This is a genomic window from Pyrinomonas methylaliphatogenes (genome assembly GCF_000820845.2).
Lineage (GTDB): Bacteria > Acidobacteriota > Blastocatellia > Pyrinomonadales > Pyrinomonadaceae > Pyrinomonas > Pyrinomonas methylaliphatogenes.
Genome location: NZ_CBXV010000005.1, coordinates 1 through 57671, shown reverse-complemented (window position 1 = coordinate 57671; position 57671 = coordinate 1). Strand labels below are relative to the sequence as shown.

At 59.8% G+C, this 57671-nt stretch carries 42 protein-coding genes, 2 tRNA genes and 1 CRISPR repeat array; of the genes, 16 read left to right on the top strand and 28 right to left on the bottom strand.

The window, feature by feature from the left end; translation table 11 throughout:
• Positions 1 to 37 precede the first annotated feature (37 nt).
• The 3 genes from PYK22_RS07375 to PYK22_RS07365 form a co-directional block, all read right to left on the bottom strand.
• The gene (locus PYK22_RS07375; protein WP_041975806.1) at positions 38 to 526 is read right to left on the bottom strand and encodes an HIT family protein; all 489 of its coding nucleotides are present in this window, start codon (positions 524 to 526) and stop codon (positions 38 to 40) included.
• Positions 527 to 539: 13 nt separating this feature from the next.
• Positions 540 to 878: an integration host factor subunit beta gene (locus tag PYK22_RS07370; protein WP_041975804.1), complete on the bottom strand. Its 339-nt coding sequence runs from the start codon at positions 876 to 878 to the stop codon at positions 540 to 542.
• A 147-nt stretch (positions 879 to 1025) separates the two neighbouring features.
• Positions 1026 to 2870, bottom strand: coding sequence for a 30S ribosomal protein S1 (locus PYK22_RS07365; protein ID WP_083437715.1), 1845 nt, complete (start codon positions 2868 to 2870; stop codon positions 1026 to 1028).
• A 377-nt stretch (positions 2871 to 3247) separates the two neighbouring features.
• Here PYK22_RS07365 and PYK22_RS07360 point away from each other — a divergent pair, with 377 nt between their 5' ends.
• The 6 genes from PYK22_RS07360 (at position 3248) to PYK22_RS07335 (ending at position 10633) form a co-directional block, all read left to right on the top strand.
• Entirely contained in the window at positions 3248 to 4576 is a 1329-nt protein-coding gene (locus PYK22_RS07360; protein ID WP_041975802.1) for an MFS transporter, read from the top strand.
• 58 nt (positions 4577 to 4634) lie between these two features.
• Complete coding sequence (locus PYK22_RS16540; protein WP_060635447.1) at positions 4635 to 5198, top strand: MarR family winged helix-turn-helix transcriptional regulator; 564 nt, start codon at positions 4635 to 4637, stop codon at positions 5196 to 5198.
• 18 nt (positions 5199 to 5216) lie between these two features.
• Positions 5217 to 6641, top strand: a complete 1425-nt coding sequence (locus PYK22_RS07350; protein WP_162199815.1) for a TolC family protein — start codon at positions 5217 to 5219, stop codon at positions 6639 to 6641.
• Positions 6642 to 6715: 74 nt separating this feature from the next.
• Complete coding sequence (locus tag PYK22_RS07345) at positions 6716 to 8122, top strand: HlyD family secretion protein (protein WP_041975798.1); 1407 nt, start codon at positions 6716 to 6718, stop codon at positions 8120 to 8122.
• Positions 8123 to 8141: 19 nt separating this feature from the next.
• On the top strand, positions 8142 to 9719 hold the full coding sequence (locus PYK22_RS07340) for a DHA2 family efflux MFS transporter permease subunit (RefSeq protein WP_041975796.1): 1578 nt from the start codon (positions 8142 to 8144) through the stop codon (positions 9717 to 9719).
• A gap of 155 nt (positions 9720 to 9874) precedes the next feature.
• Entirely contained in the window at positions 9875 to 10633 is a 759-nt protein-coding gene (locus PYK22_RS07335) for an HlyD family secretion protein (RefSeq protein ID WP_157770739.1), read from the top strand.
• A gap of 66 nt (positions 10634 to 10699) precedes the next feature.
• Here the strand turns inward: PYK22_RS07335 and PYK22_RS07330 are convergent, their stop codons facing one another.
• The 12 genes from PYK22_RS07330 to larE form a co-directional block, all read right to left on the bottom strand.
• Positions 10700 to 11878, bottom strand: a complete 1179-nt coding sequence (locus PYK22_RS07330) for a universal stress protein (RefSeq protein ID WP_041975793.1) — start codon at positions 11876 to 11878, stop codon at positions 10700 to 10702.
• Between the two features lie 46 nt (positions 11879 to 11924).
• On the bottom strand, positions 11925 to 12503 hold the full coding sequence (gene kdpC, locus PYK22_RS07325; RefSeq protein WP_041976047.1) for a potassium-transporting ATPase subunit KdpC: 579 nt from the start codon (positions 12501 to 12503) through the stop codon (positions 11925 to 11927).
• An 11-nt stretch (positions 12504 to 12514) separates the two neighbouring features.
• Positions 12515 to 14548: a potassium-transporting ATPase subunit KdpB gene (kdpB, locus tag PYK22_RS07320; protein WP_041975791.1), complete on the bottom strand. Its 2034-nt coding sequence runs from the start codon at positions 14546 to 14548 to the stop codon at positions 12515 to 12517.
• 12 nt (positions 14549 to 14560) lie between these two features.
• Positions 14561 to 16327: a potassium-transporting ATPase subunit KdpA gene (gene kdpA / locus PYK22_RS07315; RefSeq protein WP_041975789.1), complete on the bottom strand. Its 1767-nt coding sequence runs from the start codon at positions 16325 to 16327 to the stop codon at positions 14561 to 14563.
• 82 nt (positions 16328 to 16409) lie between these two features.
• A complete protein-coding gene (kdpF, locus tag PYK22_RS17220; protein ID WP_041975787.1) occupies positions 16410 to 16499 on the bottom strand; it encodes a K(+)-transporting ATPase subunit F in 90 nt (29 codons plus the stop codon).
• 207 nt (positions 16500 to 16706) lie between these two features.
• Positions 16707 to 16970: a hypothetical protein gene (locus PYK22_RS17735; RefSeq protein ID WP_041975785.1), complete on the bottom strand. Its 264-nt coding sequence runs from the start codon at positions 16968 to 16970 to the stop codon at positions 16707 to 16709.
• 356 nt (positions 16971 to 17326) lie between these two features.
• Entirely contained in the window at positions 17327 to 18028 is a 702-nt protein-coding gene (locus tag PYK22_RS07300; RefSeq protein ID WP_041975783.1) for a response regulator transcription factor, read from the bottom strand.
• Positions 18029 to 18150: 122 nt separating this feature from the next.
• Complete coding sequence (locus PYK22_RS07295; protein WP_157770738.1) at positions 18151 to 19293, bottom strand: sensor histidine kinase; 1143 nt, start codon at positions 19291 to 19293, stop codon at positions 18151 to 18153.
• A 131-nt stretch (positions 19294 to 19424) separates the two neighbouring features.
• The gene (locus PYK22_RS07290) at positions 19425 to 21725 is read right to left on the bottom strand and encodes a VPS10 domain-containing protein (RefSeq protein ID WP_162199814.1); all 2301 of its coding nucleotides are present in this window, start codon (positions 21723 to 21725) and stop codon (positions 19425 to 19427) included.
• Positions 21726 to 21989: 264 nt separating this feature from the next.
• The gene (locus tag PYK22_RS07285; RefSeq protein ID WP_041975777.1) at positions 21990 to 24416 is read right to left on the bottom strand and encodes a PKD domain-containing protein; all 2427 of its coding nucleotides are present in this window, start codon (positions 24414 to 24416) and stop codon (positions 21990 to 21992) included.
• Between the two features lie 374 nt (positions 24417 to 24790).
• On the bottom strand, positions 24791 to 26071 hold the full coding sequence (locus PYK22_RS07275; RefSeq protein ID WP_041975774.1) for a Glu/Leu/Phe/Val family dehydrogenase: 1281 nt from the start codon (positions 26069 to 26071) through the stop codon (positions 24791 to 24793).
• A 109-nt stretch (positions 26072 to 26180) separates the two neighbouring features.
• Complete coding sequence (gene larE / locus PYK22_RS07270; protein WP_211197637.1) at positions 26181 to 27053, bottom strand: ATP-dependent sacrificial sulfur transferase LarE; 873 nt, start codon at positions 27051 to 27053, stop codon at positions 26181 to 26183.
• 351 nt (positions 27054 to 27404) lie between these two features.
• Between larE and PYK22_RS07265 the strand changes: the two genes are divergently transcribed.
• From PYK22_RS07265 to PYK22_RS07255, 3 genes are read left to right on the top strand one after another with little or no spacing between them, the layout of a single operon-like run.
• Positions 27405 to 28826 (top strand): tetratricopeptide repeat protein, encoded by a 1422-nt coding sequence (locus PYK22_RS07265; protein ID WP_162199813.1) that lies wholly within the window; start codon positions 27405 to 27407, stop codon positions 28824 to 28826.
• Positions 28807 to 29439, top strand: coding sequence for a hypothetical protein (locus PYK22_RS07260; RefSeq protein WP_041975770.1), 633 nt, complete (start codon positions 28807 to 28809; stop codon positions 29437 to 29439). The genes PYK22_RS07265 and PYK22_RS07260 overlap by 20 nt, the downstream gene beginning before the upstream one ends.
• Complete coding sequence (locus PYK22_RS07255) at positions 29436 to 29948, top strand: hypothetical protein (RefSeq protein WP_041975768.1); 513 nt, start codon at positions 29436 to 29438, stop codon at positions 29946 to 29948. Before PYK22_RS07260 ends, PYK22_RS07255 begins: the two co-directional genes overlap by 4 nt.
• A 287-nt stretch (positions 29949 to 30235) precedes the next feature.
• On the opposite strand, the gene PYK22_RS07250 is transcribed toward PYK22_RS07255, so the two are convergent.
• The 4 genes from PYK22_RS07250 to PYK22_RS07235 all read right to left on the bottom strand — a co-directional run bounded on the left by PYK22_RS07250 (position 30236) and on the right by PYK22_RS07235 (position 34089).
• Positions 30236 to 31018, bottom strand: coding sequence for a hypothetical protein (locus tag PYK22_RS07250; protein WP_041975766.1), 783 nt, complete (start codon positions 31016 to 31018; stop codon positions 30236 to 30238).
• 358 nt (positions 31019 to 31376) lie between these two features.
• Positions 31377 to 32054 (bottom strand): PEP-CTERM sorting domain-containing protein, encoded by a 678-nt coding sequence (locus tag PYK22_RS17215; protein WP_083437689.1) that lies wholly within the window; start codon positions 32052 to 32054, stop codon positions 31377 to 31379.
• Positions 32055 to 32496: 442 nt separating this feature from the next.
• Positions 32497 to 33267, bottom strand: coding sequence for a PEP-CTERM sorting domain-containing protein (locus PYK22_RS07240; protein ID WP_157770737.1), 771 nt, complete (start codon positions 33265 to 33267; stop codon positions 32497 to 32499).
• 54 nt (positions 33268 to 33321) lie between these two features.
• Positions 33322 to 34089 (bottom strand): PEP-CTERM sorting domain-containing protein, encoded by a 768-nt coding sequence (locus PYK22_RS07235; RefSeq protein ID WP_083437687.1) that lies wholly within the window; start codon positions 34087 to 34089, stop codon positions 33322 to 33324.
• A gap of 642 nt (positions 34090 to 34731) precedes the next feature.
• Here PYK22_RS07235 and PYK22_RS07225 point away from each other — a divergent pair.
• Positions 34732 to 36693 carry a tetratricopeptide repeat protein gene (locus tag PYK22_RS07225; protein ID WP_041975757.1) on the top strand — a complete coding sequence of 654 codons (1962 nt, stop codon included), beginning with the start codon at positions 34732 to 34734 and terminating at the stop codon, positions 36691 to 36693.
• Positions 36694 to 36742: 49 nt separating this feature from the next.
• Here the strand turns inward: PYK22_RS07225 and ispD are convergent, their stop codons facing one another.
• The 3 genes from ispD to PYK22_RS07210 all read right to left on the bottom strand — a co-directional run bounded on the left by ispD (position 36743) and on the right by PYK22_RS07210 (position 39666).
• On the bottom strand, positions 36743 to 37447 hold the full coding sequence (ispD, locus tag PYK22_RS07220) for a 2-C-methyl-D-erythritol 4-phosphate cytidylyltransferase (protein WP_041975755.1): 705 nt from the start codon (positions 37445 to 37447) through the stop codon (positions 36743 to 36745).
• A 79-nt stretch (positions 37448 to 37526) separates the two neighbouring features.
• The gene (locus PYK22_RS07215) at positions 37527 to 38639 is read right to left on the bottom strand and encodes a PIN/TRAM domain-containing protein (RefSeq protein WP_083437685.1); all 1113 of its coding nucleotides are present in this window, start codon (positions 38637 to 38639) and stop codon (positions 37527 to 37529) included.
• A gap of 88 nt (positions 38640 to 38727) precedes the next feature.
• Positions 38728 to 39666, bottom strand: coding sequence for a LysR family transcriptional regulator (locus tag PYK22_RS07210; RefSeq protein WP_060635445.1), 939 nt, complete (start codon positions 39664 to 39666; stop codon positions 38728 to 38730).
• Positions 39667 to 39852: 186 nt separating this feature from the next.
• Between PYK22_RS07210 and PYK22_RS07205 the strand changes: the two genes are divergently transcribed.
• The 4 genes from PYK22_RS07205 (at position 39853) to PYK22_RS07190 (ending at position 45290) form a co-directional block, all read left to right on the top strand.
• Positions 39853 to 40797 carry a BadF/BadG/BcrA/BcrD ATPase family protein gene (locus tag PYK22_RS07205; RefSeq protein WP_157770736.1) on the top strand — a complete coding sequence of 315 codons (945 nt, stop codon included), beginning with the start codon at positions 39853 to 39855 and terminating at the stop codon, positions 40795 to 40797.
• Positions 40798 to 40821: 24 nt separating this feature from the next.
• Positions 40822 to 41730 carry an N-acetylmuramic acid 6-phosphate etherase gene (gene murQ, locus PYK22_RS07200; protein ID WP_041975753.1) on the top strand — a complete coding sequence of 303 codons (909 nt, stop codon included), beginning with the start codon at positions 40822 to 40824 and terminating at the stop codon, positions 41728 to 41730.
• Positions 41731 to 41884: 154 nt separating this feature from the next.
• Positions 41885 to 43378 (top strand): sodium:solute symporter, encoded by a 1494-nt coding sequence (locus tag PYK22_RS07195; protein WP_041975751.1) that lies wholly within the window; start codon positions 41885 to 41887, stop codon positions 43376 to 43378.
• A 10-nt stretch (positions 43379 to 43388) separates the two neighbouring features.
• Entirely contained in the window at positions 43389 to 45290 is a 1902-nt protein-coding gene (locus PYK22_RS07190; RefSeq protein WP_060635443.1) for a glycoside hydrolase family 3 protein, read from the top strand.
• Positions 45291 to 45321: 31 nt separating this feature from the next.
• Here PYK22_RS07190 and PYK22_RS07185 read toward each other — a convergent pair whose 3' ends face one another.
• Entirely contained in the window at positions 45322 to 46437 is a 1116-nt protein-coding gene (locus tag PYK22_RS07185; protein WP_041975749.1) for a 6-phosphofructokinase, read from the bottom strand.
• 317 nt (positions 46438 to 46754) lie between these two features.
• Between PYK22_RS07185 and PYK22_RS07180 the strand changes: the two genes are divergently transcribed.
• Positions 46755 to 49235 carry an exo-beta-N-acetylmuramidase NamZ domain-containing protein gene (locus PYK22_RS07180; RefSeq protein WP_099606179.1) on the top strand — a complete coding sequence of 827 codons (2481 nt, stop codon included), beginning with the start codon at positions 46755 to 46757 and terminating at the stop codon, positions 49233 to 49235.
• A 303-nt stretch (positions 49236 to 49538) separates the two neighbouring features.
• On the opposite strand, the gene PYK22_RS07175 is transcribed toward PYK22_RS07180, so the two are convergent.
• Positions 49539 to 50123, bottom strand: coding sequence for an NUDIX domain-containing protein (locus PYK22_RS07175; RefSeq protein WP_041976035.1), 585 nt, complete (start codon positions 50121 to 50123; stop codon positions 49539 to 49541).
• A 126-nt stretch (positions 50124 to 50249) separates the two neighbouring features.
• Positions 50250 to 51320: an AI-2E family transporter gene (locus tag PYK22_RS07170; protein WP_157770735.1), complete on the bottom strand. Its 1071-nt coding sequence runs from the start codon at positions 51318 to 51320 to the stop codon at positions 50250 to 50252.
• Between the two features lie 380 nt (positions 51321 to 51700).
• Between PYK22_RS07170 and PYK22_RS07165 the strand changes: the two genes are divergently transcribed.
• Positions 51701 to 51777 (top strand) — tRNA-Arg (locus PYK22_RS07165).
• Positions 51778 to 52315: 538 nt separating this feature from the next.
• On the opposite strand, the gene PYK22_RS07160 is transcribed toward PYK22_RS07165, so the two are convergent.
• The 3 genes from PYK22_RS07160 to PYK22_RS07150 form a co-directional block, all read right to left on the bottom strand.
• A tRNA-His gene (locus PYK22_RS07160) sits at positions 52316 to 52392 on the bottom strand.
• Between the two features lie 207 nt (positions 52393 to 52599).
• A complete protein-coding gene (locus tag PYK22_RS07155; RefSeq protein WP_041975745.1) occupies positions 52600 to 53655 on the bottom strand; it encodes a radical SAM protein in 1056 nt (351 codons plus the stop codon).
• A 47-nt stretch (positions 53656 to 53702) separates the two neighbouring features.
• Positions 53703 to 54062 (bottom strand): hypothetical protein, encoded by a 360-nt coding sequence (locus PYK22_RS07150; protein WP_041975744.1) that lies wholly within the window; start codon positions 54060 to 54062, stop codon positions 53703 to 53705.
• A 2895-nt stretch (positions 54063 to 56957) separates the two neighbouring features.
• Positions 56958 to 57652: a CRISPR direct-repeat array (repeat unit 30 nt; unit sequence GTTTTAATCGGACCAGTGTGGGATTGAAAC).
• Positions 57653 to 57671 lie beyond the last annotated feature (19 nt).

Here is a 57671-nt window from a genome sequence, read left to right as displayed (position 1 = left end):
GCGCTCGAATTACTCGAGCGACTTCGCGTGACTTGAATCAAATGAAGCGGCGCAACTTGTCGTATGTGGTCCGCAGATCTTCCGGCAAGACGCGCGTCTCCCCGACGGTCGTCATGAAGTTCGTATCGCCAACCCACCGCGGCATGATGTGCAGGTGAACGTGGCCGACGACGCCAGCGCCCGCAGCGCGTCCCAGATTCATCCCGAGATTGAAGCCATCTGGACGGTAAACCTCGCGTAAGATGGTTTGCGCCCTTTTCGCCAAATCCATCATCTCATCGGTCGCCGGTTTCGATACGGCATCGAGATCGGCGACGTGCTCATAGGGCACGATCATCAGATGTCCGCTGGTATAAGGGTAGAGGTTCAAGACGATGTAGTTATAGCGCGCGCGGTGAAGGACGTAGCGCCGTTCATCATCCTCCGGGGCGCCGTCCCTCAACTCGCAGAAGATGCAACCGCTCGTCGCCTTCCCTCCCTCACCGGCGACGTACTGGTAACGCCAGGGCGACCACAGTCGATCCATAAGAGAACCGAGCCTAGCTGAGGGGCGTCTGCGGCGCCCCTTGGATCTTCCCTTCAGAAGGATTTTGATCTGCGCTGCCCTCGTTGATCAATTCTTTAAGCTCTTTTCCCGGCTTGAAGTAGGGCACCCGCTTGGTCGGAATGTCAACGGGCGTGCCGGTCTTCGGGTTACGCCCGCGGCGCGCGCTTCGCTCGCGCACGCGGAAGCTGCCGAACCCGCGAAGTTCGATCTTCTCGCCGCGATTCAGCGCTTCGATCATGCTCTCGAAAACGATCTCGACGAGCCGCTCGGCATCCTTTTTAGTCAACTCCGCGGCGCGCGCCACCTCCTCGACCAACTCAGCTTTCGTCATAGCCTCACCTCACAGAGTGGAACACAAGGCTTGCGCCTCAAGACCCGCTGGTCCAAACACACTGCAGAAGTTAACAGAAAACGCTTGCTCCCGGCAAGTGCTAGGCAAGCAAGCGTTTACATTTTTACGCGCAGGTTGCACGCGCGGCTAGCGCTCGCGATCCTCGTTCGTCGTGTTCAGGTTGAACTCGGCCAGTTCGCCGAGCGAAGCGATGCCAGCCCCCACTTCGGTCGAGTAAGAACGCGTATCGACCGCTGGCTCATCATGTTTGGCGGCGCGCGCCGAAAGGGCGATCTTCCTATTTTCGGGCTCGATCCGCAAGATGCGAAAATCCAACTCCTGACCGATCTGCACGACCTGTTCGGGCTTGCGGACGCGCTCTTCGGCCAACTCCGAGATGTGGCACAATCCCTCTAAACCTTCGGCCACCTCGACGAAGACGCCGAAATTAGCGAAGCGCGTGACTCGCCCGCGGATGATATCGCCCGGCTTGTGCTCGGCGACGAAGCGATCCCACACGCTCGGCTCCGTATCCTTGATCGAGAGCGAAAGTCGTCGATTCTCCCTGTCGATGTTGGTGATGACGACCTCGACCTCCTGCCCCTTCTTCAAGACTTCAGCCGGATGCTTGATGCGCTTCGTCCATGAGATATCTGAAACATGGACGAGCCCGTCGATGCCGTCCTCGATTTCGACGAAGGCGCCGAACTCCGTCAAGTTGCGGACGCGCCCGCGGACGCGCTGCCCGATCGCGTACCGTTCGGGCAAAGTATCCCAAGGATTCGGCAGAGTCTGTTTGAGGCCGAGACGGATACGGCGCGCGCGCGGATCGATCTCTAACACCTCGACCTCGATGGTCTGGCCGACGCTGACGATCTTGCTCGGATGCTTGATCCGCTTCGACCAAGTCATCTCGGTGACGTGGACCAACCCTTCGACGCCCGGCTCGAGCTCGACGAAAGCCCCGTAATCGGCGATGCTCACCACCTTGCCTTGGACGCGGCTCCCGACCGGATAACGCTCCTCGACCGTTTCCCACGGATCGGGCAGAAGCTGTTTGTAGCCGAGCGAAACGCGCCCCTTCTCGCGATCGAACTTGAGCACTTTGACCTGAACTGTATCGCCGACTTTGAACAGCTCCGCCGGATTCTGCACCCGCCCCCAAGACATGTCGGTCACATGCAGCAATCCATCGACTCCCCCCAAATCGATGAACGCGCCATAGTCGGTCAGCCCTTTAACCTGCCCTTCGACGATGATGCCCTCTTCGAGCAGTCGCAGCGCCTCTTGCCGGCGCTTTTCGTTTCGCTCCTCGAGCAAGGCTTTGCGCGAGATGACGACATTGGCGCGCTTGCGATTGAGCTTGACGACTTTCGCTTCGATCTCTTGACCGCGCAACGAATCGAGATTGCGGATGGGACGGATGTCAACCTGCGATCCGGGCAGGAAAGTGTCGACCGGTCCAACGCTCACGCGCAAACCGCCGCGAATCCGTTCGACGACCCGCCCACGCACGGGCTTACCTTCGCGGTAGGCTTGCTCCAACTCGTCCCACGCCCTGCGGCGCAAGGCGTCGGCGCGCGACAGCACCGGCACGCCCTCGGGCGAATCCATGCTCTTGACGACAACCTCCACCTCATCGCCCGGCTTGACCGTCAAGGCGCCGTTTTCGGCGAACTCTTCCTGCGGGACCAATCCTTCGGACTTGAAACCGAAGTCGATGAGAACCCCCCGCTCGCTCACGCCGACGACTTTGCCTTGAACGATCTGCCCCTCTTGAAACGAGGACTGCTGCTCCTCGAACTGATCGAGGATGGCGGCAAAATCCATCTCGCCGCCGGAGGCGCGCGCCTCCTCCTCAGCCTCCTCTGCCGCCGGGCCGGTCACAGCGGAAGCCCTCTCGGCGTCCGCCGCAACCTGCTCCTCTTGCCTCTCCGACGAAGCCGCGCCGTCCAACTCAGTCTCACTCGGCTTTCTCTCTTCAATCGCCATGCAAACTCCTGTTTCGCGCTCCTCCAGAGTCATCCCAAAACGATCCGCCTTTGACGAATCGTCGGTTCGAGCGGCCATCGAACAAGGGTGATTGGTCGGAATTTAATGGGGCGGGGATGCGAGCCGTTCGATCTCGATAAGGTGGTTTTCAAAGTCGCTAACTGAATCGTGCCCGTGGATCACCCGCGTGATCCGATAATCACCCGGCCGCCTGACCGGGGATGTAGTGTCGCAATGTACACGCCAAAGCGATCCAGTGTCAAGCAAACCGAAGCCTAAATGATCGATAGATCCCAACTTGCCGCCCGACCGGATCCCGGCGCGGAGCGATTTGAATAAAATGGTCTTCGCTGCCAGAATTCCTCTTTTGTGCGCTTATGGGACCGGCGTCGTCCATCTCGACTGCATCCATGCCGCGCCCACCCGTGTGGCGCGCGCTCAGACACCGCAACTTCCAGCTCTTCTTCGGCGGACAGCTCATCTCGCTCATCGGCACATGGATGCAATCGGTCGCGCAAAGCTGGCTCGTCTACCGCCTGACCGACTCGGCAACGCTGTTAGGTCTCGTCGGCTTCTGTTCGCAGATCCCCGTGCTCCTTTTGGCGCCCATAGGCGGCACGCTCGCCGATCGGCGCGATAAGCGAAAAGTCCTGATCTTCACCCAATCATCGGCCATGCTGCTGGCCTTCATCCTCGCGGCGCTTACGCTGACGGCGAAGATCGACACTTGGCAGATCCTCGCGATCGCGACGGCGCTCGGCGTCGTAAACGCCTTCGATATTCCGACGCGCCAAGCCTTCGTCGTCGAAATGGTCGGCAAAGAGGATCTGATGAACGCGATCGCGCTCAACTCTTCGATGGTCAACGGAGCGCGCATCGTCGGCCCAGCGATCGCTGGCGTCCTGGTCTCGACGATCGGCGAAGGCTGGTGTTTTTTCGCCAACGGCGTAAGTTACCTAGCCGTCATCGCCGGATTGCTCATGATGCGCGTACATACGCAGGGCGCAAACGCAAAGCGCGGAAAGGCCCTTTCGGAGATCGCCGAAGGGTTTCGCTACGTGGCACGAACCGGTCCAGTCCGCGCTCTGCTCCTGCTCCTCGGTCTGGTCAGCCTGATGGGCATGCCTTACGCCGTCCTGATGCCGATCATCGCCGATCGCATCCTGCACGGCGGCGCACGTGGGCTCGGCATCTTGATGGGGGCGGCGGGCGCAGGCGCGCTGCTTGGCGCGCTAAGCCTCGCCGCGCGCAGCGGCCTGCGTGGATTGGGACGCTGGGTGATGCTCTCGAGCGCAAGCTTCGGCCTATCGCTCATCCTCTTCGCGCTGTCGCGCTCCTTCTGGCTTTCGGTCGGGCTGCTCGTCCCGGTCGGCTTTTCGATGATGCTTCAGATGGCCGCGTCGAACACGCTCATCCAATCGATGACGCCGGACAACTTGCGCGGGCGCGTGATGGCCGTCTACTCGATGATGTTCATGGGGCTAGCCCCCTTCGGTTCGCTTCTCGCCGGAGCGCTCGCCAACCGCATCGGCGCGCCCGAGACGATCATCGTCGGTGGATTGTGCTGCATCGCGGGCGCGGCCATCTTCGGCTACCGCCTGCCGGCGCTGCGCGAAGAGGCGCGCGAGCTCATCCTCGCGCTCCAGATGACCGGCGGCGATCCCGTCGAGGAGATCACCGACGAGGGAGCGATGCCCGGAAGCTAGCGCGCCGGTTGGTTAATAACTTGACAATTAACTCCTTAATCAGTATCCTCCCCCCCGTATGGCGACGCAGACCGTTCAAAACGGGTCCGACAAGCGGGAAGCGCACTACATGTGTCGCGTCCGTTCCCATAGCAGCAAGTACAAAGAGTTCCATCGCCCCTCGGTCGAACTCCTTCTTAATCTGATCTACACCTACGACGTCATCCGCTCGCGGGTCGCCAAACGGATCGAAGCGTATGGCCTTTCGCCGGCAGCTTTCAACGCTTTGATGATCATCAGCCACTACGGCGAGAGCGGTTGCCCGATGTGCGAGATCGGCGATCTGCTTCTCGTCAGCCGCCCGAATGTGACCGGGCTGATCGATTCGCTCGCCTGCAAAGGGCTGGTCGAGCGCGTCGAGAAAGAGGGCGATCGTCGGTTCCGCTTGGTGCGCCTGACGCGGGCGGGCGAGCGGCTCCTCGATGAGCTTCTTCCGTCGCACTATGCGAACGTGCGCGCGATGTTCGCCGGCATGAGCGACAAAGAGAAGGCGATCCTGAGCAAGCTTCTGGTTAAGCTGCGGCACGAAGTTTTGCGCTCATCCGAGCGCGCGTCGGAAAAAGATTGCACGAAAACCTCATAGAGCATGCGAGGTCACGCGGTGAAAGTTCTTCTCAGATTTGGGCTGTCCTTTCTCTGTTTGATCGTCGGTTTCGCTCCGTCGCGTGGGCAAGCGATTGGCGGCGCTTCGTCTGGCATGATCTCATCATCCTTCAGCCCGACGCTTTTTCAAGCGACCGTTCAATTTCCCGGCGCCGCGCGCACATCGCAGGCGCCGACGACGCTCAATTTGGAGCAAGCGATTCAGCTTGCGATCGAGAACAATCTGGAGACGCTGCGCGCGCGCGAGCAACGGCGCGAGGCGGAAGGGATAAAGCAAGAGTCGCTGGCAGGGCTATTGCCGAACGTATCGGGCGCGGCCTATCAAGCCAATTTGACGCAGAACTTGGCCGCGCTCGGGTTTCGTCCCGGAGCGTTCGGTCTGAGATCGACCTTCATCGGCCCCTTCAACAACTTCGACGCGCGTCTGCGTCTTGCGCAGAGCATCTTCGATCTCGGCGCCATCCGGCGTTTTCAGGCTGGGCAGGCCGGCGTCACATTAGCCGGTTTGCGCGAGGAACTGGCGCGCGAGCAAGTGGCCACCGTCACGGCGCTCGCCTATCTTGAAGCGTTGCGGGCTGAGCGAGCCGTCGCCGCTGCCGAAGCTAACGTCGAACTGGCGCGCGCGCTGTTACGGCTTGCCGAGGACCAGCGCAATGCGGGCGTGGCGACGGGCGTCGATGTGACGCGCGCCGAGACGAGGCTCGCCGAAGAGCAATTGCGGCTTGCGCAAGCGCAGACCGCAGCGGAGCAAGCGCGACTGAACTTGAAGCGCATCATCGGCGTGCCGCTCGAAGCCTCTCTAACGTTGACCGACCAGCTTCGTTTCGTGAGCGAACCGTTGCCGTCGCTCGCTGAAGCGCTTGCGGCAGCGGCGCAGAATCGGCGCGAGATTCTTCTTGCCGAACAGCAGGTGAAGATCAGCGCGCTCGAGCGTCAAGCGGCGAGCGCCGAGCAGCTCCCTTCGGTCGAATTCGTCGGCGATTACGGGACGAGCGGGATCACGCCGACCGACACGGCGCTTCCTACTCGCCGCGTGGCGATCCAATTGAACGTTCCCATCTTCAACGGCGGGTTGACGCGCGGGCGGATCGCCGTCGCCGCGAGCAGGCAGCGCCAGGCGGAGCTGGAGCTTGACAGCATACGCCGTCAAGTCGAAGAGGATGTGCGGTTGGCCTTCGCGAATCTGCGCACGGCTGAAGCGCAGGTGCGAGCGGCTGATGAGAGCGTGCGCTTAGCCGAGCGCGAGCTTGAGATGGCGCGCGATCGGTTTCAAGCAGGCGTCGGCGATAATCTCGAGGTCGTCAACGCGCAGACGGCGCTCGCCAACGCGCGCGAAGCGCAGGTGACGGCGCTCGCCGTCTACAACGCGGCGCGCTTGAATCTCGCTTCGGCGCTCGGTCGTGCGGAGAAATTTCGTTGGTAAAGCGCGCGGCGCTTTTTATATGCATCATCGAAGCGTAGCATGAAGAGTTCAATTCGGATCGATGGAGTGGTTTTATGGCAGAGGTGGTTGAACAGGAGATTCGAGACGACGAGATCGCAGAAGGGATCGAGGCCGAGATCGAGAGCGCGGCCAAAGACGGGAAGAGCGCTGGCGAAAAGAGGCGACCGCTTTACAAGCGTCCCGGCTTCCTTCTGGCGCTCGGCATCGCGCTCATCGTCGGCGCTGTGGTCGGCATACGCTACTGGCTGTACGCTCGCTCCCACGAATCGACCGACGACGCTTTCATCGAAGGCCACGTCGTGCAGGTCAGCCCGAAAGTTTCGGGCCACATCGTCAAGCTTTACGTCACAGACAACCAAGAGGTGAAAGAAGGCGATCTGATCGCTGAGATCGATCCGCGCGATTACCAAGCGAGGCTCGAACAGGCGCGAGCAGCGCTCGATGCGGCGCTCGCCCGCCAGCGCGAAGCGCAGGCGAGCGTTGCGCTCGTGCGCGCCACCACGCGCGCGAACATTCAGCAAGCGTCAGCCGTCGTACAACGGGCGCGCACCGATGTCGAAACGAGCCGGGTGGCGGCGGCTGCCGAACAGCGGCGCGTCGCCCAAGCGCGCGCTGCGGTCGCGACGGCTGAAGCCAATCTGGCGCAAGCGCGTGCGCAGGTGGCAGCAGCGGAAGCCGAAGCGACGCGCGCCAACGCGGATGTCGCGCGCTATCAAGCGCTGCGCGCTAAAGACGAGATCTCGCAGCAACGGCTCGATCAGGCGATCGCCGCCGCGCGCACCGCTAATGCGCAGCTTGAAGCGGCGCGAAGTCGCGTCGCTGCTGCCGAAGCGCAACTGAGCGAAGCGCGCGCTGCCGCCGCTGCCGCCGAAGAGAACGCGCGCCGTGCGCAAACGCAGATCGGCAGCGCGCAAGCGCAAGTGGGCGAAGCGCTCGGGCGGCTGGCCCAAGCCGAGACCGCGCCCCAACAGGTCGCCGTCACCCAAGCCCAAGCTGAGACGGCGACCGCTTCGATCGAACAGTTGCGCGCCGCCGTCGAACAGGCCGAACTCGAACTCTCCTACACGAAGATCTACGCGCCGGCTTCGGGGCGCGTCACGCGCCGGGCGGTTGAAGAGGGAATGCTGGTCCAGGCGGGACAACCGCTGATGGCGATCGTGGCGAACGACGTCTGGGTGGTCGCCAATTTCAAAGAGACGCAGGTGGGGCGGATGCGCCCCGGCCAACCGGTCGAGATCAGAGTCGACGCTTATCCGGACAAAGTCTTCCGCGGCCACATCGACAGCATACAGGCCGGGACGGGCGCGCGCTTCAGTCTGATCCCGCCGGAGAATGCGACCGGCAACTACGTCAAGGTGGTCCAGCGCGTGCCGGTCAAGATCGTCTTCGACGAGCCGCCCGACCCGCAACATATGCTCGCGCCGGGGATGTCGGTCGAACCTGAAGTGAAGGTGCAATGATCAAGGGAGCGAGTGCGCGATGAGCGAAGATCTCAGAAACGATTGGGCCGCGTGGCGACCAAGCTACAGTCCGTGGTTGATCGCCTTCTCCGTGATGCTCGCCACCTTCATGGAGGTGCTCGACACCTCGGTCGCCAACGTCTCGCTGCCGCACATCGCCGGCAGTCTCGCGGCGACGCCGGAAGAGGCGACGTGGGTCTTGACGAGCTATCTTGTCTCGAACGCGATCATCCTGCCGGCGACCGGATGGCTTTCGTCATTCTTTGGGCGCAAACGCTTTCTGATCGTCTGCATCATCATCTTCACGCTCGCTTCGGCGCTGTGCGGCATGGCGACCAGTCTCGGCATGATCATCGTCGCGCGCATTCTGCAAGGCGTCGGCGGCGGCGCGTTGCAACCGATCGCGCAAGCCGTGCTGCTCGAAAGCTTCCCACAGGAGCAGCGCGGCGCTGCGATGGCCGTCTTCGGCCTGGGCGTCGTGACGGCGCCGATCATCGGACCGACGCTGGGCGGGTGGATCACCGATAACTACTCGTGGCGCTGGATCTTCTACATCAACCTTCCGGTGGGCGCGCTCGCCATTCTGATGACGAGCCTCTTCGTCGAAGATCCGCCTTACGTCAAAGCGCAGCGTGCGCCGAAGATCGATTACATCGGGTTCGGGTTGATGGCCGTCGGACTCGGCGCGCTGCAGATCGTGCTCGACAAAGGGCAGCAAGAAGACTGGTTCGAATCGGCCTTCATCGTTCGTCTCTCGCTTCTGGCCCTATTTGCGCTCGCCGCATTCGTCATCTGGGAGTTGACGACCGATCATCCGATCGTCGATCTGCGCGTCTTCGCCAATCGCAACTTCGCCGTCGGCACGGCGCTCATCACTTCGGTGGGCATCGTTCTCTTTGGCACGATCGCGTTGCTGCCTCTCTTCTTACAAACTTTGCTCGGTTATCCGGCGGTCGAGAGCGGACTGACGGTGAGCCCGCGCGGTTTCGGTTCGATCGCCTCGATGATCATCGTCGGGCGATTGATCGGCAAAGTCGATGGCCGATGGCTCATCATGTTCGGGTTCGCCGTGCTGGCCTATGCGACCTACATGTTCGCCGGACTCAATCTCGAAATCGCTTCCGGCAACGTGACGTGGCCGAACATCATCAGCGGTTTCGCGATGGGCTTCATCTTCGTTCCGATGACGACGCTGAGCATTAGCACACTGCCGAACGAACAGATCGGCAACGCGACCGGCGTCTACAATCTCATGCGCAATCTCGGCGGCAGCATTGGGATCGCGCTTGTGACGACCTTTCTCGCGCGCGGAGCGCAGATGCACCAAGCCATCATGGTTGCCCATCTGACGCCTTACGATCCGATCTATCAAGAGAGATTGCGCCAGATGACGAACGCGCTGGCGGCACACGGCAATCCGGCGACCGCCCCACAGCAAGCTTACGGGGCGATATATGGGACTTTGCTCAAGCAGGCTTCGCTGATGTCTTACATCGACAACTTTCGTTTCCTCGCTTTCTTGTGCCTGCTCTGCATACCAGCTGCGTTGCTCTTCAAACGCACGCGCGCAAGACGCGGGGCGGTCGCAGTGCACTGAGCCCAAACGGGGCGAAAAGCGAACGAAGCGTTGATTCGGAGTCAAGCGCGACGGTGAATGGCGGATGAAGGTAGACGGCGAAAAGCGAACGAAGCATTGATTCGAAGCGTATAATGTTTAATCAAATGATCTGGAAGATCAAAGGATGGGTGAAGATGAGCTGGGGCCTAGGCGCAGCCTTCGCGCTGCTCTTTTCGCCCCACGCCTTTCCTCAATCGGCGAAGCAAGCTCCAATCACGCAAACGTCCCGATCTTCCGATTCACCTGATGCCATCCGCAACGAATACGTGCGCGCGACGGAAGAGTACAAGGCCAGTCTTCGAACGCTCCTGACGCTCTACGAGGCAGAGGCCGAACGCGCCGCAAAACGCTTGGCCGAACTCGAACCGCTTTACGAACAAGGGTTGATCGCCCGCCGCGCTTTGGAAGAGCAGCAAAAAGCCGTCGCCGCAGCGCGCGCGCGCGTCGAAGCGACCAAACGACAAATAAGCGACGTTGAAGCCCAAATAGCCGCCGCTCTGCTCGAAGCTGAAGAGGCGAAGAGACGGGCCGAGCGCCCTGTGTCGCCGTCCGTCCGTTTGTTCGTCAAAACAGCATCGCTCATCCGTTACGGCGGCGCGTCTTCCTGGTCCATCTCTGACGCTTGGAAAGTGCAACGCTTCTTTCAAGAGAGGTTCGGAAGACCGCTTCCCATCAGCGCCTACGGTCAATCGCCGGTCCACGATCAGTGGGGTCTGGACCACCGCAACTCGCTCGACGTGCCCGTTCATCCGGATAGCGTCGAAGGACAAGCTCTGATGAGCTTTTTGCGCGCGAACGGCATCCCCTTCCTCGCCTTTCGCACGGCCATCCCGGGCGCCGCCACCGGTCCACACATTCACATCGGCTACCCATCCCACTCTTTGCGCAGGTAGTGCTCTTCGAAGCGCCGACCTCGCCCTAGGGGGCTTAGACACATCGCAAGCCGCGAAGTCCAAGCTTCAACTCGCAGCGTCGGCGCCCGACGCCTCTTTCTCGAGCGGTACGACCTGAACCGTTACGTCGCGCACTTCCCGCAAGAATCGGTTGATGATCGAACCGCGGAGCAGTATGTCGAGCCGCGAGCGCGCCGATTGGCCGAAGATCACGTGTGTGATCGCATGCGTGCGCGCAAATTCGATGAGAGCATCGGCAATGTGGCGCCGGCTGTTCGCCCGGAGTTTGACGACCTGTGCGCCGAGATCGCGCGCCAGCGCGATGTTCTCCTGGAGCGAAGCGTAATCTTCCGGCTTGATGCGTCCCGGCTCCTCTTCGGGGGTTTCAACATAGACCGCATACCAATCGCGCGCGAACCGTCCCGCCATGCGCGCACCAATCCGTAAAAGCTTTTGCGCGTTGCCGCGCGAGGCCATGCAGACCATCACCCGCCCGGGGATCGGAGCCTGATCGAGCCCTTCCCGTTCGCGGTAGTCGCGCGCTTTGGTCTCCTGATCCTCGGCCACTTGACGCAGAGCTAACTCGCGCAAAGCAGAGAGGTTCCCTTTGCGGAAGAAATTGTTGAGCGCGTGTTCGATCCGGTCTATGTCATAAATCTTCCCTTGCCTGAGTCGCGTCCGCAGCGTCTCGACCGACACATCGACGTTGACCACCTCATCGGCGCGTTTGAAGAACCAATCGGGAACGGTTTCGCGCACGCGCACGCCCGTGATGCTTGCGACAACATCATTGAGCGATTCGATATGCTGCACGTTGACTGCGGTCACGACCGAGATGCCGTGATCGAGAATATCGAGCACATCTTCGTAGCGCTTGCGATGCTTCATTCCCGGCGGATTCGTGTGCGCCAGTTCATCAACGAGCACCACTTGGGGATGACGCTGAATGATGGCCTCAAGGTCCATCTCTTCGAGCGTCACGCCTTTGTACTCGACACGCTTGCGCGGAATGACTTCGAGATCGCCGATCAGCGCTTCCGTCTCCGCCCGACCGTGCGTCTCGATGAAACCGATGACGACATCGGTGCCGCGCTTTCGCATCTCGTGGGCGTCCTCGAGCATTCGGTACGTCTTCCCCACACCCGGCGCAGCCCCGAGATAAACACGCAACCACGGTCGATCGCTCTCCTTGATCTTGGCGAGCAACGTATCTGGCGATGGTCTTTTGAACTCCGTGTCGGCCATCTTCTCGGTTTCGCAGCTTCAAAATCGAATCGATCTTTGCCGCATCTTATCGTTTCATCGGATGCGAGCGGTCGAGTTCGCGATTGAGTTCGAGCACGTTGACGCGCGGTTCGCCAAGAATGCCGAACTGCCTTCCTTCGGTGTGGCGCGCGACGAGCCTGCGCAATTCATCTTCGCTCATCCCTCGCTCGCGCGCGACGCGCGGGATCTGGAATTCCGCCGCCGCCGGAGAAATATGCGGATCGAGCCCAGAGCCGGAAGTTGTCACGAGATCAACAGGGATCAGTGCTGTCGGATTCTCGGCGCGCAGACGTTCCACTTCGCGTCGAATGCGTTCAATGAGCTTCGAACTGGTTGGGCCGAGATTCGATCCCGAAGACGACGAAGCGTCGTAACCGGCTGGACCAGCCGCGCTCGGGCGCGGATGAAAGTAGCCGGGCGAAGAGAAGGGTTGACCGATCAGACGCGAGCCCACGACCGTGCCATCACGCTCGCGTATCAAACTCCCATTGGCTTTTTCGGGAAAGAGCAATTGGGCAAGGGCGGTCACTACCAGCGGGTAAACAAGACCAAGGAGTACGGTCGTCACGAGCGTGATAGCGATCGCGGTTTTGATATTCTTCATGGCTGCTCCTTTCATACCAACCCGAGCGCGACGATGAGAAGGTCTATGAGCTTGATACCGACGAACGGCGCGATCAATCCGCCGACGCCGTAGATCAGAAAGTTGCGGCGCAGCATCGCCGTCGCTGGCATCGGACGATAGCGAACGCCGCGAAGCGCCAGCGGGATGAGCGCGATGATGATCAAAGCGTTGAAGATCACCGCTGAAAGGATCGCCGACTCCGGGCTATGAAGACGCATGATGTTGAGCGTATCGAGCACCGGGAACGCTGAAACGAACATCGCCGGGATGATGGCAAAATATTTCGCCACGTCGTTCGCGATCGAGAAGGTCGTCAGCGCTCCGCGCGTCATCAGAAGCTGTTTGCCGACCTCGACGACCTCGATCAGCTTCGTCGGATTCGAATCGAGATCGATCATGTTGCCGGCTTCTTTGGCCGCTTGCGTCCCCGTGTTCATCGCCACGCCGACATCGGCTTGCGCGAGCGCGGGCGCGTCGTTGGTTCCATCGCCGATCATGGCGACCAATCGGCCCTCCGCCTGCTCTTTTCGGATGAGCGCCAGCTTATCTTCTGGTTTCGCCTCCGCGAGGAAGTCATCAACGCCCGCTTCTCGGGCGATGGTCGCTGCGGTCAACGGATTGTCGCCTGTGATCATCACGGTCTTGATTCCCATTTGACGCAGTTGGTTGAAGCGCTCACGGATTCCGGCTTTGATGATGTCTTTCAAATAGACCGCCCCTAAGAGGCGATTGCCTTCAGCGACGAGAAGCGGCGTTCCGCCTTCGCGGGCGATGCGTTCGACCGTTTCGCGCATCCGTTCGGGGATCGCGCCGCCCTTCTGTCGCACGTATTTTTCAATAGCGTCGGGCGCCCCTTTGCGGATTTCGCGACCGTCGTAATCGACACCGGACATGCGCGTCTGCGCCGTAAACGGCACAAACGTCGCGCCCTTCAATTCACGCCCGCGCAGCCCGTAGCGCTCTTTCGCCAGCACGACGATCGAGCGCCCTTCCGGTGTCTCGTCAGCCAGCGAAGCGAGTTGCGCTGCCTCAGCCAATTCTCGATCGCTCACTCCCTCGAAAGGGATGAACTCGGTCGCCTGCCGGTTCCCGAGCGTGATGGTGCCGGTTTTATCGAGGAGCATGGTATCTACGTCGCCAGCGGCTTCCACGGCGCGCCCCGACATCGCGATCACGTTGCGTTGCAGAAGCCTGTCCATGCCGGCGATGCCGATCGCGGAAAGAAGTCCGCCGATAGTCGTTGGAATCAAGCAGACGAGGAGTGCGATCAGAACGAAGAGCGATTGCCGTGCGCCGGAGTAGATAGCGAAAGGTTGAAGGGTAACGACGGCGAGAAGAAAGATGATCGTCAAACCCGCAAGGAGAATATTGAGCGCGATTTCGTTCGGGGTCTTTTGCCGCTGTGCCCCTTCGACGAGCGCGATCATACGATCCAGAAAAGTTTCGCCGGGATCGCTCGTCACACGCACCTTGATTTGGTCCGAAAGCACGCGCGTGCCGCCGGTCACCGCGGAACGGTCGCCGCCCGCCTCGCGTATCACCGGCGCCGATTCACCCGTGATCGCCGATTCGTCAACGGACGCGATGCCCTCGATGACTTCGCCATCAGCAGGAATGAATTCACCGGCTGAGACGATGACTACATCGCCACGCCGCAACTCGGGGCCGGCGACTTCTTCGATGCTTCCGTCATCACGCAGACGCCGCGCCCTGAGGCTGGTCCGCGCCCGGCGCAGACTATCGGCCTGCGCCTTGCCACGACCTTCGGCCATCGCTTCCGCGAAGTTTGCAAAAAGCACGGTGAACCAAAGCCAGAGCACGATCTGAAATTCGAACGCGAGTCTCTCTCCAGAAGCTGCGAGCAGGTCACGCGCGAGGTTCACCGAGAGCAACACGCTGCCGACTTCGACGACGAACATCACGGGATTTTTGATCATCACGCGCGGATCGAGCTTCTTGAAGGCTTCGATTGCGGCGCGACGCACGATCCTCGCATCCCACGTTTTGATCATCTCTCTGCTCATGACTCCAATCCTTCAAAACGTCTGTCCAATCTGCATGAGAAGATGCTCGACGATCGGCCCTAAGCTGAGGACCGGAAAGAAGGTTAGCGCGCCGACGATCAGGATGACGCTGACCAGCAGCACAACGAACGATGGCGTGGTGACGGGGAACGTTCCGAGCGACGGCGGGACAATCTTTTTGCGCGCGAGGTTGCCTGCGATCGCCAGCACCGGAACGATCATGAGGAATCGCCCGACGAGCATCGCCAGCCCGACGGTCGTGTTGTACCAGAGCGTGTTTGCGTTCAAACCGCCGAAGGCTGAACCGTTGTTGGCTGTTCCCGAGGTGAAGGCGTAAAGGATCTGCGTTAGCCCATGCGGCCCACCGTTGCTGACCGAACTCAACCCGGCAGGCAAGAGAACCGAAGCCGCCGTAAGACCCAGAATCGAAAGCGGGAAGATGATGACGTAGAGCATCGCCATCTTCACATCGTACGAATCGATCTTCTTGCCGAGATATTCGGGCGTGCGTCCGACCATGAGTCCAGCGATGAAGACCGACAGGATGACCATCACGAGCACGCCATAGAGCCCTGCTCCAACGCCACCGAAAACGACCTCGCCGAGTTGCATGTTGACGAGCGGCACAAGCCCGCCGAGCGGCGTGAAAGAGTCGTGCATGGAGTTGACCGCGCCGCACGAGGCATCCGTCGTCACGGTCGCAAAGAGGGCGGAACCAGCGATGCCGAAGCGCACCTCTTTGCCTTCCATGTTGCCGCCCGGTTGCATAGCGCTCGCGCTCTGGTCCACCCCGAGCGCAGCGACGAGCGGATTGCCGCGCGCTTCGGCCCAGTAAGCGACCGCGACCCCGACGAAAAAGAGCAGGCTCATCGCCGCAAAGACGGCCCAGCCGTGACGTTGCGAGCCGGTCATGCGCCCCAACGTGTAGGTGAAACCGGCGGGGATCGCGAAGATCGCCAGCATCTCAAGCAGGTTCGAGAAAGGCGTCGGGTTCTCGAACGGATGAGCGGAATTGGCGTTGAAGAATCCGCCGCCGTTGGTGCCGAGCATCTTGATGGCGATCTGCGATGCAGCGGGTCCTTGCGGAATGGTCTGGGTGCGGATCACCTGCTGGCTGCTGCCCTCGCTCTGCACGATCTGCGGCTCAACGAGCCTCGCAGTCTGGTATGGGCGAAGGTTTTGCACCACGCCTTGTGAGACGAGCACTAAGGCAAAGACGAAGCTTATCGGCAAAAGAATCCAGAGGAGTCCGCGCACCAGATCGACCCAGAAGTTACCGATCGTTTCCGATTCGCGCCGCGCGATGCCGCGAATGAAAGCGACGGCCACAGCCATGCCGACCGCCGCTGAAACGAAATTCTGATACGCAAGACCGGCCATCTGCACAAGATAGCTCATCGTGGCTTCGCCGCTGTAAGCCTGCCAGTTCGTGTTCGTCGTAAAACTCGCCGCCGTGTTGAAAGCGAGATCCGGCGGGACCGCAGCAAAACCTTGTGGGTTGAGGGGTAAAACATCCTGCAAGCGCTGAAGCAAGTAGAGAAGGAGCATCGAAACGAGGCTGAACAGGAGCAAGCTCGCCGCATACTCGGTCCAACGCATTTCGTGCCGTTCATCAACGCCCGTCGCGCGATAGATCAGGCGCTCGAGCGGTCGCAACACAAAGTCGAGCCACGTCCGCTCGCCTTGATACACGCGCGCCATATAAGCGCCAAGGGGCTTTGTCACAACGAGCACGAGAGCAAAGAACAGCAGTATCTGCAACCAACCGTTGATGGTCATATCTCTAACGTTGAGGTATTTTGTTCGACAGAGCTGATGTGTTCGTTGAAACTCATCTGCGGCGCTGAAGGTTGCCCCACACCTAAAGCTCTTCTGGATGAAGGAGCGCGTAGAGCAAGTAGACGACAAGCAAAGCCGCCACGATAAGTCCGACGATATCCTCGAAGTTCATCGCTGACTCCTGCGGGATTTACGACTCAGGAGCGATCCTCATTTTCCTCCTTCCCCTCGCAATCGATCGCACCAACTGACGTAACCTAACGACGCGAGGAAGAAGAGGACCGTGACCAAGATGAAGATCGCATCGAGCATTCAGCCGAAAGCCTCCTAGAAGATTCGATTGGCCATTTTCTCCTCGGAGAGGAGTAGGTTCTGGGAATCAAACGATTCTTCGCGCGGATCGGCACCGTTCCTCCGTCTCATCCAAGCAACTTGCGCCGATGGCGAGAAGTGGGATCACAAGTGAGAGCAACATCGCGCCAGAGACGTGAAAATAGAAATGCGAGTCGCCTTCGCAAAACCAACTCATCGCGGTCAGAACCGACCCGATCGAACCGGCGATGACGCCCATCAAACCCAACAGGGAGCCAATGGAACGCCAATCCCACGATATCTTCCCTTCCTCGCTCAACGCCCAAGCCATAACATCCTCCGCTCAAATCGACGGCGACCTCTCGTTCGTCTTTCGCGATGAACGGTAAAGCGGCTTTTGTAAAGCCAGCGTAAAGCGCCCATAAAGATTTCATAAAAATCCGACTCAAGCTCAGATCGCCAAGGAGCCATCAACGATCCGAGCTGCGCGCCGCGCGGATAATTCGATCTTCGCCAATTTGATCTGAAATTGAGAGAATAAAGGGCAGGAAGAAACTGATGACAGATCTTATGAGAGTGACTTGTCCGCGAGTCACAACGCGGCTGGCCGATCGCCCATTCTCAATCCGACTCAGTTTGAGGATTGAAACCAAGTCGATCGCGCGGCTCGTGTGAGCCATCTTCGACCTAGTCAGCTTGAGGGTTGAAGCGATACCCCACCCACGGTTCGGTCACAATGTAGCGCGGTCGGTTCGGATCAGGTTCGATCTTCTTGCGCAAGTTTCCGACGAAGACGCGCAAATACTCGTTCTGTTCCGTATATTCGCCGCCCCATATGGCACCGAGAAGCTTACGATGCGTCAGGACCCGACCGGCATTTTGCGCGAAATAGACGAGCAGATCGAACTCTTTTGGCGTCAAGCGTACCTGTTGCCCTCGAACGTGGACTTCGCGCGCGGCCAGATCGATTTGAAAATCGCCGACCGCCAAGACATCGGTCCGTTCCGGGAATGGCAGACGGGCGCGCCGCAAAGCGGCGCGAATGCGCGCCAGAAGTTCGGCGATGCCGAAAGGTTTTGTGACATAATCATCCGCGCCGAGATCGAGCGCCTCGACTTTGGTCCTCTCGTCGCCTTTGACCGAAAGGACGATGATCGGAACTTGCGAAACGAGCCGCACTCGTCGGCAGAATTCCAACCCGCTCATCTGCGGCATGACCAGATCAGCGATAATCAGGTCGGGATGCCAATCCTCGAAGATCCGCAAAGCCGAAGCGGCATCCAGCGCCGTGTGCACGTCGTAACCTTGCGCCGTCAAACTTGCGCGCAAAACGCGCGTTATTTGCGGCTCATCATCGACGACGAGGATTCTCGCTAATCTTTCCTCCATGAAGACATACCTCGAAAACGATCGATGCGTTCACAAAACGTCGTCATCTAGCGCTCTTTAAGCGCCATCATCCCTTCAACGTGCATTGATAGAGTTGTGTGCGTTCCGGTCATCTGGACTCTTTAAGCGCCATCGTCCCCTATCGGAAGCGTGAAGGCGATGCGCGTTCCTTGGCCAACTTTCGGATCTTCGATCCAAATCCTTCCGCCATGAGCCTCCACGATGCCACGCGCGATCGCCAATCCCATGCCGACCCCTTTCTCCCCCGCGCCGTCATCGGCGCGGAAGAACTTATCAAACACGCGCTCACGCAGTTCTATGGGGATGCCGTTTCCCTCGTCTTCGACGGCGATCTCCACATCTTCGCCCACGCAACGCGCCTCTATCCGAATGGTGCTGCCGCGAGGGGAGTACTTCGCAGCGTTATCGAGCAACGAGTAGATCGCTTCCGACACGGCATGCGAATCAACGAGGATGACCGGAAGTTCTTCCGGCAAGATCACCTCTACCTTACGTTCGCCGACGAGCGGCTCGGCGCGTTTGAGAGCTGCGTCAATCAGCTCATCGACCGCTTCCCAACGCCGATGAAGGCGCAACTCGCCGGCTTCGATTCGCGCCAACTCGAGCAACTTTTCGGTATACCGATTGAGCCTGTCGCACTCTTCGTCTATCACCAGGAGCATCTCGCGCTCCATCTTTCCATCGAAAGCGCTGATCTTACCGGCGCAACCTTCAAGCAGGGTGGTCACTGAAGCTTTGATCGAAGTGAGCGGGGTCCTTATATCGTGCGTGACGGCATCGAGCAGCGCCGATTTGAGTTTTTCGCTGCGGCGAAGCGCTTCGGCTTGACTGGCGCGTTCGAATGCCTCTTGCAATTCTCTGTACAATCTCTCAACTTCTCTGCGACCGGCTTCCGCCTCTTCCGTGCGACGGCGCGCGTGGGCTGAGAGCTGACCAGCCGTAAGCGAGACGATGAAGAAGACGAAAAGCGCGATCCAATTTTGCGGATCGGCGATCGTCAACGTGCCCACTGGCGGAAGGAAGAAATAGTTGAAACAGAGCATCGCCAACACCGAAGCGAAGAAAGCCGGCCCGCTTCCCATGAAAGTGGCGATGAAGAGGATGGCGAGCGTCATCGTCAGAGCGACGGTCGTCGCATTGATCTGCACCCTAAAGAGGACGAGCATGGCCGTGACGGCCATCACGCTGAGCGCGGCCTGTAAGTACCGGAGAGTTTTTTTGAAGGTGGCGAACACTCTCCTCATCGAACGTAACTCGACTTCCTCATCCGGCTCAATCTTAAATTGCAACCGAGCCAGTTAAAAAGCCGACGGAGGATGCGAAGGCCAAGGTGAGGCATTCGACATCCTCCGTCGAAGAAATATGAAGCGTGAATTCAGCGTTGCCCGCTCGAAGCGGTCGCCACGCCAGATCTGAGCGCGACGTATACTCCGCCCGAATGCGAGCCGATCAGAAGCCTTTCGGCGCTCTGCCGGTCGAAGGCCAGCGACCAGACGCGACGGCTCGGCAATTCAGGATCGATCCGCTCCCAAGTCATCCCAGCATCGGTCGAACGGAAGATGCCCCCGCCCGTTTCGAACGCGCTCCCGGCGAAGATCTCATCCGGATCGTTGGGATTGATGAGGATGCTCGTGAAGTTTCCGATCGGCAGATTACCGCCGCGTCGCATCCAACTCTGCCCGCCATCGCGCGATAGATAAAGAGTGTGTCCGGTTCCAACGTAGATGTAGCCGGCACGCTTGGGGTCTTGCACAATGGTGTTGACCGGAGCGATTGTCGGGATCGCCTTGATCTGCTGCCAAGTTCGTCCGCCGTCGTGCGAAACGAGCAAGCCGGAAGTCGCCGTTCCGACCCAGATCGTTTCCGGATTTTGCGGATCGACCGAAACGGCCAAAGTTCGCGCATCGAAACCGCTCCCGTAAGATATCCGCTCCCAACCGCGCGCGGGATCATAGGTCCGATACAGACCGCTGTTGGTGGCAGCGAGCATTCCGGGATGACCGTCGCGCTCGTCTGGGGTGAAAGTCAAGCTGTTGATGGTCTCTTCGGTCAGATCGACCATCTCTTGAATGCCGAGCGCGGCGAGCGTCCGCTCATCCAATCTGCCGGTTGGCGGCAGATTCTTATCGATCTGAAACTTCCTTATAGCGGCAGAAGTGCGCGGTCCCAATCTGCCGTCTGGCGCGCCAACATCGTAGCCGGCTTCTTTCAAAGCTTCTTGCGCGCGGCGGACGGTATCATCCGTCGCGCTCGCAGCCGCGCGCGATGCGCGCGCGCGCGGCTTAGCCACTCTCACCGCCGACCACGACATGCCTCGATCGAGCGACTTGTACAATCCGAAATTGGTCCCGAGGTAGATGACGTTCGGATCGCGCCGATCCTGCAAGATCGAATAAGCGATCAATTGGCGCGGCATGTTGCGCATCGCCGGCTGCCACGTCATTCCGCCATCATCGCTGATGAAGAAGAAACCGCCGCCGGTGGTCGTGTTGATGGTCGAAGCGTAAACGCGACCCGGACGCTCGCGATCGGCGACGACCGTGTAGATCAGCCTTCCGCTGAAACCTTCATTGCTCATCGCGAAGGTGCGTCCGCCATCATGCGAGACCATCACGCCGTAGTTGTTCGTTCCGATGTAAACGGTGTCCGGGTTATCCGGGTGAACGGCGATGGCGTTGACTTCGAGTTGCTTTGAAGTCATCAGCGTCCAAGAGCCATCGGCCCCGCCTTTGGTCGAACGCCAAAAGCCCTCGGTCGTCCCCGCATAGACGATCTCCGGGCGCGATGGATGTTGCAGGATGTCGCGCGTGCGCCGCGAGCTCGACGGGATGCCTTGCACCTTGTGCCAAGTTTCGCCCGCATCTTTCGATTCGTATATCCCGCTACAGGCGGAGGCGATGATGTGATCCGGGTTGCGATTATCTATCGAGATGGCGAAGATGTCCGAATCATCGATCATCCCCTTGTTGATCTTGCGCCAAGTCTGACCGCCATCGGTCGTCTTGAAGGGCAGATGCCACGATCCAGCGTAGATCACCTTATCGTTGCGCGGGTCGATGGCCAACGATTCGATATTCGTGTTGGTCATCCCCGTCGTCGGCAGCTTGGTCCACGTCTCGCCCGCATCATCCGAGCGATAGACGCCGTTATTCGTCCCGGCGACGATGACGTCGGGTTTGGTTGACGATTGGGCCAGCGAATGAATGGCTTCGCCCTTCAACTCCTTGGCCTCGCGCCAAGTCTGACCGCCATCGGTCGATTTGAAGAATCCGCCCGGTTCTTTGTGTCGATGCGCGCCGACGTAAAGGATGCGCGAATCGCGCGGGTCGATGATGATGTGATCGATGTAGAGTCCGGGGCGATTGAAACTCGCTAAGCGAGACCATCTCTCACCGCCGTCGGTCGAAACATAAATCTGCCCATCGAGCGTTCCCAGATAGATCTTCCGCGCATCTTTCGGGTCAATGACGAGAGCGCGCACATCGCCCCCCATCGGCCCAGTCACGCGCCAATCAACCAGGGCCGATGATCTATTCGGCACAGCGCCCGCGTTTACGCGCGTGCCGCAGGGAGAGAAAAGCGTGAAGATCAAAAGTGCCGCCACTGCAATGGCGATCTTCTCGCGACACGAAAGAAAGGGTCGGTTACTCTCGCTCAGTCGGGGTAAACGGATCATCAACTCCTTCTCCATTCGATGCGAAAGGGCTTCAGATTGAACTCCCCCATACGCCTCACGGCAACCTCAGGGGATCGCGGCATCGGTAGGATGAATCCCTACCTCACACCGGTTGTACATTAATCCGCACGTCTTTAGCAAGAGAGGTTCGGAGTCCACAGATGAGCCGAAGATTTAGGGGCAGGGATCGGAGAATAAAAGAGGCGAAGCGGGCGGCAACTCTATTGCCGCCCGCTTGCCAAAGGCCGCAGCGCTCCTACTCGTTTAGCGGCGACGCGGACGGCGACGCGGCGCGCGCCGAGCTGGCGCAGCAGGCCGCGGTTGCGCCTCTTCCGGCGTCAGCGTGGGCGTTGCCTGCGGCGGCTGCGCGCCTTGCGGCACGATCCACAGCTCCACCGTCAACGTCTCGCGGTATCCGCCGTCAACCGTCACGATGCGGCCCGCTTCGATACCGCGCGTGCTGACGAGGTAGTTCTTGGCGCGTTCAGCGCGACGCAACGCTTCGCCGACGCGACCACGACGACCGCCGTAAGCGATGATGTAGCCTTGTGCGCCGGGTTGATTCTGCAACTGGATGGCGAAGTTGTCGAGTCTGGCCTTCTCGTCGTTGAAGGCGATGTTGCCATACTCGTCAAACTTCGACGCCTGCGGAGGCTGTACGACCGAAGCCGAGCAGCTGGCCGTGCTCGTGCAGCTCGCATCGAGCCCACCGATCTCGACAGTCGCCGTTACAGTCTGTCCGCCAAGGCCCGTCGTATCGACTTGGATCGTCGGCGTGCCCTGACCGCTCGTGATCGTACCGGCGGAGACGGTCCAGTTGTAGGTCAACGTACGCCCTTCTGGAGCGCCCTGCACGTTAGCCGTGAAAGTGATCGGCTGTCCGGCCTGCACCGGTTCGGTCGGGCAGCTCACCGAGATGGTCGGGCAAGCTGGCGTCGGCGTCGGCGTCGGCGCCGGGCATTCGCTCACCGTCACGCTCGTCGAAGCGAAGGCAACGCAACCGCAGCCATCATCCACCTCGACGTTAGCCGTATAGGTGCCCGGCTGCACGCCCGACAGATCCCACGTCACGTTCGGCCCTTCGCCAACGATCTTCCCGGCTGTGACCGTCCAGCTATAGAGCAGCGTGTCGCCATCTGGATCGGTCGCCGAGGCCGACAACTGCACGCGCGAATCGGGCGGATTGGCCTGCGACGGATCGCGCGGGCAGACCGTGATCGAAGTCGGATTGGCCGTCACCGAAACGGTCGGCGGCTGATTTGGCAAGTACTCCGGCGCGCGCTCATTGCGTCGCCCGATGAAGAATTGGAACAGATACCCGTTCGGATCATCCGACGGCGTAAAGCCGCTCGGAAGGGTTTGGCTGAAGTGGCTCTGATCTTGTTGATTCAAGTGACGCCGATAGGCGGCGCTGAACCCCATGTAACGGGCCGGGAAGATGCGCACGCCAACGAGGCCATCAACCGGGCTGTTCTCGAAAGCGTTCGGCGTGCGCCCGCCGACATACTGTGTCGAGCGCAATTCGGCGATCGGTTGGAAATACTTGTTCACGGGGAAGTCGAACCCGACGCCCGCGATCAACTCATCGGGCCGATCGAGCAAGGCGGCTTTGTTCAGCGCGTCGCTCCGCGGATTGCTGTTCAAGATGTAACCCAAGTTGACCGAGATGTTGACGGAACGACTGACGCGCCCATCCATGAAGAAGATGACGCCGAAGTCGCCGACATTGCCGCCCGGGCTCGCGCCACGCTGCAACTGATTGAAACCAGCAGCATCATTGGCCTTATCGGCATAGAAGCGATAGAACGGGATAAAGCCGAAGCCCAACGGATTGTTCGGCCCGGTCAGGCGGATCTTCGCGCCGATGACGAAAGTGCTGAAAGCTGATTCACCGTAGAGCCGGTTGATGAACGGCGCGTCGGGCAGATATGCCGGCGGCACCGTATAGGTGATCGGTCCATCGACGGTCCGCTGTCCTCCCGGAACGCTCGAGTTCACAGGCCCATTCCTCAGCACGACGCCCGGCAAGATGCTGCCGTAGACGGAACCGAGACAGGGGAAGTTAGCGGCTGCGCCGTAATTGCTCTGCCCTCCCGTCGGCGTCCCGATCTGCGCGTTGAAGCCCGGGAAACCATAAGTCCCGCCAGTTGGCCCCGGAGCTAGACCGAAGGTCCCGCATGAGCCGCCGACGAATGGGAATGGGACGAAAGGCTGACTGCTGGGTGGCCGATAGAGCGCCCCGCTAGCGGCGATCTGCGTGCCAACGTTCGGCCCAGTTGGCGCAAGGACGATCGCCGGCAAGTTAAAGAAGCGGGAATTTGGCAGATAAAAGCTCGAAAGATTTCGTGGATTGTTAACCTTGATGCCGCGGTAAGCGTCGGTATTGAAGAACAGCTCCAGATAGTCCGAAAGGCCGACCTGGAAGCTCAGTGGGACTTCCGTGATATCGACGTTACCGGGATCACGGTCGTAGTTGCTGTAGCCAAAGCTGAAGGTGAATTCCCCACGCCGCAACGTTTGCCCATCATAGATGGTGAACAGGCCGGTTGGCCCGCCGACCGGACCGCCAGTCCCCAGAGTCGGGGCCAGATTTCGCGGATCACTCTCCGGCCTTAGCGTTTGCGCGGACGCTGCGGCACACAGCATCACAACGGTGAGCGCGGCAACGAGCGCTCCTCTCGCGAATCTCATCGCATTCCTCCTGCGAAACGAGTGGTTTCAGTTTTTTCTTCAATCAACAATCCCGCCGTCAAACGGCAGGCCAAGTCCTTAAGATTGCGCGCCGTGTCTTCAACGAAGACACCGCTGTTCCAAGCCCAATCGAATCAAGCAAAAAACGTGCCGCCAAATTATCAAACGAACGATCTCAAGGCGAAACGCTTGAAGATACTACGCGTTCTTAACGAAGCTGTCAAAAATCGATCTCCCTCCCTCGCCTCTTGGTCCACCGAGCGGTCCACGCCCGTCGTGCGCTTGCTTCCGGCAGACCATACCCCAGATTCGCGCGGAAATCAAGTCCTTTTTATGATTTAGGCGAAAAATTTTTTCTTTCCGCCGCCCGCGGCTCAGGCGTAAAAGCCCCGCATCCGCGTATCGTAAGCGACCCGATCGATCGCCAACATATAGGCCGCCGTTCGCGTATCCACCTTGTGCCGCTCGGCGTAACGGCAGACGTCGTTGAAGCTGGCGACCATCACCTCCTGCAAACGCTGATTAACGACATCTTCGCGCCAGAAATAGCCCATTCGATCCTGCACCCATTCAAAATAGGAGACGGTGACGCCGCCAGCATTGGCCAGTATGTCAGGGATGACGAAGACGCCCTTCTCATGCAGGATGCTATCGGCGGCTGCCGTCGTCGGCCCATTAGCCCCTTCGGCAAGCACCTTACACTTGAGGCGATCGGCGTTGTGCGAGGTGATCTGATTCTCGGTCGCGCACGGGGCGAGCACATCGCAATCGAGTTCAAGAAGTTCTTGGTTGGTGACCTGCTCGGCCTCAGGATAATCTTCGAACGAACGGGTCTGCCGCAGGTATTCGAGCGCATCCGGGATGTTCAAGCCGTTGGGATTGTAGATCCCGCCGTGGATGTCGGAGATGGCGACAACTTTGTAACCCGCCTCGTAGAGCAGGCGCGCCGCTGTCCCGCCGACGTTGCCAGCCCCTTGGACGACGACGCGCGTCTGCGGCGGAGTCATCTTGAAGCGTTTGATCGCCTCGTTGATGACGAAGAGCAGGCCGCGTCCGGTCGCTTCGCGTCGTCCGGCTGAACCGCCCAACTCGACCGGCTTGCCCGTGACGATCGCCGTGACCGTATGGCGCGCATGCATCGAGTAGGTGTCCATCACCCACGCCATCGTCTGTTCGTTCGTGTTCATATCAGGCGCCGGGACATCCTTCTCCGGACCGATGATATCGATCAGCTCCGCCGTATAGCGGCGCGTCAACCGTTCGAGCTCGCCCTGCGACATCTGTTGCGGATCGCAGACGATCCCGCCTTTGGCCCCGCCGAAGGGGACGTTGACGACGGCGCATTTCCACGTCATCCACGCGGCGAGCGCGCGCACTTCATCGAGCGTCACATCCGGCGCGTAGCGGATGCCGCCCTTGGCCGGCCCACGCGCGAAGTTGTGTTGGACGCGGAAACCTTCGAAGACCTGTATGCGCCCCGAATCCATGCGCACCGGGATATAGACCTTCAGTTCGCGATTCGGAACGCGCATGACGGCGTAGAGATCAGGATCGAGATCAAGCAACTGCGCCGCTCGATCGAAACGCGACATCATCGATTCGAACGGATTTTCTTCCTTGATCTCTCTCGCATCATCCACCATCGGACTCGGCATAGACACCTCCTTGTACGCTGAAAGACTGTCGAATTTGCAAGCTGAAAGACTTTCGAACCGCCCTCCTTTAACGCTCCCTCGAATTGCGACGCGACGAACGATCCCGCCCTCATCCGCGCGAATCCTTTTGGCGGAAGATCTCGTTCATCGCGCCCGAACGGAACCCTTCCAAATCGAGCGTGACGTAGCGGAACCCGAGCGCGCGAAAGCGCGCCGCCAGTTCGGCGAAGACCTCTTTGCTCAGCGCGCGCTCCATCTCATCGCGGGCGATCTCCAACCGGACCAGTTCGCCGTGATGGCGCACGCGGAAGAGGCGGAATCCCATCGCGCGCAGGATCTCTTCCCCGCGCTCGACAACGCGCAATCGCTCGATCGTCACCGGTAATCCATACGCGATGCGTGAAGATAGACACGGCGTCGCCGGCTTATCCCACGTCGGCAGACCCGCTTTCCGACTCCGCTCGCGCACCTCGGCCTTGGTCATCCCGACCTCGATCAACGGGCTGCGCACGCCATGCTCTGCGGCCGCGCGCCTTCCAGGACGATGATCCGAAAGATCATCGAGCGTCGAGCCGTCGAGGATGTAGCGCACGGCGCGCGCGCGCGCCAGCTCCGCCAGTTTGCCGTAAAGCTCGCTCTTGCAGAAATAGCAACGGTTCGGAGAGTTGGCCTGATAGCGCGGATCGTTTAGCTCATCGGTCTCGATGAATTCGTGGTGGAAGGCGAAGCGACGCACGAGCGACTCGATCTCCGCCCGCTCATGCGCCGATAGACTTGGCGACACTCCGGTAACGCAAAGCGCGCGCGCGCCGAGCACTTGCGTCGCCAGATAGGCGACGTAGGTGCTATCCACGCCGCCCGAGAAAGCGATGAGCGCCGATCCCATCTCGCGAAGGAGGCGCCGCAGCTCCTCTTCTTTGACCGCGGGATCCTTCGCTGGACCAGAAGAGGGTGCGCTCGAGTCACACGTGCTTTTCGCCATCATCATTTCGCTTGGCGCGCGTTCTTCACTCTCAGCAAACCCGCCTTGCATGTTATCGCAGCCTCTTCGCGCGTTGCAAATGACGGCTCAGCGGCACGAACTGTGAAATGGAGTCGAAGTTAAAAGGCTCGATCTAAACTGCCCATCACAGCGGGTGAGGAACCCGAATCCCTTCGCGTATTTTTAGCAAGTTAAAAGGCTCGATCTAAATCGACCCTCACAACCGAAGCTCTGGGCATGTGGGGGGAGCGCGTTAATTCGCCCTCAAAGCTTGCGCGTTTGGCGCACGCTCGAGTCGGCATGGTATCATTTTTCCAAGCGCCGCCCGAACGACAGCGAAGGATGACTGATATGCGAAGAGCTCGCGCTTTAACGCCACGGTGCCGACGCGGCGCGATGATTTTGGCGGTCACGCTTTTCGCGTTCGCACTCTGTTTCGCCCAAGATCCGAGCGAAGAGGCCGATCCGATTAAACTCTTCGAACTCGGGCAGAACGCGCACGCCGCGCGCGATTACGCAAGAGCCCTTCAGCTTTACGATCAAGCGCTCGCGCTCCGTCCAGAATTCCCCGAAGCCGAGTTCCAAAAGGCGATGGCGCTGCTTGCGTTGAAGCGCACGGACGAGGCGCTCAGCGCTTTCGCGCGCGTCGTGGATCTCCGACCGCAGTGGGCCTTCGCCTATGCCTCTTTCGGCGCTGCGCTCTCGACGCTCGCGGGTCGCGAAAAAGAGGCCGAGACGGCGCTTCGCCGCGCGCTCGAACTGGAACCGCAGAACGGAGCGGCGCTCATGGCCCTCGCGCGGCTGCGCTATCGTCTAGGCGCCGTGGCCGAAGCGCGCCAACTGGCGCAACGCGCGACCGCGCTCCCCGAAGCGAAAGCTTCCGATTGGCGCGAACGCGCCCTCATCGAACGAGCAAGCGGCGATCTCCAAGCGGCGCTTGCGAGCCTGAACCGCGCCCTCGCCATCGCGCCGGATGATCCGGCGATCCGCTTGGATCGCGCCCAACTGCTGCTCGCTCTAGGCGAGCCGAATCGCGCGCGCGAGGATCTGCGCATCGCAGAAGCGCATCTACAAGACGATGCGGCGCTGCTGACGATCGCTAGGCTCTGGTCGCGAGTCGGCGAGCGAGAGCGGGCACGAAACGCGCTTGCCAAACTGAGCGAAGCGGCGCAGCAGGATCCTGAGGCCATCATCCTGCGAGCCGATCTGGCAACAGGCGAACTCGATGCTTCGACGCGCGCCGCTCTCGAACGCGCGCTCGCGCGAGATCCGCAGAACGCCGCGCTTCTCGCGCATCTCGGCGAAGCTTACCGCCGGATCGATCCCGAACGAGCGCTCGAGTATTTTCGTCGCGCCGTCCAACTCGCGCCGCAGAACAGCGATTATGCTGCCGGCTACGGCGCGGCGCTGGTCCAGGCACGGCGCTTCGCCGAAGCCGCAACCGTCCTGCAGCGCGTCCTCGCGCTCGATCCGAATAACTACGCCGCACACGCCAATCTGGCGACGGCGTTTGACGAGTTGAGACTGTACGAGCGCGCGCTCGCCGAATACGAATGGATACGCCGCGCGCGACCCGATCTGGCGATCGCCGATTACTTCATCGGGCGCACGCTCGACCTTCTCGGGCGCTATGAAGAGGCGTTGGCCGCTTACGAACGCTTTCTCGCGCGCGCCGATCGAGAGAAGAATTCGCTGGAGATCGAGCGCGTCAATCTTCGCTTGCCGAGGTTGCGAGAACAGATCAAACGCAGCGATGGGAAGAGGCGAGGATAATTTCGGAAGAGCTTCGAGCGCCAAACGCGCTCCTCGATTACAGATCCTTCGGAGCGCAAAGGCGGCCTGCGCAACGCTGATCATCTTGAACCTCGCCCGCGTTCTCTTTGCGCAAAACGTCTTCCTCCCCGCCCCTCCCCCGTACCGCTACATCCCCAAAGATGAGCGGGCGCGTCTGGATGAGACGAAGAACCTTAAGTCGCGCGTCGCCCTGAGCCTCGAACTGAGCGGAGAGAGGCTCAGTCGCGCCGAAGAATTGACCAATGAACAGAAGTTCGATGAGGCGGTTTCAGAGCTCGGCATCTATCAAGCGATCATTGAGGACGCGCTTCGCGCCCTCAAAGAGGGCGAAACCAAAGGCAACCGACGGCGCGATCTCTATCGCCGCTTCGAGATCGCTTTGCGCGGTCAACTCTCGCGACTCGAAGCGATCCGCCGCCTCATGCCGTCCGAACAGGCCGTCAACATGAACTCGATCATCAACGCCATCAAACGCGCGCGCATCGACGCGATCAACGCTTTCTACGGTCACGTCGTGATCCATGACATTGAAGAGAGCGCCTCGCAGGAAAAGTCCGCTGCCGATACGATGACAAAACGCAAAGAGCCATGAGATCGCTAATCGCAACGCTCGCCCTTTCGCTCATCGCTTGTAGCTCGGGCCGCGCCCTGGCCCTCCAACGCGACCATCTCACGCCGCAAGAGGCCGATCACGTGCGCGATGCGCAAAGGATAGACAAACGCATCGAAGTCTTCATCAAAGCGATCGATCGTCGCATAGAAGCCTTGCAAGGCCAGCCGCAGAATGCGAGCAAGAAAGGGCAGAAGGAGATCGAAGAGTGGGGCGAAGTGAAGGGCACGCGGGCCGACCTTATAGCCGATATCGCGGGCATCCTTGACGAGGCGATAACCAATCTGGATGACGCCGCAGAACGCCCCCCGCAGAAAGAGTTTCTGCCGAAAGCGCTGGAGAAGATGGCCGAAGCAGCTAAACGTTACGTCGCAGCGCTCCGCCCACTGCGCGAGCAGATCAGCGATCGGCGAGAGCGCGAATCGCTAGAACAAGCGATCGAAATGGCTGAACAGATCATCGCAGCCCATCAATCTCACAACGGCAAGTAGCCGACGAAATTCAGCGCCAGAACCAAAGGCGCTTAGGATCGCTCCGGCGAATCCCTGCGGTGGAGTCTGTGGCCGCCGATAATCCATGGGTCCACTGCTGACGCGGCGGGCACGAATTGCGCTTTCACCTCGGTCGAACCCCATGGTCCCTCGCCGACAGCGAGAGCTCTGAATAGAGCCGATGATATTCGGTCGAAAACCCACGGTCCATCGCTAGTCGCGCCCAATCGAAGTTTAATGAAGCTTCATCGCCTTCATCGCCATCGTTAATCGCACCCGATCGAAGTTTACTGAAGCTGCGCGAAGAAGAGCGCTTCGTCCGATTCTTCCGTTCGCACCAGCGGCGAGTCCTCGAGCGCGCGCCGCACGTTCAGGTCGGTCATTCGGCGCGACAGAGGGTTGAACTCGTCGCCCCACCAGAGAAAAGCGTTCTGAATCTTGCACAACCCGAACAGCGGAACTAAGCCCTTCTCGGCCACCACCTGATAACCGATGTTGCTCGCCATCTTTACTTCCAAACCGATGGCGGCATCGGCCAGGTCTATGTACGGAACATCGCTCGTCGCCTCGAAAGCGATCGCCGCTTGATCCGCGCCCGAAACGGCGAGCGTCGTGCTCTCGGCCTCGACCAGATCGGTCACGATGGCCCATTCTCGCTGCCACTCGCCCCGACGAAAAAGGTCCATCACCCGACGACCGAGAGCGACCTTGTCGGCGATCATCGTGTAGCTACATCCCGCCGCGTTGAAGAAGACCGCTTTGCGACTCGAAAATCTGATCTCCACACGAGCCTTTTCGTTGGCGATCCCGCCGCTGGCGACCGATCCTTTAGCATAGAAGTTGATCTGCGTGTCGCCCGCCGAAGAGAAGTATTTTTGATCCTTCGCCGGATCGGTGCGCGTCTGAAAGCTGATCCCGCGCTCCTCGATGTTGCCCAGATAGATGAAGATCCGCCCGCGCAGCAACCCGAAATCGCCGAGCTTGACCGGACGCCCAGGCTCCCAATTCCCATACAACGGCTTCAAGTTTTCATAAACCGCTTCCGTGTATATCTCCGCAATGCTGCTCATCCTATCTCTCCCTCACGCCGACGATGAAATCTCTCGGCTGTCTCACCGCAGAAGTTTAGACGCGATCTCAAAATAGACGCCTTTAGATCCTGTGTTTTTCCGCGCCGATCTCACCGCAGAAGTTTGGGCACGATCCCCTTCCTTCATCATCGGTTCCAAAGAGCGTTCCTCTTGACTCTTCGGTCGGAGTTCGCCGCTGAAACCCATCATTATTGGCAACTGTCGAGACTCCCTCGCTTAAAACTTCAAGTCGCAAGCCGCTCGCACTTTTAACAAGGCGAATGGTCCGAGCGCCGGGTTTGTCCTCGCCACCAAACCCGCGCTCGGACCAGCGTGCCGCTCTCCACGGCAAACTCGCTCACTCGCGCTGGCGGCGGCGTCTCCTCAACGCGCCAGCCACTCCCGCTAAACCCGTCCCTAAAAGCAACATCGTCGTTGGCTCGGGTACGGGCGCAGGTTGAGGACTTTGCAATGAGTAACGCAGTTGTGCTATCGCAAACCCATCTGCGCCGCTATCAGCTTGAATGACCACTGTCGTGAACGGGTTGGTTGAAGTTTGCGCAGCGAAGAGTCGGGCGCCAGAACGACCATTGACGAGTTGCGAGATAGTCCCGACCAACGTTGCACCTTGGTAAAACGACGCTGTGATGTTGTAGACGCCAAAGTTATTCGGTTCAGCTTCGAAGCCGAAGATGGAAGCTGGTTGCGAGAGTGTGATGGTCAGATTGCCGCAGCCGATACAAGAAGAAAGCACTCGTGGGGTGCTACTTTCCGTGAACGGCGGACTACCCCAGGTACTCCAACTATTAGGCACAGTCCGTGTTTGAACTTGGCTCGAAAAAGACAGCGTCATCGTCCCATCACTGAGCGACGTGATGTTAGTGTAGTCAGGATCGGTGATGGGAATATTAGTTGTGCTCGAAGTATAGGCCGCGGTCGGCTGTGAGATGGTGATAAAGTCGGCTCGCGCAGTACTACCACCAACCGCCACCGCCAGAAGAAGCGTCAAGAAACCGAAAGCAAATCTTTGAAGCATCTTTCTCCTCCTAACTTTACTTGTGAGGCACTCTGTTGGTTAACATCGCGTCGCAGTCCTTCTCCGGGGCACTGAAGAAGAGAGAAGCGACAGAAACTCGGCGAAGAATCGATACCCAGCCTTGACCGAAAGGATCCACAGGACGATCTATTCTTCGGCTCGGCGGCGGATCTCGCCACCGAGCCGCTCTCCCCATCGCTGCCAACACGAACGCTCTTGCGATGAACGCTCGTGCCTTCCGTTAAAGCTCACCCTCTATCTTGCTCCTAAAATCAATCCACCGTCCTTTGAAAACCCTTAAAATCATCTTGGATCTTTCTTAATTCTTCCTTGCAAAGCCGCGCAGGTAGTGGCTCGGGCAAATCGGCTTGTCCTCGCCACCAAACCTCCTTGCCCGAACCACTCGATTGCCGCTCTCCACGGCAAACTCGCTCGCTCATACCTACCGGCGCCGCCGTCTCACGATCCCAGCCACGCTGGCCAAACCCGTCCCTAAAAGCAACATCGTCGTCGGTTCGGGCACCGGAGAGGCTCCCGGCTGCTTGATCTCAAAAGTCGCCGTCAACTCACCGGGAACATTGTCATCGTACCATCCGGGATTGCCATGAAAGGCGAACGCATCGGCAAAGCCCAAATAGAGACGTGTCGCCCCGCTCGGCACGATGAACGTCTGCACGCTCCCGCTGCCTGTCCCCGTCAACCCATCGCCAATGAAGAAGACCTGCCGTAGCTGCGGCGCATACGTCAAATCGCTGCTGCTCAGACTCCCGCTCCCGCCTGTGTCGTACACCAATCGCGCCGGGGCGCTCTGCCCGGTCGGATCACCATCGGTAAATACACCGACCAGAAACATCGTCCGCCCTTGAAAGTAGATCCCCGAAATCCCATCGTAGGAGTTTATGTCCGTATAGTTGCTTGCGCACTGCCCGCCATCAGGACCGTTCGACGGACCATTGACGAAGCAGGTGACGTTGCCGCTCACGTTCTGAAAAGTGAGCACCAGTCCGCTCCCCGAAGGGATCGTCACATACGGAGCGGGAGTCCCACCGCCACCTCCGCCCGGCTGCGGCGTTTGACTGCCAGCCGGACGATTGGCTCCAAAGATGTTGGCCGTCCCCGGTATCGTCACCGTGAAGGTGTCAGCACGCAACACCGTCCCGCCACACAACACGGCTACGCAAACCACTGCCAATCTCACCAATAAAGATCTCATCACAATTTCACCTCCTAAAGAATCGCTCGCCATCCGCACCCGAACCGATGCGCCTTACCGCTTCATCCGATTCGAAGCAGATCTTCTGTTCCGCCTCCTCATGACACTGGCCACGCCAGCCAATCCCGTCCCCAAAAGCAACATCGTGCCGGGTTCGGGCACAGGTCGTGTCCCTTGTGCCTCAGCATCGATGGCCAAGTGGTCAAAGATTATCGCGTCATTTCTCCCTAACATTCTGAACTCAACGCTCGTAATGAGTGGATCGCCTGGACTAACAGAGAGCAGTAAATATAAGTTCCTGATGGCACCATCCTGATAATTAGGCAGCGAACTCACCAGACCTAGATCAATGCCGTTAACAAATAGTTTCGTCTCGTTTAAAAAGGTTTGGAAGTCAACAAGACCCACGCCGAACCTTGTAGTACCGCCATTTATATAGAAGATGACGTCAGAGTAAGGAGGCATGTTCTGCTGATCAGGTCGATTGATAAGCGTCTTCGTCCCGTCCCACGAGATGTAAGCGAAGGTCTGCGGCAGTGTAGTGATGGGGCCTCCGTTGGGATTCCTGAATTCTACAGAGAGGCGCGGAATAAGGGTGGTGTCCTCAAAATCTTCAATCAACATGCCGTTGATGCCTAATGCGGCATCCATAGCTGCAGTATTGGGGTTGTACACACTGGGCGCGAAAGTTACGACATTGATGGGACTCGCCCGCAACGATAATGAGAGAAAGAAAGTGATGCTGAGGGCGATCAGTTGTATTCGAAAAACAAGCTTAAACAATCTTTCTCGCGCGGCAAGTGCGACATTCGTTCGCTTCATGGTTCTTTCCCCTTTCCTTCTTCACCAGCTGGCTCGACCCGTCGCGCCGAGCCGGTCTCTCCCGATCACGGTGAGGCGCGCGCCTCACCCTCTCTCCATCTCTACTCGCTCAAATAAAGCGATTCTCCTCCACCTTCCACCGATTCCGCCTTTGGAAATCCTTAAATATTCCTTGTATATCTATCTTGAAGAAGATCAGCGCCTTGCCGCACGGCTTTAAGGGATCTAAAAAAAATCTTGCGCCCAACAGAAGCGGCAAGATGGCGAAAGAGAAGAGCTGGATTGTTAATCGAGATTTAACAGAGTCGAGCCTCTTTTCGCTATTGACCTTCTCGTGCGGACGGCGCGATAATCGGCTACCGCTCATCAGGCAGTGAGAGCCTTGAAGGTCAGATCATCTGCGCTTGACGAGCGCAGGAGCAGCAAGATTCGGGCCAGCGTGCCCCCAAGTTGTGATCCGATGCCGCGCGCTACCTCATCACCTTTCCAAGACGGATGAACGAGGTGAAGCGCCCGATTAACCCTTTGCGCGATTTTTTGGACTTGACTCAATCGAGTCTTGCTTTGCAGCCTTGCGGAACCGCTTGTCGCGTCATTCGAGTTTTAATTTCGACTCGATTGAGTTTTGGCTTCGAGTGAGCGATGCCCCGAACCACGGCCCCGACGAACCTCAATGAGGATATCGTTTACGAATTCGGCCCCTTTCGCCTGAACGCGCGCGAACGGATTCTCTGGCGCGACGATCGGCTCGTCCCGCTGGCGCCGAAGGCCATTGAAACGCTGCTGGCGCTGATCGAACGGCGCGGCCACGTCGTTTCGCGCGAAGAGTTGATGGCGCGCGTCTGGTCCGAGGCTTTCGTCGAAGAGGCGAACCTGACCGTTCAGATCTCCGTTTTGCGCAAGACTCTCGGCGACACGGCGGAAGCCCCGCGTTACATCGAGACGGTCGCCAAACGCGGCTACCGCTTCATCGCCGAAGTCAAAGTCCACCGCGGCGAAGAGGCCGACGAGGCCGCGCAAGCTTCGGTTGAAGCGCTGGCGAGCGTCCACCCCCACGAAGAGGCGCAGCCCGAAGCCGCGCCACACGTCCCGCAGGAGAGCACATCCGCGGCTTCTTCGCCTCGATGGCTGAACAATCGCGCGCTGGCGGGCATAGCGATCCTTGCGTTGCTCTTTTTGGCAGCCATCGTCATCACCTTCTCTCCGCGCTGGTCTTCGGGTGATCTGCGGCTTCGGGTGCGCTCGTTGGCCGTGCTTCCGTTCCAGGTCATGCCGGAGACGGAAGAGGCGGGTTTTCTCAGCCTCGGCGTCGCCGACGGCATCATCAACAAGTTGAGCCAGTACAAGGAACTGGCCGTGCGCCCGACGACCGCCATCGGGCGCTACAATCCGCCGCAAGATGCGGTCGCCGTCGGGCGCGAACTCGGCGTCGAGGCGGTTCTGACCGGCACGGTCCAGCGCGTCGGCGATCAATGGCGCGTCTCGGTCCAATTGATTGACGCCAAGGAGAATCGCCCGCTCTGGGCGGCTAAGTTCGACGAACGGAAGAGCGATCTGCTTCTGCTGCAGGACTCCATCGCGCAGCGCGTGGCCTCGGCGTTGGCTATGGCATTGGTCCAACCGCATGGACGCGAGGACACGACGAATACGAACAACAACGAGGCGCTGCAAGAATATCTGAAAGGGCGCTACTTCTGGAACCGGCGCACGCGCGAAAGCCTGTACAAGAGCATCGAGCATTTTCGGCGGGCCGTCGAACTCGATCCGAATTACGCGCTCGCCTATGTCGGACTGGCCGATTGCTACAATCTTCTGAGCCTTTACAGCGTGCCGCCGGCGGAGACCTTTCCGAAGGCCAAAGAGGCGGCGTTAAAGGCTTTGGAATTAGATCCGCAATCAGCCGAAGCGCACACGTCGCTCGCTTACGCCCTCTTTCGCTACGACTGGGATTGGCAAGGGGCTGAACGCGAGTTTCGCTACGCCATCGAGCTCAACCCGAACTACGCGACGGCGCACCACTGGTATGCGGAGTTTCTCGCGGCGATGGGGCGCTTTGACGAGGCGCTGGCGGAGATAGAACGCGCGCGCGCGCTCGATCCGCTCTCGCTCCCGATCAACACGGATGTCGGCGAGATCTTCTACTACTGGCGACGTTTCGACGAAGCCGAACGGGCTTACAAGCGCGCTCTGGAACTCGACGCGAGCTTCGTGCGCGCGCACTTCGAAATGGGCCGCCTGTACGAAGTCAAAGGGATGTATGACGAAGCGCTGCGCGAGTACGAATTAGCGAGATCGTTCGCGCAAGGGCGCTTTGCGGAACGGAGCGCGGGGCAAGCGGGCGAATGGCGCGCCGTGTGGAGCAACATGATCGCTTCGGCGACGAAGAGCCGGGCGCAAGGCGAGTACGTTTACGGCTATTCGGCTGCGCTCTGCTGCCTGCGTTTGGGCGATGCCGAATGCGCCATCGAATGGCTCACACACGCTTACCGAAACCGCGATCCAAGCCTGCCGTTCATCGCCGTCGATCCGCTGTTCGATCCGCTTCGTTCCGACCCGCGCTTCATCTCGTTGGTCGAGGCGATGAGATTGGATCGAGCCCATTGAATGATGACTTTTGCTCCGGCTTACAGGGCGTTGCCTTACAACCATCCGATCACGCGCCGGATCGAACGAAGATCGCATCGTGCAAAAGCGCCGCCGCGATGATGAAATCATCCGGATGCGTGATCTTGATGTTACGCGCGCTGCCTTCGACGATGTGGACACGGATGCCGAGCCTTTCGACGAGAGAGCTATCGTCGGTCGCTTCGACCGACGCACGCCGCGCCGACTCATAAGCGCGGCGCAGCAGATCGAACCGAAAACATTGCGGCGTCAATGCGCGATAAAGATGCGTGCGCTCTACGGTCCGCACGATCGCGCGCGCATCATCCGCCTCTTTGACCGTATCGACGATCGGCGCCGCGAGGATCGCCGCTCCGGTCTCCGCCGCCGCGCGCACGGTCGCATCTATCTCCTCAGGCGCAACCAGCGGGCGGACGCCATCATGGATGGCGATGATGCTCGTCGGTCCAGCTTCGATCGCCTGCAATCCACGCCAGACCGATTCCATGCGCGACGCGCCGCCGACGACGATCCCCGTCACCTTGCGCAAACCGTAACGCGCGAGCGTCTCGTGGAACCCCGCCGCTTCCGCCGCGGGCAGGACCAGCGCGACGCGCGCGATCGAAGCGCAAGCCTCAAATCGTCGCAGCGTGTGGATGATGATCGGCGCGCCAGCTATTTCGCGGAACTGCTTGCGGGTTTCGCCGCCAGCGCGTTTGCCTTCGCCAGCGGCGACGATGATCGCGGTGTTCATGGCGACGCGCCCTTCTTTAAGATGTCTCGCTTTGTAACCGTGGGCAGCACGGCCTTGAGCGGAAAATCGAGACGCGCTCTTAAGATGTCTCGCTTTGATCGGGATTGCGCGTCGGCGTAATGGCCGATCGGGCATCGCGTAACGGGCGGCGCACCGTCCCATTCGAAGCGCGCAGTTCGCCGCCTGCCGTCTCGCTCGACTCTTCGCACAAGCGCCCGAAGATCATCTTCCCGGCGGTCGTCTGCAACACGCTGGTCACAGAGATATCGGCGTTTTTGCCGATCATCTTGCGCGCGTTGTCAACCACCACCATCGTCCCATCATCGAGATAAGCGACGCCTTGGTTGTACTCTTTCCCCTCCTTCAGGATGAAGACGCGCATCGCTTCGCCCGGCAAGACGACCGGCTTCAGGGCGTTCGCCAGCTCGTTGATGTTCAGCACGGTGACGCCATGCAGTTGCGCCACCTTGTTCAGATTGAAGTCGTTCGTGACGATGACCGCCTCGAGCTGCTTGCTCAATTCGATGAGCTTCAGATCGACTTCGCGAATGGCCGGGAAGTCCGTATCGACGACCTGCACGTCGAGCTTGCTGTTGCTCTGCAAGCGTTGCAGCATGTCGAGCCCGCGCCGCCCGCGCTGCCGCTTGGAAGCGTCGGGCGAATCGGCCACCTGTTGCAGCTCGCGCAGGATGAATTGCGGGATGATGATCGTGCCGCTCAAGAACCCCGTCTCGGCGATGTCGGCGATCCGCCCATCGATGATGACCGACGTATCGAGTATCTTGTAATCGCGCCGCGTCGCGCGATCGCTGAAGATCCCGCCCAGCGCCGAAAGGTCCAGATAATCGCCTTTGGCCGCTCCAACCATTAGCCCGACATACGCCATAAAGAAGGTCAGAGCGAGCGTCAAAAAGGTCTTGGTTTCGGGCGCGACCGCCGGAGACTCTTGATGACTGATGAGCGTGCCGATCAGATAAGCCCCGATGATCCCTAGGATCGAACCGACGGCGGCGCCGATCAAGGTCTTGAGCGAAGCCCGCTGCACGCGCACCTCGAAGAAGATGATGGCCAGAGCGATCACTCCGGCGATGATCGCCGAGATCAAACGATGACCGAAGGGACGCAGGACGTACCCGGCGACGATGAGGATAGCGCTGAAGACCAGTCTGATGATGATGATGTCCGTGCGCATGGCGCAAAAATTTTAGCACGTCGCGGAGTTCGACGTCACGAGGTTAAACCTCGCGCTGAAGCCTATTTATGGCCGCGCCGCCTCGACCTCAAGCGCGCGTGCGCCGGCTCGCCGTCTTCGCCCGCGGTTGATCCTCGCCCTTGAAGTGACGACGACATAGACGGATGAACGTCTTACAAATGGGCGAATCGTAACCATCGCGCAAACGCGCTAACCCGAGCTCCCAATTGATCCGTTCGGCCCCTTTGATCCACCATGCGACCAATCGCCCTTCGGCCACTTCTTCGCGCACGGATTGCGACGGGACGATGCCGACGCCCATCCCCTCTTCGACCATGCGCTTGATGGCCGCCGTCCGACTCAACTCCATCGTCACGTGCGGACGAACGCCGGCCTGCGTGAAGAACTGATCGATCAAGCGGCGCGTGTTGCCGCCGCGCTCACCCAAAATCAATCGCTCCTGCGCGAGCGTTTCGGCATCGACGACGCGCCGCGCGGCCAGCGGATGCTCGGGATGCGCGATCGCCACCAGTTCATCGCGGCTTAACAGTTCGGTCTCGATACCGCGCGCTTCGACCGGCAACGAGACGAAGGCGATATCCAATTCGCCAGCGAGGATCTGACGCACCAGTTCGGCGCTCGTCCCCGACTCCACCGTCACTTCGGCGCGCGGATGGCGCGCGCGCAACTCCTGCAGAAGTTGCGGCAGAGGGTCCGAAGCGATCATCGCCGAAGCCGTCCCGATCCGCAACCTCCCGCTCTCTGCGCCCGCAAGCTCCTTCATCTCGGCGAGCGCCGCATCGTGCTCACGCAAGATGCGGCGCGCGCGCTCCAAAAGCCGCTCGCCAGCCTCGGTCAAGAGAACGCGCCGCGGCGTGCGCAGGAAGAGGCGCACGCCGGCTTCGCGCTCGAGCTGCTTGATCTGCATGCTGATGGCGGCCTGCGTGACGTGCACGCGATCGGCCCCGGCGGTGAAAGTGCCCGTCTCGGCGATGGCGACAAAGGCCCTGAGCTGTCTGATGTCCATGCGCCCTCGATTAGTTTAGGTTATCGTTTGAATAAGAGCTTTTAGTTTCCATTATGAGAGAGCGCGCGCTAAAATTCAATCGTGCGCTCTCGCGCGCCGATCAGGTTTTTCACGGGTCGAAGAGCAGTGATCAGAAGAACGGGCGTCATGGGACCAGATTCCGCACCTCCCCAAACAGCCGAAGAGATGGCCAAAGTCGAATTCTTCCTCGGCGTCGATGGCGGCGGCACGAAGACTCAAGCGGTCATCACCGACAGTTTCTATCGCGTCGTGGGCGAGGGATTGGCTGGCCCATCGAATCCGTTGCGCGTCGGCGTCGAGCGCGCTGCGGCGGCGATTCGCGAAGCGATCGATCGCGCCTGTCAGGCCGCTTCGATCGATCGCGGGAAGATCGCAGCGGCGGAGATCGGTTTGGCCGGGGTGCGGCGCAAAGATTGGCGCGAACGCATGCGCGCGGCCCTCTCCGATCTGGGCATCGATACGCTCGAAGTGGTCACCGATGCTGACATCGCCCTTTTCGGCGCGACCGATGGCGGCCCGGGAGTGGTCGTCATCGCGGGCACCGGATCGATCTGCTGTGGGCGCAACGCGCATGGACGGCGCGCGTGCACAGGTGGCTGGGGGCCTGTCGCTGGTGACGAGGGGAGCGGATCATGGATCGCGCGCCGCGCCTTACAGGCGGTGGCCCAGGCGACCGATGAGCGCGGGCCGCAGACTGCGCTCGTGCAAGCGGCCTATGCCTATTTCGGCGGCGAAACTCCAGACGAACTTTCGACGGCGATCTATGCGCCGGAGATGACCAACGAGCGCATTGCGGGTTTCGCGCGTCACGTCATCAATGTGGCGCGCGAAGGCGATCAAGTGGCGCGGGCGATTCTCGCCGAGGCGGGCCGCGAACTGGGGACGGCGGCGGCCACGGTCATCCGCCGTCTGCACATGCAACACGAAGCCTTTCCCGTCGCTTATGTCGGCGGCGTCTTCGTCGCGGGCGAACTGCTTCTTGAACCTCTGCGCAAGGCTGTAGCTCGCATAGCGCCGAAAGCCTACTTGACGCAACCGGCGATGGCGCCGGCGATCGCCGCAGCGCGCATGGCGAGGGAGCATCTCTACGCGCCAGCGCTCGCCAGTTGAAGCGCCATCGCGAGCGAAAAGTTTATGGACCAGGTCCCGATCACCGAGCAGGAGAACCCGCGCACCGCGCAAATCAGCGAACTGCCGACGCTGGAGATCATCCGTCTGATGAACGAGGAGGACGCGCGCGTCGCTGACGCCGTGCGTCTCGCGCTCCCGCAAGTCGCGCGCGCCATCGATCGCATTGTCGAGCGCTTGCGTGCCGGCGGACGGCTCTTCTACGTCGGCACGGGCACTTCTGGAAGGCTCGGCGTGCTTGATGCGGCGGAGTGTCCGCCAACGTTCGGCGTCTCGCCCGAGCTTGTGCAAGGGGTGATCGCTGGCGGTTACGAGGCTCTCTATCGCGCCGTGGAGGCTTCTGAAGACGATAAGGAGGCGGGCGCGTGCGATCTCGAGCGGCGCGGCGTCACCGCCGACGATGCGGTCGTCGGCATCGCCGCTTCGGGGCGCACGCCGTACACGGTCGGCGCCGTCGAATTCGCGCGCTCTCTCGGAGCTTTCACCGCCGCTGTCACGTGCGTTCCCGATTCCCCGATCACGCGCGCGGCTGAGGTTCCGATCGTCGCCGTCGTCGGCCCAGAGGTCATCACTGGCTCGACCCGTCTGAAAGCGGGCACGGCGCAGAAGATGATCCTCAACATGATCTCGACGGTGGCGATGATCCGGCTCGGCTACGTCAAGGGCAACCGCATGACCAATCTTCAGCCGCGCAACACGAAGCTGCGCGCGCGCGCCGTCCGCATCCTGCGGGCCGAACTCGGCCTCGATGAAGAACAAGCGCAGGCGGCGCTGGATCGGGCCGGCGATGACTTGCGCACAGCGCTCGTCATGTGTAAAACGGGGCGCACGCGCGACGAAGCGGAAGCGGCCTTGAAAGCCGTCCAGTGGCGCATCGCCGATGCCGTTCGGATGCTCGTCGGGAACGCGGAATAAGGCGGTCGCACAGCGAAGCTCGTTCGGGCTTCGCATCGAATTCGTCGGCAGCCCCGAGCGCGCTGACATCGCCGCACATTGAAGCTCGCTCGGGCTTCGCGATCGTGTTGGAAGTGATTAGGTCTACGAGACTAAGCTAACATCATCGACGCGCATGACGCTCCATCCGCTGGATCTGATCGTCCTCGTCGCTTACATGCTCGGCGTGACAGCCTTCGGCTGGTATTTCGGGCGCAAGCAGCGCGACATACGCGACTATTTCCTTTCGGACCGCGATGTCCCGTGGTGGGCGCTCGCCGGTTCGATCGTCGCGACCGAGACTTCGACCGTGACCTTCATCAGCGTCCCGGCTTTTGCCTTCGCCGCCAATGCGCGCGGCGAGGGCGGCAACTTCACCTTCTTGCAACTCGTCTTCGGTTACATGATCGGGCGGCTGATCATCGTCGCGCTCTTCATCCCGCTCTATTTTCGCGGCGAACTCTTCACCGTCTATCAGGTGCTCGATCGAAGGTTCGGCGGGCGGGTCAAGCGCGTCGCCGCTTCGCTCTTTTTGATCACGCGCTCGCTCGCCGACGGGATACGACTCTACGCGACGGCGCTGGTCCTTGTGGCGCTTACCGGCTGGGCTGATCCGACTTCGATCCTGATCATCGGCGCGGTGACGATCTTCTACACCTATCTCGGCGGGATGGCGGCTGTCATCTGGACCGATGTCGTGCAGCTTTTGATCTACATTGGCGGCGCGCTCGTTGCCGCCGCGATCCTGCTGGGCCAGATTCCGGGCGGGTGGCATGAAGTGATCGCCGTCGGCAGCGCGTTCGACAAATTTCGGCTCTTCGATTTCACGTTCGACCTCGCGCGCAGCTATACGTTCTGGTCCGGCGTGGTTGGCGGCGCATTCTTGACGACGGCGACGCATGGGACGGACCAGTTGATGGTCCAGCGTTATCTTTGCAGCCGCAACGCGCGTCAAGCGACCGGCGCGTTGCTCGCCAGCGGAGCGATCATCTTCGCGCAGTTCGTCCTCTTCCTATTTATCGGCGTGATGCTCTTCGTCTTCTACCATCGCTTCCCCGCCCTGCTGCCGGCGGAGGTCGCCGCCAAAGCCGATCGCATCTTCCCCCATTTCATCGTCACGCAACTGCCGGTTGGAATCGTCGGCCTCGTGATCGCGGCGATATTCGCCGCCGCGATGAGCACGCTCTCGTCATCGCTCAACTCCTCTGCCGCTACGGCGCTCACAGATTTTTACAGGCCGCTCCTTGCGCCGCAGCGTTCCGAAACGCACTATCTGACCGTCTCGCGCGCGTTGACGGCCGGTTGGGGCGTGGTCCAGATCGCCGTTGCCATCGCCGCGATCGCGATGGAACAGCGCGTCGTCGATGCGGTGCTTTCGATCGCCTCCTTCACCAACGGCCCGATCCTCGGGCTATTCTTCAGCGGCGCGCTCACCAAGCGCATCGGGCCGTTGGGAGCGCTCATCGGCGTGGTGTCAGGGATCGCCGTGATGATTCTCGTCTGGGCGCAGACGGCCATTTCTTGGCAATGGTATGTCCTGATCGGTTCGCTGGTGACGTTCATCATCGCCTATTTGGCCAGTCTGATCTTCGAGCGCGAGCCGATCGCCGTCGAACAACCGATCGATTGAGTGGCAGGCTATGGAGCGAAACTTAGAACGCCGTTTCATCTCGATCCTTCTTCTCGCGCTCATCGCGTTGCCGTATCAAGCGCGATCGCCAGTGCGAGCGCAGGGGCGCGCTTTGCCCCCGCAGATCGCACCCTACCCGTCACATCCATCCGCCGCGGCCTTGCGTTGGGCCGATGAACAACTGCGTCGCATGTCGCTCGACGAGAAGATCGGGCAACTGATCCACATCGGCGTCAACGCCACTTTCCTCAATCAGGAGAGCGAAGCGTTTCGCGCGCTTCGCCGACAAGTCGAGGAGAATCAGATCGGCGGGATCATCCTGTTCCGCGGACCGGTCTATGAATCGGTCCACCTGATGAATCGCATGCAGAGTCTGGCGCGCATCCCGCTCCTCATCTCCGCCGATCTGGAAGCCGGGTCGGGGATGCGTTTTGAAGACGCGACCGATTTTCCGTGGAACATGGCCGTCGCGGCCACAGGCGATCCAGATTACGCGCGCCGCCAAGGCGAGATCACCGCACGCGAAGCGCGCGCGCTCGGCGTGCAAATGATCTTCGCGCCGGTGGCGGACGTGAACAACAACGCGGCCAATCCGGTGATCAACGTCCGCTCCTACGGCGAGGACCCCGCGACAGTGGCGCGCTTTGTCGCCGCCTTCATCGAGGGCGCGCAAAGAGGCGGCGTCATCGCGACGGCGAAACATTTCCCCGGCCATGGCGATACGGCCATCGATTCGCATCGCGGGCTGCCCGTGATAAACGTCGGGCGCCAGCGTTTGGACGAAGTGGAGCTTGTGCCGTTTCGCGCGGCGATCCGCGCCGGCGTCGGCGCGATCATGACGGGTCACATCGGCTTGCCACAGCTAGATCCAACCGCGATCACGCCGCTACCGCGCGAGCGCGTCCTGCGTCCGGTTTATGCCGAAGAGGGGAGTGAGATCGTCGTCGAGAAGGCGACGCTTCCGGCGACGCTTTCGCCCGTCATCACGGGCAGACTCCTGCGCGGCGAACTGGGCTTTCGCGGATTGGTCGTCACCGATGCGCTCGACATGAGCGGCTTGACGCTCTACTTCACGCAGGATGAAGCGGCCGTGCGCGCCATCGAGGCCGGAGCCGATATGCTCCTAAAACCCGCCGATCCCGACGCGTGCATCCGCGGTCTGCGCGAAGCCGTGCGCACCGGGCGATTGAGCGAGAAGAGGATCGAAGAATCGGTCCGGCGCATCCTCGCGGCGAAGTATGATCTCGGATTGGTCCAGAACCGTTACGCGCCGCTCGAAGCGATCGATCGTCTCGTCGCCAGCCGTGAGGCCGAACAACTCGCACAGGAGATCGCCGCGCGCGCCATTACGCTCGTGCGCGACGAAGCCAAACTCCTTCCGCTGCGCGACGTGCGAAGCGCGCGCATCTTTAACCTTGCCGTGACCAACGGCGAAGATCGGTTATGGGTGGCGCGCCCGTTCACGACGGAGCTGGGCCACTTGGGCGCGCGCGTCGAAACGGCTGCGCTTGACGACCGGTCTTCGGAAGAGGAATGGCGAAAAGCCTTGGAGCGCGCCGCGCGCGCCGATCTCATCGTCGTTTCGCTCTACGGGCGCATCCGCTCAGGCCAGCCGAACAGCGCGAGCATTCCCAAAGCTGGTGAGAGTGCGCTGCGCGCTCTGCTTGACGGCGATCGCCCGGTGATCGGGATCAGCTTCGGCAATCCTTATCTGCTGCAGAACTTCCCGAACCTGAAGACCTATCTGGTCGCATACGGCGACATGCCTTGCCTGCAACAGGCGGCGGCGCGCGCGCTGCTTGGCGTTTCCGACATTACGGGGCGCTTGCCGATAAGCTTGCCGGGGCTTTACGCGCGCGGGACGGGAATCCAATGGCGAAAAGGCGAGGCGAGCAACGCCACATCGCGCTGATGCGGCGTTGCCCCAAACTGTCGGTCGAACGTCACATGCCGAGGTTTTTCGCGTGATAACGCTCGGTATCGTAGTAACGCGCGACGTCGAGCGTGTTGAGATTGCCGACGACGATCCCAAGATCGACGAGCGACAGTTCGAACGATGGGGCGATGCCGCGCGCCGAAACCATCTTGCCGAAATCTCCGGCAGCGATGGCATCTGCGGCCCGCGCCCCGAAGGATAGTCCCATGATTCGATCGATCGGGCTCGGATGCCCGCCGCGTTGTGGATGGCCGATGGCCGCCGAGCGCGCATCATAGGGCGTCTCTTCGCGTATCTTGCGCGCGAGGATTTCGCCGATGCCGCCCAAACGCGCATGGCCGAAGGCGTCTTGGCGATCATCGAGCGTGACGATCTGACCGTCTTCGGCATACGCGCCCTCGGCGACGACGATGACCGAATAGCGCGGGCGTCGCGGATCGCGCGTCAGACGGTTCGGATCGCCCATCCGCTCGCGCAAAAGCGCGAAGACTTTGGCATAACTGAACGGATGTTCGGGAATGAGGATCAAATCGGCTTGACCGGCGACGCCGGACCAGAAGGCCAAGTGCCCGGCATGCCGCCCCATCACTTCGATCACCTGCACCCAACCGTGCGAACCGGCGGGATTGCGCGACCATTCGATGATCTCCGTCACGTTGCGCAGAGCGGTGTCGAAACCGAGCGTGTAATCCGTGCCGGCGAGATCTTTGTCAATCGTTTTGGGCACGCCGACCACGGGCACGCCCTTCTGCGTCAAGCGCGCCGCCACGCCGAGCGTGTCTTCGCCGCCACACGCGACGAGCGCATCGAGGCCGAGCTTCTCCATGTTTTTGATCACTTCGTCGGAACGATCCACGCGCTCGCCCGCCTCGTTCGGCGCTTTGAAGGGATTGGTGCGCGAAGAACCCAAGTTGGTTCCACCATCGCGATCCCAACGCCGCACCGTCTCGCGATCGAGCGGCCACGTCTCGAGCGGCGGATCGAGCAGGCTGCGCCAGCCATCATACAGGCCGATGACCGAGATGCCATGATCGCTGGCGCGATAGACCAACCCCTTGATCGCTGGATTGAGCCCCGGCGCGTCTCCGCCGCCGGTCAGAACACCAATGCGTTTTACTTTCATCTTCAATCCTTCTCTTCTAGAGTTGGGTTCGAGTTTTTGAAACTCAAAAGAGTAGCAAGAGTCGCCAGCGGTGACAATAGCCTTCGCTCTTCGCCCGCTCGACCGGGCGATTTATCGCGCAATTTCGCGCTATTTTTTCGCCCGCTCGGGGGCGGCGAAACGTCGCGCGCCTTTAGCTCTCCCGAGTTCGAGGCGAGCGAAGCCGTAAAGCGATTTATGCACGACAAAGCGCCGCTTATACTCCGGCTCGACGGCATGAAGCGTAACTTGCGCGATTTTTCAGCCGGTAAGATTCGCCAAGTGAGGTCAAGATCATGATGAGCTTCCGTCGTCAATGTGATGCGCGCGGCATAGCGCTGCTCCTGCTTCTACTCTTCGCGCAACGAGCGGTCGCCGACAAACTGCCGACCGCTTCACCCGCCGCCGTCGGCATCTCAGCCGAGCGTCTCGCGGAGATAGATCGCGCCGTGGAACAAGAGATCGCGCAGAGAAGGCTTCCCGGGGCGGTCGTGCTCGTCGCGCGGCGCGGGCGCGTCGTCTGGCGCAAAGCTTACGGATCGAGAGCCGTGGTCCCGCAACGCGAGCCGATGACCGTTGACACGATCTTCGATCTGGCGAGTTTGACCAAGGTCGTCGCCACTGCGACGAGCATCATGATCTTGGTCGAACGCGGGCAGGTGCGTTTGAGCGATCCGCTCTCGCGCTACATCCCGGAGATCAAAGGCGGCGGGCGCGAACGTATCACCATCGAGCAACTGTTGACGCACACCGCAGGCTATGCGCCCGACTTCGATCTCGGCAAACGGTGGACCGGCTACGACGAGGCCATTCGCCGGCTCATCGAAGAGCCGCTGCGCTATCAGCCGGGAACGCGCTTCGTCTATAGCGACATCGGCTACATCGCGCTCGGCGAGGTGGTCCGGCGCGCGAGCGGTCTGCCGCTCGATGAGTTCGCACGCCGCAACATCTTTGAGCCGCTCGGCATGCGCGAGACGATGTTCCGTCCGCCCGCCAGCCTTCTTGCGCGCATCGCGCCGACCGAAACCCGTCGTGGCCAGATGAGTTATCTCGGCGGCCATCCCGAAGACGCTGGCGCCGAAGCTGAAAGGGTCTTGCGCGGTGAAGTGCACGACCCGACCGCTCATCGCATGGGCGGCGTCGCCGGTCACGCCGGACTCTTCTCCACGGCGGACGATCTGGCCATCTATTGCCAGATGATCTTGAACGGCGGCGAATACGCTGGCCGACGCATCTTGAGCCCGTTGAGCGTCGCCGCGATGACGCGCCCGCGGGCCGTCAATGCCGAAGGAGCGGCGCGCGGACTCGGATGGGATATGGCGACCGCTTATTCGTCCAATCGCGGCGATCTCTTCCCTCTCGGTTCATTCGGACATACGGGCTTTACGGGGACCTCGATCTGGATCGATCCGGCGAGCGAAACGTTCGTCATCTTCTTGAGCAACCGCGTTCATCCGGACGGCAAAGGCGATGTGACTCCCTTACGGGGCCGTGTCGCTTCGATCGTCGCCGCTTCGATTACGGACCTGCCGGTTGAACGAGCGCGCGAAGAGAGCGCACGTTTCGCCGCCGAATTGTCGGCGACGCTGCCGCGGATGGCGAGCGCGCAAGCGAGAGCGCGCATCGGTGACGCGGAAGAGGCCCATAACGCTGAGGTGCTGACCGGAATAGATGTGCTCGAACGCGACGGCTTCAAGCCGCTCGTCGGCAAACGCGTCGGACTCGTCACCAATCACACGGGGCGCAACCGTCGGGGTGTGCCGACGATCGATCTGCTGGCGCGTGCGCCTGGCGTGAAACTCGTGGCCCTCTTCTCGCCGGAACACGGCATTCGCGGCGCGCTCGATGAAAAGGTGCCGGACTCGCGCGATGAGAAGACGGGACTGCCGATCTACTCGCTCTACGGCGACACGCGCCGCCCGAAGCCGGAGCAACTGCGCGACCTTGACGCGCTCGTCTTCGACATTCAAGACATCGGCGCGCGCTTCTACACATACATCTCGACGCTCGGCTACGTGATGGAGGAAGCGGCCAAAGCGCGCATCCCCGTTTACGTGCTGGACCGGCCCAATCCGATAAATGGCCTTGATGTCGAAGGGCCGCTGGCCGATGCCGACAAGCTCTCTTTCACCGCTTATCACACGATCCCCGTGCGCCACGGCATGACGGTCGGCGAACTGGCCCGCCTCTTCAATGAAGAGCGCAAGATAGGCTGCGAGCTTCACGTCATCGAGATGCGTGGCTGGCGGCGCGCGATGTGGTTCGATCAGACGAACCTCACGTGGATCAACCCATCGCCCAACATGCGCAGCTTGACGGAAGCGACGCTCTATCCGGGCATCGGGCTTCTCGAGACGACTAACCTTTCGGTCGGGCGCGGCACAGACACGCCCTTTGAACTCATCGGCGCGCCGTGGCTCGATGGGCAACGCCTCGCCGCTTATTTGAACGAACGCGAGATACCCGGCGTCCGTTTCGTCCCCGTGCGCTTTACGCCGCGCGCTTCCGTCTTCAAAGGCGAAGAGTGCGGCGGCGTCAACATCGTCATCACCGATCGCCAGCGTTTTCGCCCCGTGCGCACAGGCATAGAGATCGCCGCCGCTTTGCACAAACTCTACCCGCAAGAATGGAGAGTTGACGATTATGTGCGCTTGCTCGCCAATGAAGAGACGCTCGCGCGCCTCAAACGCGGCGAAGCGCCCGAAGCGATCGAAAGCTCTTGGCAAGAGGAGTTGGAAAAGTTCCTTCGCGCGCGCGAACGGGCTCTGATCTACAGATGAAGCGCGGATAGAGAGTAGCGATCTCGACATAGGATGATCGCCAATGGCTCTGCCCCACAGATGAAGCGCGGATAGACGGCGGCGCTGCTCGCGCCAAAATCGCGATGACGAACTCTGATTCATAGATGAGGCGCGGAATCGGGGCGGGGCGAAGAAAGCGGCACACGACCGGCGAAGCGTTTAACGCCTCGCCGCTCCCATCAACGAAGAGTCTGATCACGCTGGCCCGTGATCGCTAAAATATGCGGTGCCGATGAAGGTCGCTTTATGACGGCCGCGTAAAAGGGCGTGCCGTTGAGCTTTTCAAAGCCGCGCTCGCTCTAGCTGGTATTGCATGATGGCCAACAAGCTGAGCGCGTCGGTGATCTCTCCAGCGAGCGCCATCCGCAGAGCCTCAGCGAACGGCACGCGCCGCACACGCAGCCGCTCCGTCCCTTCAGGCTGGCTTACGCCTTGAGTCAATCCAGTCGCTAAGAACCAGATGGCATATTCATCGGAAACGGAATTCGAAAGATACGCCGCTCCCATCCGACGCCAATGGCGCGCGCTCAGCCCCGTCTCCTCCTTTAACTCTCGTTGCGCCGCCACGAGCGGATCTTCACCGAACGGGCAACCGCCCTCCGGTATCTCCCACGAATAGCGTTCGAGCGTGTAGCGATATTGACCGACAAGATATACGTCATCGCCTTCGATCGGAAGCACGCCGACGGCGATGTTCTTGTAGTGCACGACGCCGTAGATTCCCGGCATGCCATCGGGACGGATGACGCTGTCTTCGCGCACGCGGATCCACGGATTATCGTAAATCAAGCGCGAGGAGATCCGTCGCCAAGGGTTCTCGTCGCTTCCATCCTCGATGCTCTCCACACGATCTTTTCTTTCACTCATCGGCATTTTTACTATCGGACCAGTATCGCATCATGATCACCCGCCCCTCACGATGCGATCTTTAATGATCAGCCTCAGCTTAAGAGTCTGTGCTTTTCTGTTTTGTTTGGTTCGGCGATGCGATCTTTAATGATCAGCCTCAGCCCCGGATTCGATCTCGCGAACGATATCGAGAAGCGCGAGCGTGATCGCCAAGATGACCGGTCCCAACACGAGCCCCAATACGCCAAAAAGGTTCAGCCCGCCGAGCACCGAAAAGAAGATGAACAACTCGTGCAAGCGCGTCTTTTCGCCAACCAACTTCGGGCGAAGGAAGTTGTCCACCGTCCCGATGACCAGCGCCCCCCAAGCGGTGAGCATGATGGCCTTCGCCCAATGCCCCGTCGCAGCGAGGAAGAGCGCCGCTGGCACCCAAACGATGAAGGCTCCGGCCATCGGAATCATCGAAAGGATCGCCATCACCACCGCCCAGACGATCGCCGAAGGGAGCCCGAGCGCCCAGAAAGCTAGTCCGCCCAAAGCGCCTTGGATGATGCCGATCACCAATACGCCATAGAGACTCGCGTTGATCACTTCACGCGCGCGCGTGAAGACGGTATCCACTTGCGCGCGATCGAGCGGCAGGAAATCACGCAAAGCACGTAGGATGCGTTCGCCGTCGCGAAACAGATAGTACATCGTGAAGATGATGAAGAACGTGTCGATCACGATGCCGAACGCTCCGCCGAGCACCCCAAGGGTGCGCCCGGCAATCGCACCAGCCGCAGTTTGAACCGCCGCTTGGATGCGCTCGGCGGAAAGCCAACCGGCGCGTAAACTCTCGACATCGACGAACCGGCCCAACCATCGCCAAAGCGGTCCCATGAAAGGCGACTCGGGATCGAGCAGCGTCGCGGCATTGGCCTGCAGCATCTTCGCCGCCCCAGACAACTCATTGAAGACGGCGAAGGTGACAAGAGTCAGCGGCGCAAGGATCGTGATGACGACCAACAGACACGAGAGCAAAGCGCCTAGGTGCGAGCTCCGCGTCAGCAACACTATTCGCCGATGCAACGGATGAAAGAGTATGACCAGAACGATCGCCCACACTAAGACGTTCAGAAGAGGTTGCAGCATTAACCAGCAAACGTAAAGCGCGATCGCCGTTGCGATGATCAGAACTGCCCATCGCGCCCTACGCCCGCGCGCCAGCTTCATCTTATCCGTGCTCATGCCCCAATGATAAACATATTTCCCTCTAAGCTCTTAGCGGTCAGCCGAGGCGGGCCGCCCTCGCGGCTCTGGCAGCAACGCGGACCGTTTCAGCCGCGTGCGCATTGAATCAACCTCGACTGCGAGTTGAATACCGCGCGGGAGCGTGTGGAAATCATCGCTTCAGCCGCGTGCGCATTGAATCCGCTCGACGGCGCGTGTCCATCCACTCGAATCTCACTCGGTGAGATGAACGCCAAAGCAAGCTCTGCGCTTCGGTCGGATCGCTTAATCCCCTCGCACATTCATCCACCTCACCTAGATCAACGCAGACCCGACATGTTAGAATGTGTTACGTTTCGCTTAGCAGGCGATACTCAATCAAAGCCCCTGTAGCTCAGCCGGATAGAGCATCTGCCTTCTAAGCAGAGGGTCGCAGGTTCGAGTCCTGCCAGGGGCGCCAATTTTATAGCTTTACAGATACCAGGCTAGTCCGCCGAAAATCTACTCCACAACAACCCAGAGCGACCAAGTCTATCGATAGCTACCGAGCGACATTCCCTCCACATGCAATTCGACATCATCATCACATCGGCATCATCATTTACCGAGCGACATTCCCTCCGCATGCAATTCGACATCATCATCGCTTACCGAGGCGGCATTACATCCACATGCAATGCGACACAAGATGCATAGCGTCCCGAACGGAACGCCGCCGAGTGGCGCGCCGTGACGCGATGGGCTTTTAAGGAAGCGCTTGCGGCAGGTTACTTGGTCGAAGAGTTCTACCGCCTGAGTCGGAGCGATGAACGATTCGGAGTCTACATCCTCAACCGCGGAAAGGGCCTGGCTGATTTCGAGAATTAGGCGCACGGATAGGCATCAACTGATGAAGCCTAACGGAGGTTGGCTTCCGCTCGCCAGCTTGAAGAGTAGATCCTAGCTTGAAGAGTAGATAGCTGTTGTGCGGCAATCAATACGGCGATCGATTAAGCGATTGGGGCGGCTAGCGGGACTCGAACCCGCGACCTCTTGATCCACAGTCAAGCGTTCTAACCAACTGAACTATAGCCGCCGCAACTCTCTTTCACACATTTTTAAATAGTAACTGATACGGGGCGCTGCTGACAAGCGGCTTGAGGGGGCTGTGCCTTTAGGCTGCAAAACCGTTTGTCGAAAAGAGCGGAAGCGGCGATCTTTCCTCCCGAGGGCTGTGCCTTTAGGCTGCAAAACCGTTTGACTGAAGGTAGCGCAATGTCGCCGGACAGATCAGCGGAGCCCCTCAACTCGCGTAAGCCCTCTCGTGACTTCGCGCGACGATCATTTCGTGCCAATTGCTAAGGAGCGGAGCTTCAGGCAGGCACAACTCCTCCCACACTCGACGACACAGTTCGCTGAAGGCAACATAGCGGCGCGTCAAGAACTCGCCCCAAGCGTCAATCAACCTCTCGTCGCGCACGTTGCATATCTGATATCGCCGCGAGAAACCGTATGACACAGGCACAACAGCCCCGTCCGATTCGAGCACGATCAGGCTGAGGAGCTGCGCCGGAGATAGATCGGTCGCTTCTTCAGGGGGCGTCCCGGCGTAAACTAGTTCCGGCTCTTCACGTAAGTGTTCGCGGTAGAGCAGATCGATCTGCACGGCCATAGTCTCAGCGTATTTGTCCGCGAGCAGAAAAGCGATGACATAAGCTCTCGCTAACAACTCTTCCGTCAGCGATTCGCCTCGCATCATCTCAGTAGCGCGACCAGCTAACTCTAACGGATGAATTTGCAGCAAACGGGCGCCGTTCTCAGCGGCGAATTCCGCTACCCAAGGGAGATGTTCCCAGTTCTCGCGCGTGAGTGTATGAATGAAGCCGAATTGAATCCCAATCGCCCGCAAATCGCCCAATCCGCTTACGAGTCTTTCGAACGCTCGCGCTGAACGGCGTATTCGGTTGTGAACTTCAGGCGGGCCATCGAGACTGATGGCGAGCGCATCGAGCTTGTCGCGTAATCTTTCCAAACGCCTTCGGTCATTGAAGAAACCGTTCGTCGTGACCGTCGTCTGCAAACCGAGCGATTTGGCATGCGCGAGAATGATCTCGAGTCCGTCGTAGATCAAAGGCTCGCCGCCCGAAATCGAGACAACTTCATAGCCCATGGAGGCCGCATCCGAGATGAATTGACAAACGATCTCCGGCTCGAGCTCAACGCGCGCCGTTGGGGCAGAATCGGAATAACAGTGCGCGCAAGAGAGATTGCACTTGAGCGAAGGATGGATCTGGACGATCGTCCTTCTGGCAGGGCCTCTAACCCCGCCAGAAGGACTCCTCGAACTCAGCTCTTCCATAGCCCTTGATCTTTCCCCGAGACCGCTCAAGTCTGATAGACGTTAGCCTAAGGCGAGGTGAGTTCCGTCGTTGGCACCGTCGAGGCGCCGAGATCGAGATTGACGCGAAAGATCTCCGGCCACGGGATGCCGTACGGGAAGACGACTATCCCGCCCAAGCGAGGTGTCTTCAACACGACATCGCTAAAGAACCTACCCACTTCGCTCGCCTCGAGAATACCGGAAACCCGCAAGCCATCCACCGCGGGGATGCCGCGCGGAAAGGCTTTGATCCTCTTCAAACCAGCGCGATGAAGCGTGGCAACTATCGAGACCAACTCTTTGAGGTTCTCCTTGTCGATACCGCCAAAGCGCAGTTCATGCATCAAAGCTTCTTCGATCGAGGTCTGAGGCTTTTGACTTGCCATCTTTTGTTACCTCCTGTTGCTGGTTCATGACGAGGCGTTAATTTGGCGGGCTTTCTGCTCGCGATTTCCCGGATGGTCCATAATCCATCCGTTCACGGAGAGCGCTTATCATGAATCGCGCGGATTGACTGCGCTTCCCTGCGGCGAAGCGAACGGCAGTCGACGAGGTTCGTATGACATACAACATAACGGAAGTAGAGTCAAGCACCGATGGCGTAATCATCCATCACGTCTTGAGCTTGGGCCCGTTTTTGGCAGCGGCTATTGACCCTTAACCACATGTAATCATCCATCACGCCTTGAGCCTGGGCGCGATTTTCTCCCAGTAAGCGACTGCGCTATCGTCGATGCGGCGCGCGAGAAGTTAATCGAAGTCGGTGTCTTTCAATCAGTAAGCGGCTGCGCTTCCCATTGTTCCCCGAAACCTTGAGGCTTTATTGATTGGCATGACTTTGACCGCGGTCGCTGGTCTAAGTTTCTAGAACGCTGAATGACACTCGGCTACGCAAAATGCGCGCGTTATGGGCCTAATACAAGACAGAGAACACAATTTACTACTTCCCCAGCTGGTCCTATTAAAACCAGCTCCCTACACGATGCCGCGATGGCGTGCTAAAGTCCGTACGGCAGTCTGATTAAACCAGCTAAACATGGCACCACGAGCTCGACGTCGCCGATGTGTGACGCTGTACAGCAGTCTGATTAAACCAGTTAAACTCCCTACATGAGAGCTTTTTAGTTCGCTTTGGTTCCAGACCTGAGTCCGATTAAAACCAGTTACCCCCTTAACCGCTCCCCCAGGGTTCAATCCCCCTTTGGTCCGATTAAAACGACTTAAGAAAATTGCGTGATGAAACTACGATCCAGTTTTTCAATCCCACACTGGTCCGATTAAAGCTAGACAATCGCACGAGCGCGTACTGGTTGTCCTCGAGTGCTGCCAAACAAAAGATAAGGGAGGATCTTGAGAAGCGCCCGAGCGTGTACTGGTTGTCCTCGAGTCCCACCCTGGTCCGATTAAGGCGCAAGCGACCACGCCTAGCTTGTTGAAGTTTTGCGGGTTTCAATCCCACACCGGTCCGTTTAAAACAGGGCGGGTCCGCTCGACCCGGCGGGGTTCCACGGTGTTTCAATCTCACACTGGTCCGATTAAAACCAGACGCACCGGCCAAACCGACGCGCCGCGTGCAAAGTTTCAATCCCACTTTGGTCCGATTAAAACGTGGGATGCACGGATTGGCGGAGGTCGGCATGCGCCGTTTCAATCCCACGCTGGTCCGATTAAACCCATGACAAAAGAAAGGAAAAAAAACAAAATGAAAAAGAATTCAAATTCAACACGGGGGCCCCCCACGGCCCCCTTAGTTCCACAAGTTAAAGGAGAAAGCAACTGGTCCGATTAAAGCGCGGGCGTTTTCGCCGCATGAGGCGAAGGCGCCCGCGTTTCGATCCCACGCTGGTCCGATTAACACTCGAGAGGCAGTTTCATAAATAGCACCTAAGTAAGATCGCGATGCAACCAACGTGCATGAAACAAGCGACCTCTCGACATGGCGCGCGGGCGGCGCACTATCTATCAGCGAGCGTCCTACAGCCAAGCGAAGAGCGCCAGCGCGGCGGAAGGGGGCGGTCATCTCGGGTTGGGAGTGTCTTCTAGCTCTTTCTGTGAAGAGCGATCATCTGGACCCTTTTGATGGGCCAAAGCTTCATCAAGCGGATCGCTCTGATCGGCTTCGCCTCCAACTAGCCGCGATGGCCACTTGCTGGCGAGGGTCGAAGCGAATGTCTTTCGACAACGATGCTTCATGTGGCGACAAAGCCATGGTTTCGCGTCACGCTCTTCGGCCGGCAGGCCGGTCCTTCGACAACGGTGCTTCATGTGGCGACAAAGCTGTTCGCACTAGTGCGCAGTCCGTTCAAAGCCCTTCGACAAGGGTGGCTTCATGTGGGCCAGTCACACGCTTTGTGGACGGCCACAGGGAGACCAAAGCTGTGCGGCCACCGCCACGAGCTTCGGCACCGAGCGCGCTTAGTTCACCCCACTCCGCGCAACGCGTGACGCTTTCGAAAGCGCTCAGAACGCTTCCGAAGCGCGCCTGGTTCGCCTCGCCCCGCGCAACCCTTTTTTACTAACACCCGACCTTTCATCGTCAAGTTTCGCGTGTTGGTCCAGCCGCTCCGCGCCCCTCTTTTTCACCAACACCACTAAATTCATCGATTATGCGGATGCTGGCGTACAAGTGTGGGTAGTGCGAGGCGGTAGTTGCTATTAGCGACGGGCACTCGCCCAATGCTATCGTACAAGTGCGGGTGGGACGGCAGCCCACGAAGCTGGAAAATCTTTGATACCCGCTTACGGCTGTCGTACAAGTGTGGATGGGACGGTAGCTGGATCTGTTCACTGGCGAGGTGGTTGAGGGCTCGCGCTGTCGTACAAGTTTGGGTGGGACGGTAGCCCTAAATGCATCGATTAAGATCGGGCACTGTACGATGAGTTGATCACGCTGCTAGGAAGACGGCAGCCCTAAATGCATTTAAGATTTCGAAGAGCTAGCCATATAGCCGTAGGGCAAATATCTGGTCCGGCTGTTGAGACTGCTGCTGCATCTGCGGCGGACTGGCATATAGCCATAGGGCAAACATTCTGCTGGAGATTAGCAGAGGTCTAGCCGATGATCGCGCGGACTGGTTATAGCCATATGGCAAACATCACACTTAAACCTAAAAATGTGTCGATTAAGATTGCGAGAACTCTACCCCTAAACCGACTTGTTTTTTGATAAACATTGCCACTTGCCGTCACTAAGCTAGGGATTGACATTTACCGATGTTCGACGGCAAAATATTCTTGGAGTTGATTGAAATATCAGTGTTTTTTGCAGAAATCCTAGGGGGGTTTTAATCGGACCAGTGTGGGATTGAAACAGTCAGGGCGCTCTCAGACCGCATACCGTCTGGCCGAGTTTTAATCGGACCAGTGTGGGATTGAAACTCGGACTCGAGCGCCTAATAGGCGCTCCTAACCAACATGTTTTAATCGGACCAGTGTGGGATTGAAACCTCGCCGGCGTCCACCCGCCACTGCAGGTGGATGAAGTTTTAATCGGACCAGTGTGGGATTGAAACGACTTTATCGGTCGGGGGCAAGTAGGCGCGAAACATGGTTTTAATCGGACCAGTGTGGGATTGAAACACGTCAAGGCGCACGGGAACGCTCTCGTCAGACGCAAGTTTTAATCGGACCAGTGTGGGATTGAAACTCGTTTCGATACGCGTAAAACCGCAGCCCTGGACGGTTTTAATCGGACCAGTGTGGGATTGAAACTCGTTTCGATACGCGTAAAACCGCAGCCCTGGACGTAGTTTTAATCGGACCAGTGTGGGATTGAAACGCGTCCGACTACATCATCGTCATCGTCATCAATTGGGTTTTAATCGGACCAGTGTGGGATTGAAACGTGCTCGGGAAGGAACGCGTTGAGACGGGCGAGGAGGTTTTAATCGGACCAGTGTGGGATTGAAACATCTCGAAGTTAGCCGGTCCGGCCGGTAACTCGCCTGTTTTAATCGGACCAGTGTGGGATTGAAACCTGCTATATAGTCCGCGTA

Bases quoted from the DNA above. Each gene is read 5' to 3' on its own strand.
- PYK22_RS07375 (WP_041975806.1), bottom strand. From the start codon at position 526: ATGGATCGACTGTGGTCGCCCTGGCGTTACCAGTACGTCGCCGGTGAG.
- PYK22_RS07370 (WP_041975804.1), bottom strand. From the start codon at position 878: ATGACGAAAGCTGAGTTGGTCGAGGAGGTGGCGCGCGCCGCGGAGTTG.
- PYK22_RS07365 (WP_083437715.1), bottom strand. From the start codon at position 2,870: ATGGCGATTGAAGAGAGAAAGCCGAGTGAGACTGAGTTGGACGGCGCG.
- PYK22_RS07360 (WP_041975802.1), top strand. From the start codon at position 3,248: ATGGGACCGGCGTCGTCCATCTCGACTGCATCCATGCCGCGCCCACCC.
- PYK22_RS16540 (WP_060635447.1), top strand. From the start codon at position 4,635: ATGGCGACGCAGACCGTTCAAAACGGGTCCGACAAGCGGGAAGCGCAC.
- PYK22_RS07345 (WP_041975798.1), top strand. From the start codon at position 6,716: ATGGCAGAGGTGGTTGAACAGGAGATTCGAGACGACGAGATCGCAGAA.
- PYK22_RS07340 (WP_041975796.1), top strand. From the start codon at position 8,142: ATGAGCGAAGATCTCAGAAACGATTGGGCCGCGTGGCGACCAAGCTAC.
- PYK22_RS07335 (WP_157770739.1), top strand. From the start codon at position 9,875: ATGAGCTGGGGCCTAGGCGCAGCCTTCGCGCTGCTCTTTTCGCCCCAC.
- PYK22_RS07330 (WP_041975793.1), bottom strand. From the start codon at position 11,878: ATGGCCGACACGGAGTTCAAAAGACCATCGCCAGATACGTTGCTCGCC.
- kdpC (WP_041976047.1), bottom strand. From the start codon at position 12,503: ATGAAGAATATCAAAACCGCGATCGCTATCACGCTCGTGACGACCGTA.
- kdpB (WP_041975791.1), bottom strand. From the start codon at position 14,548: ATGAGCAGAGAGATGATCAAAACGTGGGATGCGAGGATCGTGCGTCGC.
- kdpA (WP_041975789.1), bottom strand. From the start codon at position 16,327: ATGACCATCAACGGTTGGTTGCAGATACTGCTGTTCTTTGCTCTCGTG.
- kdpF (WP_041975787.1), bottom strand. From the start codon at position 16,499: ATGAACTTCGAGGATATCGTCGGACTTATCGTGGCGGCTTTGCTTGTC.
- PYK22_RS17735 (WP_041975785.1), bottom strand. From the start codon at position 16,970: ATGGCTTGGGCGTTGAGCGAGGAAGGGAAGATATCGTGGGATTGGCGT.
- PYK22_RS07300 (WP_041975783.1), bottom strand. From the start codon at position 18,028: ATGGAGGAAAGATTAGCGAGAATCCTCGTCGTCGATGATGAGCCGCAA.
- PYK22_RS07295 (WP_157770738.1), bottom strand. From the start codon at position 19,293: ATGAGGAGAGTGTTCGCCACCTTCAAAAAAACTCTCCGGTACTTACAG.
- PYK22_RS07290 (WP_162199814.1), bottom strand. From the start codon at position 21,725: ATGATCCGTTTACCCCGACTGAGCGAGAGTAACCGACCCTTTCTTTCG.
- PYK22_RS07285 (WP_041975777.1), bottom strand. From the start codon at position 24,416: ATGAGATTCGCGAGAGGAGCGCTCGTTGCCGCGCTCACCGTTGTGATG.
- PYK22_RS07275 (WP_041975774.1), bottom strand. From the start codon at position 26,071: ATGCCGAGTCCGATGGTGGATGATGCGAGAGAGATCAAGGAAGAAAAT.
- larE (WP_211197637.1), bottom strand. From the start codon at position 27,053: ATGGCGAAAAGCACGTGTGACTCGAGCGCACCCTCTTCTGGTCCAGCG.
- PYK22_RS07265 (WP_162199813.1), top strand. From the start codon at position 27,405: ATGCGAAGAGCTCGCGCTTTAACGCCACGGTGCCGACGCGGCGCGATG.
- PYK22_RS07260 (WP_041975770.1), top strand. From the start codon at position 28,807: ATGGGAAGAGGCGAGGATAATTTCGGAAGAGCTTCGAGCGCCAAACGC.
- PYK22_RS07255 (WP_041975768.1), top strand. From the start codon at position 29,436: ATGAGATCGCTAATCGCAACGCTCGCCCTTTCGCTCATCGCTTGTAGC.
- PYK22_RS07250 (WP_041975766.1), bottom strand. From the start codon at position 31,018: ATGAGCAGCATTGCGGAGATATACACGGAAGCGGTTTATGAAAACTTG.
- PYK22_RS17215 (WP_083437689.1), bottom strand. From the start codon at position 32,054: ATGCTTCAAAGATTTGCTTTCGGTTTCTTGACGCTTCTTCTGGCGGTG.
- PYK22_RS07240 (WP_157770737.1), bottom strand. From the start codon at position 33,267: ATGAGATCTTTATTGGTGAGATTGGCAGTGGTTTGCGTAGCCGTGTTG.
- PYK22_RS07235 (WP_083437687.1), bottom strand. From the start codon at position 34,089: ATGAAGCGAACGAATGTCGCACTTGCCGCGCGAGAAAGATTGTTTAAG.
- PYK22_RS07225 (WP_041975757.1), top strand. From the start codon at position 34,732: ATGCCCCGAACCACGGCCCCGACGAACCTCAATGAGGATATCGTTTAC.
- ispD (WP_041975755.1), bottom strand. From the start codon at position 37,447: ATGAACACCGCGATCATCGTCGCCGCTGGCGAAGGCAAACGCGCTGGC.
- PYK22_RS07215 (WP_083437685.1), bottom strand. From the start codon at position 38,639: ATGCGCACGGACATCATCATCATCAGACTGGTCTTCAGCGCTATCCTC.
- PYK22_RS07210 (WP_060635445.1), bottom strand. From the start codon at position 39,666: ATGGACATCAGACAGCTCAGGGCCTTTGTCGCCATCGCCGAGACGGGC.
- PYK22_RS07205 (WP_157770736.1), top strand. From the start codon at position 39,853: ATGGCCAAAGTCGAATTCTTCCTCGGCGTCGATGGCGGCGGCACGAAG.
- murQ (WP_041975753.1), top strand. From the start codon at position 40,822: ATGGACCAGGTCCCGATCACCGAGCAGGAGAACCCGCGCACCGCGCAA.
- PYK22_RS07195 (WP_041975751.1), top strand. From the start codon at position 41,885: ATGACGCTCCATCCGCTGGATCTGATCGTCCTCGTCGCTTACATGCTC.
- PYK22_RS07190 (WP_060635443.1), top strand. From the start codon at position 43,389: ATGGAGCGAAACTTAGAACGCCGTTTCATCTCGATCCTTCTTCTCGCG.
- PYK22_RS07185 (WP_041975749.1), bottom strand. From the start codon at position 46,437: ATGAAAGTAAAACGCATTGGTGTTCTGACCGGCGGCGGAGACGCGCCG.
- PYK22_RS07180 (WP_099606179.1), top strand. From the start codon at position 46,755: ATGAGCTTCCGTCGTCAATGTGATGCGCGCGGCATAGCGCTGCTCCTG.
- PYK22_RS07175 (WP_041976035.1), bottom strand. From the start codon at position 50,123: ATGAGTGAAAGAAAAGATCGTGTGGAGAGCATCGAGGATGGAAGCGAC.
- PYK22_RS07170 (WP_157770735.1), bottom strand. From the start codon at position 51,320: ATGAAGCTGGCGCGCGGGCGTAGGGCGCGATGGGCAGTTCTGATCATC.
- PYK22_RS07155 (WP_041975745.1), bottom strand. From the start codon at position 53,655: ATGGAAGAGCTGAGTTCGAGGAGTCCTTCTGGCGGGGTTAGAGGCCCT.
- PYK22_RS07150 (WP_041975744.1), bottom strand. From the start codon at position 54,062: ATGGCAAGTCAAAAGCCTCAGACCTCGATCGAAGAAGCTTTGATGCAT.